This is a genomic window from Pseudomonas viridiflava, assembly GCF_900602065.1.
In the GTDB taxonomy this organism is placed as follows: Bacteria; Pseudomonadota; Gammaproteobacteria; order Pseudomonadales; family Pseudomonadaceae; genus Aquipseudomonas.
Genome location: NZ_UWFN01000288.1, coordinates 1 through 57671 on the forward strand (window position 1 = coordinate 1; position 57671 = coordinate 57671).

The window sequence follows — 57671 nt, forward strand, 5'->3', positions numbered from 1 at the left end:
CGTTAAACCACGCCGGCCGGAATTCGATATTGCTGCGTGGGGCAAACCGGCAGGGATGCCGGTTTAGCCGCCTCAGGCCATGGATGGCCGGTGGCGGCGGCCCCACGCAGCAATGTCGGATTACGGGCATGCCGAGCGACAGCGAGGCACCCAGTGGTGGGGCAAGAGCGTTTTGCTTACTTTTGCGCCTCAAAAGTGAGGCGCCGTAAGGGCGCAACCAATAGCCGCCATGACGCGCAAACGGATATGAACGCAAAAAACCTCTACACCCAAAACCTTTGTACCAACCCCGATACAGACCAGACACGCCCCCGACATCCCCCCACGCCACCCTTCCGCCGCGCCTCCCGGCGAAGTAGCATGGCGGGTAGCGTTGATCATCAATAGCGGCCAGTGATGGCGGCATCACCAGGCAGCAGTCGCATCATGCAATCAACTTCCGACACCACCGCTGAAACCCCACAGAACAACGACCAGCGCTGGAACACTCGCGCCCTGATCGTCGACGATGACATCCCGATCCGCGAACTACTCTGTGATTACCTGGCGCGCTTCAACATCCAGTGCCGGGGCGTGACCGACGGCACCGAAATGCGCCAGGCGCTGGAAGAAGAAAACTTCGACGTCATCGTCCTCGACCTCATGCTGCCCGGCGAAGATGGCCTGTCACTGTGCCGCTGGCTGCGCGGGACCTCGGACATCCCGATCCTCATGCTTACCGCTCGCTGCGAACCCACCGACCGGATCATTGGCCTCGAACTGGGCGCTGACGACTACATGGCCAAGCCCTTCGAGCCTCGGGAACTCGTAGCGCGCATCCAGACCGTGCTGCGTCGCGTGCGCGATGATCGTAACGATGAGCGTTCCATGGTGCGCTTCGATGCCTGGCGGCTTAATAGTGTGCTGCGCCAGTTGACCGCTGCCGACGGCCTCGTGGTGCCCCTGTCCAACGCTGAATTCCGTTTGTTACGCGTATTCCTCGAACGCCCTCGCCGAGTGCTGAGCCGCGAACAACTGCTTGATGCTGCACGGGGTCGTTCGATTGAAGCCTTTGACCGGAGCATTGATCTACTGGTCTCGCGCTTGCGGCAGAAACTGGGCGACGACCCGAAAAATCCACAGTTGATCAAAACCGTTCGCGGTGAGGGTTATCTGTTCGATGCAAGGGACATCGGTTGATCCGCTCTGCTGACACACTGTTCGCCCGCCTGTTCGGGGGAGCATTGATCGCTATTCTGCTCGCGCATCTGCTGGCGTTCATGTGGTTCAGGTTCTATGGATTCCCACCCCCGCCGCCGCCCATGCACGAGCAGTCGGGGCAACAGATCAACGGTGCGCCGTTTCAAAGCACGGATGACGGGCGACCACCCGATCACAAACCGCCCTTTTTCCGGGGGCCAGTGGTGCCGCTGATTTTCCAGTTGATCACCCTGGTGGTTGCTGCGTGGTATGGCGCCAAGGCATTGAGCAGGCCGATCCAGCGTCTGAGCAACGCTGCCGAAAGGCTCAGCGAAAACCTCGACAGTCCGCCCATGGAAGTCACGGGGCCGAGGGAAGCACGTCAGGCAGCGCAGACATTCAACCTGATGCAGCAACGCATCCGCGAACAGGTGCAGCAGCGCGGGCGCATGCTGGCTGCGGTTTCCCATGACCTGCGCACACCGCTGTCGCGTCTGAAGTTGCGGGTCGAGCAGATCGACGAGCCAAAGCTGCATGGGCAGATGACTCAGGACCTGAACGACATGATTGGCATGCTCGACGCCACCCTGACCTACCTGAATGAGCAACGCACCAGCGAAATAGTGCAGTTGTTCGACTTGCAGGCGCTGATCGAGTCCCTGGCTGAAAATGCTCAGGACAATGGTGATGACGTTCAATCCGCTGGCCAGTGCCGGCCGCTCAAGACGCAACCCATGGCATTGCGCTCGTGCATCAACAACCTGATTGACAATGCCCTGCGTTATGCCGGTCAGGCACGGGTCGAGATTCATGATGAGGCGCAGCAAGTGAGCGTCAGGGTCATCGACCACGGCCCGGGTATTCCCGTCGAACATCATGAAACCGTGTTTGAACCTTTTTTCCGTCTGGAAGGCTCGCGTAATCGCAACTCCGGCGGCGTCGGCATGGGCATGACCATCGCCCGTGATGCAGCCCGGCGCATGGGCGGTGAGTTATCCCTGGCGCAGACGCCCGGTGGGGGGCTGACTGCCCTGGTGACCTTGCCGCGTTTCTGACACGGCCACGTATCTGCACCGATACAAAACCCACATACCCTCGACATCTGCCATCCGGATGCTTGATAAGCCGGTGCACCGTCACCGGATCAATCAACCTGAGGGAGTCAGCCCGATGATCAGTGGCGTCAGTAGTAACAGCTATTCGAGCTACACCAGCTCAAGCGCGAGTACCGCCGCGAGCAAGAAATTCCAGGAGCAATTGCTGGCCCGACTGGACACCGATGGCGACGGCAGTATCAGCAAAGATGAGCTGAGCGCTGCAAATTCGTCTTCCGACAGCAAGGACGGCATTACCGTCAGCCTGAGCAAAGCGTTCAGCGACCTGGATGCCAACGACGATGACAGCCTCGACGCCGATGAACTGGCGGCAATAACGGCACCGCCACCACCTCCTCCGGGCGGTCAGCCAGCGACCGATGTTGCCGAGGATCTGCTCAGCGCGCTGGACACCGATGGCGACGGCACGATCAACAGTGACGAACTGACCACAGGCTTGAGCAGCGCGGGCAGCACCGCCGACAGTGCTCAGGTGTTTGATGCCCTGGACACCAATGAGGATGGCACTGTCAGCCTCGAAGAACTGACCGCCAGCCTGCAACCGCAACAGCCTCCTGCGCCGCCGGTGGCAACGCAGGAAACCAGCGACCAGTTGTTCAGCTCCCTGGACGCTGATGGCGACGGCAGCATCAGCGCTGACGAACTGACCAGCGCGCTGAGCGCCACCTCGAACGCCAGTACCAGCGCCGACACCAAAGCCTCTCAAGCCTTGAGCCGCATGGTTGCCGCATTGACCGAGCGTTACGACACCAGCGGCAGCAAGCCGGTCGGCAAGTATCTCGATACTGCTGCGTGATGCGAGACCTTTGCCTGATAGATCTCTGTCAGGCAAAGCACAGCACCTGTAGCGCCTTCGTAGTCCAGACGCCACGCTGTCGCGCAGAAAACAAGAGCCCTGTAGGAGTGAGCTTGCTCGCGATAGCTGTAGATCTGTTAAGAAGATGTCGTCTGACCTGACGTGATCGCGAGCAAGCTCACTCCTACAGTCCAATGCTTGCAACACGAGAGCCGCGTTTCAGCAACATCAAAGCGCATTCCAAATCTGCCCCACTGACGAACTTGTCCTCATCACCACCGGTCTGAGAGTTGCCTGCCTATCGAGTACCACAAATGCCCGCATTCGACCCTGCAATGGTTATCTGGATCGCCGCCGCCATAGCCATCTGCGGCGTGATTACCCGACCATGGCGAGTGCCGGAATTTGTCTGGGCCCTGGGGGCCGCAATACTGCTTACAGCGCTGGGCTTTATTCCGCTGCACAAAGCGCTTGGCGCGGTGGCGGAAGGTGGTGACGTCTACCTGTTTCTGATCGGCATGATGGTGCTGGCCGAACTGGCACGGCAACAAGGCCTGTTCGACTGGCTGGCCATGTTTGCTGCAAAACATGCAAAAGGCTCGGGACAACGACTGTTCGATCTGGTGTTTCTGGTCGGCACACTGGTCACGGTGTTTCTGTCCAACGATGCGACCGCCGTTGTTCTGACTCCCGCCGTGTATGCCGCAGCCCGTGCCGCCAAGGCAGAGCCTCTGCCCTACCTGTTTATCTGCGCCTTCATTGCCAATGCGGCCAGTTTTGTACTGCCCATCTCCAACCCCGCAAACCTGGTGATATTCGGCAGCAACATGCCGCCGCTGACCACCTGGCTCTGGCACTTCAGCCTGCCTTCAATTGCCGCCATCAGCCTGACCTATCTGGTGTTGCGCCTCACGCAGCGCACTCATCTGCGTAAGCCCCTGGCCACGAACATCACCTTGCAACCGCTGTCCAGCGGCGCACGGCTGACCGCGTTCGGTATTGTGCTGACTGGCATCGTCTTGCTGAGCGCATCGGCACTCGGCGTGCAACTTGGGTTGCCCACTTTTTGTGCGGGTATCGCTACCGCCGCACTGATTCATATCCGCCAACGACTCAACCCGCTGCCAGTGCTCAAAGCGGTTTCCTGGAGTGTCTTGCCGCTGGTGGCAGGTTTGTTTGTGCTGGTAGAGGGGCTGGCACTGACCGGCGTGATCGATCATTTGGCCCATGCGCTGAAATCACTGGCCGACCACTCTGCCGTTCAAGCAAGCTGGGCAGCAGGCTTGAGCGTCGCGATCGCCAGTAACCTGATCAACAACCTTCCGGCCGGTCTGATCGCAGGCTCAGTCGGCCACATCGCACAACTGCCGACAGCGACCACCAGTGCATTGGTGATCGGCGTCGATCTTGGCCCCAACCTTTCGATCACCGGCTCGCTGGCAACCTTGCTCTGGTTGATTGCCATCCGTCGCGAAGGCGAAAACGTCACCGCCATGGGCTTTCTACGGCTGGGGATTCTGGTCATGCCACCCGCGTTGATTGCAGCGCTGGCAGCACTCTCGATGACCCATTCATAGCATTGGCATCAAATGTTCGGGCTGCTCTGCTGCAACGACTCGACGCCCATTTCATCCCAGACTTCTTCCGCCAGGTGAAACGTCGCGTTGGCGGCCGGTATACCGCAATAGATTGCGCTCTGCATCAGCACTTCCTTGATCTCCTCACGGGTCACGCCATTGTGTTTGGCGGCCTTGAGGTGCAGGCGCAGCTCGCCTTCACGGTTCATACCGATCAGCATGGCGATGGTCACCAGGCTGCGGGTATGACGCGGCAGGCCGGGGCGGGTCCAGATATCACCCCAGGCGTGACGGGTGATCATTTCCTGAAACTCTTCGTTGAACGGCGTGAGCTTCTTCAGGCTGTTGTCCACGTGGGCATCGCCCAGAACAGCGCGGCGCACTTGCATGCCGGCTTCGTAACGTTGTTTTTCGTCCATTGGAGACTCCGGATTCAGGCTTGCAAAAAGGTCAGGACACGCTCGCCGAATGCATTGCCCGCTTCGATACTGGAAAGGTGTGCAGCGTGAAATTCGGCATACTCGGCACCCGCAATGTGCCCGGTGAGAAAACGCCCGTCAGTCGGGGTGGTAACAGCATCCTGAGTACCACAGACCACCAGCACCGGTAGTTTGATCGCACTGATCTGATCACGAAAATCTGCGTCGCGTACCGCTGCGCAGTTGGCGGCATAACCCTGAGGTGAGGTCTGGGCAAGCATGTCGACCACCGGCTCAACCTGCTGCGGCGCGGCCTTGGCAAACTCTGGGGTGAACCAGCGCGCAATCGACGCCTCACGCAAGGCTTGCATCGCGGCTTTGCCATCGCGCAAAACGGTTTCGATACGCGGGTTCCAGACATCGGGGGTGCCGATCTTCGCCGCCGTATTGCAGAGCACTACACGCTGTATACGCTGCGGCGCATTGATCGCCAGCCACTGGCCAATCAAGCCGCCCATGGACAGCCCGCAAAACAGCACGCTCGGCAATTGCAATGCATCCAGCAAGGCCAATACATCGCGCCCGTTCTGTTCGATGGTGTAAGTTCCTTCGGTCACCAGCGATTGGCCGTGCCCGCGCGTGTCATAGCGCAACACCTGAAAATGCTTCGTGAAGGCCGGCATTTGCGAGTCCCACATCTTCAAGTCGGTGCCTAGCGAGTTGGACAACAACACAACCGGCGCACCTTGCGGGCCATCGATTTGGTAATGCAATGGGCCGTCAGGCAGTTGGATGAAAGACATTTTGGCTCCTGTTCGAAAAATGGAATTCATCATCTTCTGTAGGAGCTGCCGAAGGCTGCGAACCGGTTCCCATGACACACCGCTTTCGCAGCCTGCGGCAGCTCCTACAGGTTTTGCGAACTTGCGCGAATTTTTTCATGCTCCGCCACCGCCCTCTCCACCCACTGCTGCGCAAGCCCCAGGTAGTTGGCAGGATCAAGCAGATGGTCCAGTTCGACCGCCGAAAGCTCGGCGGCAACCTGCGGATCAGCGCCCAGCACTTCGCGCAGGTGCAGGCCTTGTTGCACGGCACGACGGCAGCTTTGTTCAATCAGATGATGCGCAGCATCGCGACCGATGCGCTGCGCCAGGGTAATGCTGACTGCCTCGGCGAGCACCAGGCCTCGGGTGGAGTCAAGATTTGTGAGCATCTGCTCCGCGTTGACTTCCAGCGCCGGAATCACCTGCAACGCCTGCTGCAGCGATCCCGACACCAGGCAGCACAGCTCAGGCAGGGTTTCCCATTCGGCATGCCACAACCCCAGGCTGCGCTCATGTTCCTGAGGCATGGCCGCGAACATCGTGGCGACCAGTCCCGGCGCACGCACCGAGGCACTGATCATCACGGCCGCGCCCACAGGGTTACGCTTGTGAGGCATGGTGGATGATCCACCCTTGCCTGCCGCTGCGGGTTCAAAGACTTCACCGATTTCGGTTTGCATCAACAGGCTGATATCGCGGCCGACCTTTCCCAGACTCCCGGCTATCAGACCCAGCCAACCGGCAAACTCCACCAGCCTGTCGCGCTGTGTATGCCACGGTTGCTCGGGCAAGCTCAATTGCAGCTCATGGGCGAGCGCTTCAGCAACAGGCAATGCCTGTTCGCCCAACGCCGCGAGGGTTCCGGACGCGCCCCCAAACTGCAGGCTCAGCAGCCGCAGTTTCAGCTCCTGCAAGCGTTGCCGATGACGCGTCACCGCCCCCAACCAACCAGCGATCTTCATCCCGAGGGTGACCGGCGTCGCCTGTTGCAACCAGGTACGACCCGCCAGCGGTGTAACGGCATACCGTTGAGCCTGTACCGCCAGAGCATCCGCCAGCGTCGACAGATCACGCTCCAACAGCACAATGGCGGCGCGCAGTTGCAACACCAGCCCGCTGTCCATGACGTCCTGGCTGGTTGCTCCCATGTGTACATAACGCTCAGCGGTGGGGTTGTGCGCAGCGATCTTCTTGCCCAGCGCCTTGACCAGCGGGATCGCTGAATTGCCGGCATTGCCTATTGCAACCGCCAGTTCAGCAAAGTCGAACAGCTCGGCGCGGCAACTGGCCTGGATATCGTCGACCACTTCTGCGGGGATCAACCCGGTGCTGGCCTCAGCGCGGGCCAGCGCTGCTTCGAAATCAAGCATGCCTTGCAGCCGTCCGTGATCAGAGAAGATTTCCCTCATCTGCGGCTGGCTGAAATACGCGTCGAAAAGTTGCTGGCTCGTCGTGTTCAAAAGCGTGCTCCAAAATTCATGTGGCGTCCGAGTGGCTTACCCAGCCCTTGATCAATACAGCAAGAGCCGCCAGTGCCGCGGGCACCACCAGCGCAGTCAGAACCTGCTCGAAATTCCAGCCCAGCCCCAACAAGGTGGCGCCCGCCCAGGCACCGAGAATTGCGCCAAACCGACCGATGCCCAGCATCCATGAAACGCCGGTGGCACGACCTTGAGTCGGATAGAACCGCGCCGCCAGCGAAGGCATGGCCGATTGCGCGCCGTTGATACACATACCGGCCAGCAGCACTAACGTCGCCAGCACGGCGACGTTACCCAGACTCTGCCCCACCAACCAGGCAAACACCCCGGCCAGAAAGTACGCACAACCAATCACCTTGTGCGGGTTGTACTTGTCCATGGCCCAACCGACGCCGACTGCGCTCAACACACCACCAAATTGAAACAGAGCCCCAATGAAGGCCGATTGTTCCATGCTCGCGCCGCTGTCACGCATGAGGGTTGGCAGCCAACTGGTCAGCAGATAAACAATGACCAAGCCCATGAAATAGGTCAGCCACAGCAACAAGGTCCCGGCGCTGTAGGTGCCGGAAAATATGACCTTCAAGACGTTACGGCTGCGCACGGTTTTCTGTTCCGGCACGCTGAAGTCTTTGGCGGCGTTGACCTCCTGACGGGAGATCGGCGCCAGCACCTTGCGAATACGATCGACTCCCAGATTGCGCACGACCAGAAAACGCGCCGACTCCGGCAGCCAGATCATCAGCACGACCGTGAGGATCAGCGGCAGAATCCCGCCAAGCATCAACAGGCTGTGCCAACCCATGGCGGGGATCAGCTTGGCGGAAACAAATCCGCCGCAGGCCATGCCGAGGTTGAAGCCGCAGAACATGCTGGTCACCAGCAATGATTTGAGACGCTCCGGGGTGTACTCCGAGAGCAGTGTCGTGGCGTTGGGCATCGCCGCGCCAAGGCCAAGACCGGTGAGCAAACGCAGGATCAGCAATTGATCGATGTTGCTGCTGTACGCCGACAGCAGGCTGAACAGGCCGAACAGAAAAACCGCCACCACCAGCACGACCTTACGGCCGAAACGATCAGCCAGCGGGCCTGAACCCAGCGCACCGAAGACCATGCCGATCAGCGCAGCACTCATGACCGGGCCCAGGCTCGCACGGTCGATGCCCCACTCCACGCTCAACGCCGGGGCAATAAAGCCCATGGCGGCGGTGTCGAGGCCATCGAGAAAGACAATCAGAAAACACAAAATGACCACTCGCCACTGATAACGGGACAAGGGTTGAGCATTGATGAAAGCCTGCACATCCAGTGTGCCGGCCTCGGGCACGCGAGCCGAAAGCGTCATGGGGGTTCCTTTTATTGTTGTTTTAATGTCACTTTGGAATGCTTTCCTGTAGGAGTGACCGGGGTGGCGATCCACCTTGCTAGCGATAGCGTCAGGTCAGGCGACAATGCATCGACAGAAGAATCGAATCGCGAGCAAGGTGGATCGCCACCCCGGTCACTCCTACAGGTCACTCAAAAATCGAAGAACACCGTTTCGTCTTCACCCTGCACGCGGATATCAAAACGGTACGCCAGCTTGCCTTCGACCGTGCAGCGTTTGGCGATCAGGGTTTCACGGCGGATCGGTTGTTCGATCAGGTTCAGCACCGGATCCTTGGCATTGGCTTCAGCCTCATCGTCGAAATACAGACGGGTCTGCAGATGAATATTGATGCCCCGGGCAAACAGCGACACGTTGATGTGTGCCGCCATGGGCACGCCCGCCGCGTTGTGCACGGTGCCAGGCTTGATGGTGTTCAACAACCACTGGCCATCTTCACCGGTGGCCGTGCGGCCAAAGCCGTTGAATGGCTTTTGCGGATCATAAATCGGGTCGTATTGCCCCTCGTGGTCAGCTTGCCAGAACTCGATAAAGGCATCGCGAATCAGGTGCCCGTTACCATCGTAGACGTTACCCAGCAGCACGATATGCTCACCCGGAGCATTGGGCAGAACCATTTCATGGGTGATTTCCAGGTCACGGGGCGGATTGCCCGCAGCCTCCAGCGCCAGACCGATGTGCACGTATGGGCCAGCGGTTTGTGACGGAGTTTCAGGCAGCAATTGAACCGGCATGTCATGAACTCCTTAACGGTTTTCGAAGTGAGTGGCACGCTGACCACGCAGGACGATGTCAAAGCGATAAGCCAGACAATCCATGGGATTAGCCATGCCCATGTCGAGGCGTGCGATCAGGCTTTGAACCGCGTCCGGGTTGGCAATGGATTTGACGATCGGGCACAGCGGAATCAACGGATCGCCTTCGAAATACAACTGGGTGATCAACCGCGTGGCAATCGACGGACCACTGATCGACACATGAATATGCGCCGGACGCCAGTCATTGGGGCCATTGCGCCAAGGGTACGGCCCGGGTTTGACGGTACGAAAGCTGTAATTGCCGTCACGATCGGTCAAGGCCCGACCCACGCCGCCGAAGTTCGGATCAATGGGCGCCAGATAAGCATCGCGTTTGTGGCGATAACGGCCACCTGCGTTGGCCTGCCAGATCTCTACCAGCGTGTGCGGGATCGGTTTGCCGTATTGATCGCACACCCGCCCGGCCAGAATGATGCGTTCGCCAATCGGCAGGCCACCGTTGTTGAAGTTCAACAACAGATCGTTGTCGTGCTCGCCGAACTTTAGATGGGAAAAGTCCGGGCCAGTGGTTTCAGATGCAGACTGCGGAATACTGACCAGTGCCTGGCGCGGGGAGCGCAGGATCGAGGTCTTGTAATCGGGGGTCAACGCTTTGGGGTGCCAGTTTCGGTCACGGACGACGAAACGGCTGCTGCTCGCATCAGACATGCGGTTCACCTTGGTTCTTATAGTTAGGAATATTGACTGCTGCCCCGCAGTCTCTCCCGACCTAACCAAAACCTGAACTGAATAATTGAACCACATCCATAACCATATGGTTATGGATGATCGGTCTGACCATACGCCTTGCCCACTTCCTGCAAGACATCGACACACCATTGCGCCGCTCTGGACAGCGGCAATGCCGGGTTGCTGCAAATGCCCACCGAACCACCCGGCTCACGAATGCCCAACTCCAGTTCGTGCAGATCACCGGCTTGCAGATCCTGCTGCACGGCATCAAAGGGCGCGATCCAGATCGCATCGCTGCATTGCACGTAGCGACGGCTCAGGGTCAGCGACAGGGTTTCCAGGCGTTGGCGCGGCGGGCTGATTCCGCATTGCACAAATAGACTGTCGGCGAACTTGCGAATAGTGGTTCCAGCCAGCGGCAACACCATTGGGTAGCTTTCCAGGCTTTCACGTCGCAGCTCGCCTTCCAGCAACGGATGATCGCGGCGCACCACAAGGGTCATGGATTCGCTGTACAGGTGCTCGAAGGTCAGGCCTTGAATCTGCGGGCTATCGGTCATCCGCCCGACCACCAGATCCAGCTCGCCGACCCGCAACTGCGAAAGCAGATAAGCGCTGGGGCCCGTCATGACACTGACGATCAGTGCCGGGTGGCGCTCGTGAAGACGGCGCACCACTTCCGGCACCAGCAGGCTTTCCACCGTCGACAGCACCCCGAGCCGCGCCGTCACCGGCTCATGCTCGCCGGAACGCAAGCTATTCACCCCTTCGCGCAACGACTGCACGCTGGGCCCGGCAAAGCGCAGAAACGCCACCCCGGCCTCGGTCAGCGCCGCGCCGCTTTTACTGCGCAGGAACAACTGGGTTTCCAGCAGGATTTCCAGTTCCTTGAGGGTTTTGGACAACGCCGGCTGGCTGATCGCCAATTGATCCGAAGCGCGCGCCAGGCTGCCCTGCCGGGCCACTTCGAGGAAACACACCAGATGACGGAATTTGATTCGGGTATCGATGTTCAACGCGAGGGTCGCCTTACATTTGAATCTATTAATGATGATATCTGTAGGAGCTGCCGAAGGCTGCGATGGCGGTATATCAGGATGAAAGCTTCGCAGCCTTCGGCAGCTCCTACAGAAAATGCATCCATGTTCGAAGAATTGCGGTGTTTGACAGGACCTGCCAAAGATTATCGCTGCCCCCGAAACTGCCTGGGTGACTGGCCGGTGCAGCGTTTGAAGAATCGGGAAAAGTACGCAGGCTCGGAAAAACCCAGCCGGTCCGAAATCTGATTGATGGTCAGGGTGGTGTAAACCAGATCGCGCTTGGCTTCCAGCAACAGCCGCTGATTGATGATCTGCAGTGCAGACTGATCGCTCAACCGTCGACACAGGCTGTTTAACCAGGCGGCGCTGATGTTCAGTTGCTCCGCATAGCGTTCAATCGACCAATGCTGGCGATAATGAATGCCCGCCAGCCGATTGAACGCTTGCAAATGTTCGCGGCCCCTTTCGAGAGACGGTGGTCCGGATGGCAACGGAATGATGCTGCGCCGCCCCAGCCAGATCGACAGCATGGTGACCAGCGCATTCAGCATCGCATCCCGGCAGGACTTGTGCTGGGCGTACTCTTCACTGATCGCGGCAAATAACGGATCCAGATGGGCGCGTTGCTCGCGGTCCACCGCATGGCAAACCGCGACATTCAATGCCGGGGCCGTCAGCGCAGTATTCAACTGCTCGGCCAACGGCTGCGCGAGGCTCAGGATGTAACCCTGAATATCCGGCGAAAAACTGAAACGGTGCACGCTCAATGCCGGGATCACTTGCAGCACAGCAGACTCCACCTTCCGCGTGGAGCCTTCCACGTGCAGGGTTGCCTGCCCGGACTGCACGTACAGCAGTTGCACAAGGTCGCTATGGGAGTGAGTTTGTATTTCCCAGCCGTGAAGCTGACTGCGCTGCGGAATCGACTCGCAATGCAGCAGATCGGGCGTCGGCCACAACGTGGTTTCCCCGTAGAGCTTGAATATCGGCACACTCTCAACGCTTGAACCACGCATGCCAGCCCTCCTTCACCAGTTACGAAAAGTCCAGAAAATACAGCGAATAATGGCTTCATCTCTCGCTACAGGCCACTAAAAATACAGAACAGATAAAAACAACAAACAAAGCGGGTCCTGTCATGAAAACTCAAGTTGCCATTATTGGCTGTGGGCCGTCCGGCCTTTTGCTTGGCCAATTGCTCCAGCGTGCCGGTATCGACAATGTCATCGTCGAACGCAAAAATCCCGACTACATACTCTCCCGAATCCGTGCCGGCGTTCTTGAACAAGGCACCGTTGATCTGCTACGTGAAGCAGGCGTCAGCGAACGACTGGACAGCGAAGGCCTGCCCCATGACGGATTCGAACTGGCCTTCGATGGTCGCTCCGAACGCATTGATTTATACAGGCTGACAGGCGGCAAGCGCGTCACGGTCTACGGCCAGACCGAGGTCACCCGTGACCTGCTGCAAGCGCGTGCCGAAGCCGGCGCGGTCAGCTTCTTCGACGCCAGCGATGTTCAGCCTCACGCCATGAAAAGCGACGCACCGTACCTGACGTTCGTACATGAGGGGCAACGGATTCGCCTCGACTGCGATTACATCGCCGGATGCGACGGCTTCCATGGTGTGTCACGACAATCGATTCCCGCAGAAGCACTAAAAACATTCGAAAGGATTTATCCGTTCGGATGGCTTGGCGTGCTGGCTGATACACCGCCCGTCAACGAAGAGCTCATCTACGCACGCCATGAACGCGGCTTTGCCTTGTGCAGCATGCGCTCCAAGACCCGCACCCGTTACTACATTCAGGTGGAGGCTGGCGAGCAGGTAGAAGCCTGGTCTGACGAGCGCTTCTGGGATGAACTCAAGCAACGCCTGCCAACCACTGCCGCCGAACGACTGGTAACCGGCCCGTCAATTGAAAAGAGCATCGCCCCGCTACGCAGCTTTGTGGTCGAACCCATGCAATTTGGAAGGCTCTTCCTGCTAGGCGATGCGGCACACATTGTGCCGCCCACCGGAGCCAAGGGGCTGAACCTGGCAGCCAGTGACGTTAATACGCTGTATCGCATCCTGCTCAAGGTCTATCGCGAAGGACGCACCGATTTGTTGCAGCGCTACTCGGACATTTGCCTGCGCAGGGTCTGGCAGGCCGAGCGGTTTTCCTGGTGGATGACCTCGATGTTGCATCGATTTCCCGACAACGACCCGTTCAGCCAGCGCTTGCAGCAAACCGAACTGAATTACTTTGCCAGTTCGGACGCGGGCCGCCGCAGTATTGCGGAAAACTATGTAGGTTTACCGTTCGAGGACATCCCGTGAGCGGCAGCGCGCTGAACAGTCCGGAGTAGCGCGCTGCACCGCAAAGCAACTGAAAATCAAGGGAAAATTCGGATTTTTGTGGCTGTTCATTTCGTGATCATCGGCCAAAAACCGCAGCCCATATGGCTTTGGCAATGTTATCCACAGACATACCCCCACTTTTCGTGGACAACTTTTGTCTGGTTTTGTGAGGTCGTACAAAAAGAAACGTCTTGCGTTGCCAGTGGCAAACACCGGAACTCACTCTCATCAAGCAACATGCAAACTACTGGATTGAAATGCATTTTCTGTAGGAGCTGCCGAAGGCTGCGAAGCATTTATCCTGACACACCGCGATCGCAGCCTTCGGCAGCCCCTACAGGGGTTTTCGCTCATTGCGCTGTAAGCAACAGGTCTGCTATAGAAAGACTTCAAGCCCGCATCTTGTATCGCAACCACACCCCGCCAGCGTCCTGAACCTCAGCCGACACCAGTTTCAGATAGGCGGGCTGCTTCCAGGACTCGGTCGACACCTCGAACGAGGCGGGATGCTCGCCACGACCGTCGATCAAGGGCAGCAGCAAAACGCTGACTTCGTCCACGAGCCCGGCATTCAGGAATGAACCACTGACGTGAGGCCCGCCTTCGACGATCAAGCGTTTTCGGCCTAATTCATCAGCAAGGATATCCACGACGGTTTTTAGATCGATGTCGGTCTTGCCGGCAAAAATATAAGAAACCTTGATGGATTGCAGATAAGCCAGGTAATCGTCTTCCACCGCTTCACTGACCACCTCGACCACGTGGGAACCCAGCGCCTGATTGCTCTTCCAGGCGACTTTGCCGTGGGGATCTATGGAAACCGCATAGCTTTCAGCATGGCGATCAGCGAAATAATGCGTACGCGGGATCGGTGACGTGGCCAGGCCGCGGGGATAGTCTTCGCTGTGGGCGATTTCCTGCATGGTCACGCGGCCACAGATCCAGGCATCAAACTTGAAGGTCTTGGCCAGCTCTTCGTAAAGGTCACCCGCCGCATTTTTGAAAGGCCGCTCCCAGCCATCAGTCAGGGCGTGACCGTCCAGGGAGGACATCATGTGGCAGATGACGTAAGGCTTCATGGTAGTGCTCCGGGCAGGTTACTTCGCCAACAATGGCGATGTATTACCGACCCGTAGCGTTTGGAGATAGTTCGATTGCTGACGATGGGCTTCGGGGCACCAGTGTGTTCCTACAGGTGCCGTGGACACCGCAAGTGCCTCCATCAAAGCCTGAACTTGCCCACCATGCTCTGCAGATGCACACCCAACCGCGCCAACTCAACGCTGGAGGCTGCGGTCTCTTCACTGGCAGCAGACGTCTGCTCAGAAATATCCCGGACATTGAGCACGCTGCGGTTGATCTCGTCGGCCACGGCGCTTTGCTGCTCAGCCGCGGCGGCGATCTGTTGGTTCATCGACTCGATGGACGAAACAGAACGTGTGATGCTCACCAGCGATGTCGCGGCCCGCTGCGTCAGTTCCACGCTGCTGTCGGTTAACGTGCGGCTGTTTTCCAGAATCGTTGCGACACGTTGGGTGCCGGTGTGCAGTCCGGTGATCAAGCCTTCGATCTCTTCGGTAGAGGTCTGAGTGCGTTGCGCCAGGCTTCGCACTTCATCGGCCACGACGGCAAAGCCACGCCCGGCTTCACCGGCACGCGCAGCTTCAATGGCCGCGTTGAGGGCCAGCAGGTTGGTTTGCTGGGCCACTGACTTGATGACATCAAGCACGCTGCCAATCTTGTCGCTTTCGGTTTGCAGATCATTCATGGCAACCGTGGACTGGCTGACTTCTTCGGCCAGTCGACCAATCTGCTGCATGGCCTGGGTCACGACGTCATCGCCCTGCTTCGCTTCGCGGCTGGCATTGATCGCTGCTTCGGAAGCTTCTTCGGCGTTGCGGGCGACTTCCTGCACGGTGGCGGTCATTTCATTCATGGCCGTGGCCACCTGATCGGTCTCCACCTTCTGACTGTTGACCCCGGCGCTGGTCTGCTCGGTCACCGCCGACAGTTGCTCTGCGGCACTGGCGATTTGCACCACGCCGTCACGAATACCACCGATCAGATCACGCAACGCCACCGTCATGCGCTGCATGCTGGTCTGCAGTTGGCCCAACTCGTCTTTGCGAGTGATGACCATGTCGTGGCTCAGGTCGCCGCTGGCGACAAACTCGGCATTACGCAGGGTTTCCATCAACGGCCCGACGATCAGGCGAGTGATCACCCAGGCAGCCAGAATGCTGAACAGCAAGGCGGCAATGGTCGCTCCCACCAACATCACGTTGGCGTTGTGAACGTCATCGGTGCGCAACACAATCTGGTTAGCCGTCATTTTTTTGCTGGCGTCGAGCAATCGCGTCACGTCGTCCGTCAACGCAATCTGTGCCTGCTGGGCTTTGGCTACGCTATCGGTGAACTGCGCGATAGCTGCACGGAAAGCGACCAGCGACTGATCGATACCCTGAATGGCTTGAACGGGTGCCTGATTAAGGTTTTTCAGGTTGTTACGCGCGGCATCTACCGCAGCCAGTGCAGGTTGAAGGTATTCAGATTTGGTGCTGTAGGTGTAGGTCTGGGCTTGCGAGCGCGCCTGTTGAATCAAGCGATGCTGGGTGGTCATGGCGCGAGCCTGCGGATCGTTCTCGCCCGCCTGATCCTGGATTTTCTCCAGTTCGGCAATCATCGTATCGACCTGCACGGTGATTGCGCCGCGTGCTGCTTCACGGCTCTGGGTGGCCAGCACAAACTCATTGAAATGGGTTTTATAGACAGTGACAGAGTCACTGACTTCGCCGATCAAGCCAAGGCTGGCACCCGTGACAAAAAGGGTCTTCATCTCACGGGTCTGGACTTCCAGCTTGCTCAGGGAACTGGTGACCGCGGCGGCGCGCTCTGCATCGGGGTTGAGCATGTAGGTCAGGCGAGCGATGCGCAGGTCACGCGCCTGATCATTAAGCGTCGCGATAGACGCCACTTTGTTGCCACGCTCAGCCAGCGACTGCAGACCGGACCAACCGGTAAAAGCAATCAGACACGTCAGGATCAGCACCAGCGCAAAGCCTAGTGAAAGTTTTGCTTTGACACTGATATTCGCCAGTGTTGTGTTAATCGCTGTGAGCATAGAACCGTCCGGGAATGATTAGGTTGATGAGCGCGGCCCTGCTCTCTTAGACGCGCATCCGTTTTGCGCGACATCAAAATGACATCACGGCATAATAAACGTTTCAGCATGGGAGAAAATAAGCTTCAAATGACAGACGGCCGGTTAGCAGGCGCTACCGGCACAAGATGTTGATTTTGCGGGGGGAACAGCGGGCTAGAGAGCGTTTTGAAGATTTATTACTGAGTATTTCTACGCTGCCGCGGCAACTCGCGTCTGCAGATCGAGTGTCACGCCTATCAGGCGGGCAAAGATTTCCAGCGTCTGGATCAGATCGGGGTCATCCAGTCTCGCAGGCAGCGGATCGAGCGCACACAGCGTGCCGAAAAACGCCCCGTCAGCCAGGATAATCGGTAACGATACATAGCTTTCGAATCCATATTGTTTCGGCACAGGATGGTTCACAAAACGCGGGTCTTCACTGACTTTGGAAATCACCACGGCTGCGTGATGCTGACGAATCTCTTTGCAGATGGTCGCTTCAACGTCCAGCTCATCGCCAGGGGTGACACCAAACTGGATTTCATCGTGGACAGCGCAGGCAATCCAGCGCTGATCGGTGACCCGGGCAATGGCTGCAAAACGCAGCGACGTCAGTCGCGTCATCAGGCGCAAAATGTTGGAAGTCGCTTCGACCTCGGCGATCGCTGCGACTTCAGCATCAGTCAATAGGATGGCTGTCACGTATGTGTACTCGTATGGTTCGGATTCCAGACGTACAGTGAGCTGCGTCACAAAACGTCTGGCGGTTGCGCATCCTACGTTGGCAGTCCCCTGCCGGGCAACTGCCCGTGATGCCGCACCCAGGCACCTAGCGTCGTTCCTCGCGAATGAACGCTTCGCCCAACGCCCCCGGTTGATTGCCTGAACCCGATGCCTTTGCGTTTTTGTCCATTGCCACCCAGATCATGACCATCAGCGTGACGGCATAAGGCGTCATCAGCACGAAGTACTGCGGCAGACGAATCCCGGTCGAGGCCAGTTGTGGAATCAGTGCTTCAATGCAGCCAAACAGAATGGCACCGGCCAGAGCGCGCCAGGGTGACCAGCGCGCAAAAATCACCAGCGATACCGCAATCCAGCCTCGTCCGCCGGTCATGTCCGCGATCCACATCTTGGTGCTGAGGACCGAAATGTATCCACCCGCCAGGCCGATGAGCGCTGCACCGGCGAGGATTGCAGCCAGGCGATAGCCCAACACGGAAATACCCGCTGCATCCGCGGCCTGCGGGTTCTCGCCCACCGCCCGCAGACGCAGACCGGCATGACTGCGATAGAGGAACCAGACGACGCCAAGGAAAATCAGCGGCGTCAGGTAAACCAGCGGATTCTGCACAAAAACTTTACCGATCAGCGGCAACTCTGAAAGCGGCCAAAGCGCAACAGCGGCCAGTCCAGTCACAGGCTGGTTGGTCCACTCCAGCAAGGTACCGAGCAATCCGGTGAGGCCCTGACAGAAGAACACCAGAGCCAACCCGGCAATGACCTGATTGATGCGCATCACCAGCACCATCAAGGCAAACAACAGCGACACCACGCTGGCGGCGAGCATGGCCATGATCAGCGAAATCATCGGCGTGCTGAAGCTCAGTTGCGCACCGATAGCCGCCAGCGCACCCACCAGCATCAAGCCTTCGGCGCCCAACGCGAGGACACCTGCACGTTCGGTCAGAATCAGGCCCAAGGCAGCCAGTGCAAACGGCACGGCGAAATCCGGGGAGTTGCCCAGCCAGTTGGCAATCATGTCCATTACTGCTCTCCCTTTTGGATCAGTCGCATACGATGGCGAATGAAGAAGTCCGAAGACGCGACACAGATCACGAGGATTGCCTGAATCAACTGCACCATGGAAAACGGGATCTGATAGAAGACCTGCAAGCTGCGCCCTGCGACGAACAACAGCGCGACCAGCAAGGCGACGATGGTTGCCGCCACAGGGTTATTGCGCGCCAGAAAGGCAATCAGAATTCCGGAGAAGCCATAGCCCTGGTAAAACGACTGAGTCAGTCGCCCTTCTTGTCCGGCAGTAACGATAAACCCGGCAATCCCGGCCAACGCGCCGGAAAGCAGCACCGTGCCAATGATCATCTTGCGTACCGGCACACCCACGGCGTCGGCGACTCGCGGGTTGGCGTCGACGAAACGCAGGTACAAGCCTGCCCGGGAAATGCCAATGAACCACAGCGCGAAAAGCGTCACGATCATTGCCAGAACAATCGCCGCGTTGTAGCCATCAAGTACATCGGGCAACCGCTCGAAGCTTCGAAAAGCCGGGGAGTACGGAAAATTATCGCGAGGGTCTTTCCAGCTGCCGTACAGCAAGTGCAGGAGGAAATTGGCCGCAATGTAGTTGAGCATCAGGGTCGAGATGATTTCATTGACCTTGAGGCGCAGCTTGAGCAGCACCGGCGCAACGGTCCAGAGCACCCCGCAGATCATCGCCGCCGCCAACATCAACGGCAGTCGAACCGACGGCGGGCCGACTTCGAACAGGGAAACTGCCGTGGCACCAATGCCGCCCCAGATCATCTGGCCTTCAAGGCCCAGGTTCCAGAACCGCGCACGAAACGCCATGCATCCGGCCAGCCCCACCAGAATCATCGGCGCGGCCTGAAACAGCACCGCCTTGAAGTTCTGCGGATCCAGCACGGTCAGGACCACGAACTCATTGAGCAACTCTTCGGCCGGAACACCCGCCCCGACCAGAATCGCCGCCGAAATAGCCAGACCGACTGCCAATGCCAGGGCAATCACCAGCGCCTGCCAGTACCAGGCGAGTTGCTGACGGATTTCCAGTGCATAACGGCGGGCCAGCAAGGGCTGACGCCGTGCGGGCTTGTTGGCCGAGGATTGCAGTATCACTTCAGTCATGACTCACCATGGCCTTGCCAATCGCCTGGCGATCCGCCGGGCGTTCGAATTCTGCGACGATCCGGCCGCTGTTCATGACCCCGATACGGTCCGCCAGTGCCAGCACCTCATCAAGGTCTTCACTGATCACCAATACCGCCGCTCCCGCATCGCGGGCAGCCCGTAAACGACCGTGCACCGCAGCCGTGGCTTTGGCATCCAGGCCACGGCTGGGGCTGTGTACCAGCACCAGTTGCGGGTCACGACTGAATTCCCGGGCGATCACCAGTTTCTGTGCGTTACCACCGGACAGCAGTGCCGCTTTCTGTTGCAGCGAACGAACGCCCTGCACGTCGAAAGCGTCGATGGCAGCCGTGGCATCCTCATCCATACGCTTGCTGCGCAGGCGAAAAAACGAGCCGTAGCGACCGCTGTGAATCTGCCCAATGGCAAAGTTCTCGGCCACCGACAACGAGCCTGCCAACGCGGCGCCATATCGGTCGGCGGGAATCGACGCGATGCGCAGGTCCCGGCGCTGCTCGGCAGATGCGCCGCACAAATCGCCAAAGCCCTGCAGCAACATTTCGCCCTCGACGGCTTGCGGCAACCCCATCAAGGCATTGGCCAGTTCGCTCTGACCGTTGCCTCCCACCCCGGCGATACCGTAAATCTGCCCGGCATGCAGGGTCATATCGACGCCAGCCAACGGCCCCTGACCCGGTACAGAACGCAGGTTGCGCACCACCAGTTTTGCCTCGCCGGCCGGCGCTTTCGGGTACTCGGTGATTACCTGCGATTCCCCCACCGTCAAACGCACCAGTTGCTCGACCGATACGCTTTGCGGATCGAGGGTTTCCACCGTTCGACCACCGCGCATTACCGTCACCCGGTCGGCATAGCGTTTGACGTCGGACATTTTATGCGTCACCAAAACCACCGCCGCGCCCTGCCGGGCAAATGACTGAACCGTTGCCAGCAAGCGTTCGGCTTCCTGGTCGGTCAGCACCGCCGTCGGCTCATCGAGAATCAGGATGCGTGCGCCAGCCAGCAATACCTTGAGAATCTCTACCCGTTGCTGTTCGGCAATCGACAGATTCTCGATGGTCTGGCGCGGGTCAATGGCAAAGCCCAGCTCCTGAGCCTTGGCGCTGATCTGCTCTTCAAGTGCTTTCAAACGTTTGCTGTAGCTGCCCTGACCCACAGCATCAGGCAGGCCAAGCAGAATGTTCTGAGCAACCGTGAAAGGTCGCACCAGCTTGAAATGCTGGTGGACCATACCGATGTGGTGGCGGCTCGCATCCTTCGGGCCGCCAAGCCGCACCGGATTGTCGTCGATCAACAGCGAGCCACTCTCCGGTGCGTACAAACCCGCGGCGATGTTCATAAGCGATGATTTGCCTGCACCGTTTTCACCCAGCAAGGCATGCACTTCGCCCCATTTACCGGAGAAGTGCGCGTCAGTCAGGGCCTTGAAACCGTCGAAGGATTTGCTGATGCCGATGAGCTGGATCGCATTCGCCTGACTCATTGCTGAGAGGCCACGCCTTTGACAAACCAGTCCATCTTCCACAGATCGGCATCCGGCAAACTCGTACCGGCCGCAATACGTTCCTTGCCGTCGCGATCACTCATCGGGCCGCTGTAAATGATCTTCTGGCCCTTCATCAACTGCTCGCGAGCGGCTTCGATTTTCTGCTTGTTCTCAGCAGAAATATGCTCGCCAGCAGTGAGTGTGATGTCAGTACCGCCCTGCTCCATGGACAGCAGCGCGCCATTCGGATTGGGCACCCAGTTACCGGCGATGATCTTCTTCAGCTCAGGGGCGAGGAAACGGTCCCAGACCCAAGCCGAGGAGCACACGGTCGCTTTGGGCGCGAACTCACTCAAATCACGATGGTGACCGGTGCCCAGCACGCCGCGCTCCTGAGCGACGATTTGCGGGGTCGGGCTGTCTACGTGCTGGCCGATCACATCGGCACCGTTATCGATCAGGGCCATGGCGGCGGCACGCTCTTTGACCGGGTCATTCCAGGCGCCGGTGTAAATCACGTTGACGGTGGCATTCGGGTTGATCTGCTGCGCGCCCAGCTCAAAGGCATTGACGGTCCAGTTGACCTGCCCGAACGGGTTGGCAGCGACGAAGCCCAGCTTGCCAGTCTTCGATGCCGCGCCAGCCGCCATGCCACACAGATACTGACTTTCGTAAGTACGGCCGTAGAAGGATTCCAGGTTCGGCGCGTTAGTCGTGCCCGAGCCGTTGAGGAAGGCAATCTTCGGGTACTTTTTCGCCAGATCGAGGAAGGTGTCGGAGTAGCCAAACGCGGTGCCAATGATCACGTTGGCACCACGGGCGATCAGCCGATCAACCACCGGGGTGATGGCAGCGGCGTTTTCCGGAACGCTTTCCACGTACTGAATCCTGGTGCCCAGCTCTTTCTCCAGTTTGACCCGCGACTCATCGAACGCCTGGGTCCAGCCACCATCATTGCGTGGGCTGATATAAACCATGGCGATTTTCGCTGGCTTCTCCAGGGTCAAGCCCTCTGCCGAAGCGCCATTCGCCAGCCCCAGCAATATTGCCGCACCCAGGGTTTGCTTAAGAAATCTGTTGAGCATTGTTGATCATCCTGATGGTAGGCCAGCAGCGGGATAAGGCTCGACCGATCAGAATCTCCGACCGGACAGCTGCTCAGGGGATAGCAGTAACTGTGCCAGTCTTTTAATAGCTATAAATTTCAGATGGTTAGCGTTTCAGTGTGCTAAAAACAGATCAAATGGTCCAAAGCAGAGCACTTGGTTTGGGCGGGACGAGCACGAAAAGCGGGCATGAGGGTTGAGGCAGGTCAACGGTTCAGCCAGTGCGCACAGCAATCGGTGAACCTGTGCAGACTGTGTGGGAGCGAATTCATTCGCGAAAGCATTGTTTCAGACACAGATCACTATCTGGTCAGGCCCCTTCGCGAATGAATTCGCTCCCACAGAAAAGCATTCCGAGTTATTGCTGTGGAGCTGCTGCTTGCACCCTCGGGCAGATCCCGTTGAGGATCAGCGCCCGCAGGTTTTCCAGCGTCTGATCAAAGAACACCGGATCGTCAAGCGTCTTGCCCGTCACCGCATTGATCTGGCTGGCAAAGTCCGCATAGTGCTGGGTCGTGGCCCACAGCGAAAAGATCAGGTGATGCGGCTCAACCGGTGCCAGTTTGCCCGCTTCTATCCAGCCCTGAATCACCGAGACCTTGGCCTCGACGATATCGCGCAGTGGCTGCTCCAGCTCAGCCAGCATCAACGGCGCACCCTGAATGATCTCCAGACAAAACAGCCGCGACTCGGCGGGATGGTCACGGGACAACTCCAGCTTGACCCGAATGTACTCACTGATTGCTTCAAGCGGATCCTGCTCCGCACTGAAGCCGCGCAGCGGTTTCAGCCAGACATCCAATAGCTGCCGCAACACACTGGTATAGAGTTCTTCTTTACTGGCGAAGTAATAAAGCAGATTGGTCTTGGAGACATCGGCCATGCTCGCCACCTGATCCAGGCTGGTGCCATGCAGGCCGAAGCGCGAGAAGATTTCCAGCGCAGCGTCCAGAATCGCCGCACGCTTGCCTTCTATCAAACGCATCCGCCGCTTGACCGTCGACGCACTGGCCTCGCGCGTGCTCTTGCCTTTGACCACAGGCTTGGCTTTCGCCTTGAGCGCAGGCGCCTTGGGTTTCACCACACGGCTGCGTTTGACGGATTTGGGAGGCGCCACTGGAGGTTCATTGTTCACATTTACGACCGCATCAACATTGAATACCGGGGCACTTTACCTTGGTGGATGGGGGATAGACCACAAACCGAAGCACGCAATGTCCATGGCACCTCGCTGTCGTGCAGCCAACACTGGACCTGTAGGAGCTGCCGAAGGCTGCGATCGCGGCGTACCTAGATGAATGCATCGCAGCCTTCGGCAGCTCCTACAAAAAACAGACATCGGTATTCCTGCCCCGTCTGCGTGCACCACGCACAAACCAAGTGCTCTAATCCAGACCAAATGGTCTGAAAGCCATACCAATATTCAACCAACCCCTTGTTTTAAAAAGACAATCAAAAGCTGGCCTGCTTCATGCAAAACGCCTTGTGTAGCGTGCTGCCGGACTTCTTCGGGCGCACCGTTCATTGCCACCGCATGCAAGAGGCCTTCACATGGATATTGGAATCTTCATCCCTATCGGTAACAACGGCTGGCTGATCTCCAGCAACGCGCCGCAGTACATGCCGACGTTCGAACTGAACAAGACAATCGTGCAGAAGGCCGAGCATTACGGCTTCGAATTCGCCCTCTCGATGATCAAGCTGCGTGGGTTTGGCGGCAAGACCGAGTTCTGGGAGCACAACATGGAGTCCTTCACGCTGATGGCCGGGCTCGCGGCCGTCACCAGCCGTATCCATCTGTTCGCCACCGTTGCGACGCTGACCATTCCACCGGCCATCGTCGCGCGCATGGCGTCGACCATCGATTCGATTTCCGGCGGACGCTTTGGGGTGAACCTGGTAACAGGCTGGCAGAAGCCGGAATACGAGCAAATGGGCATGTGGCCGGGGGACGACTTCTTCTCGACGCGTTATGAATACCTGGCCGAGTACGCCCAGGTATTACGTGACCTGTGGAGCACCGGCCACTGCGACCTCAAAGGCAAATACTTCACCATGAACGACTGCCGCGTCAGCCCTAAACCTCAAGCCGACATGAAAATCATCTGTGCAGGCCAGAGCGAAGCGGGCATGGCCTTTTCTTCGCAGTATGCCGACTACAACTTCTGTTTCGGCAAAGGCGTGAACACCCCGATGGCCTATGCGCCGACCGCCGCAAAGCTGATCGAAGCCAACGAGAAAACCGGCCGCAACGTCACCTCATGCCCACTGTTCATGATCATCGCCGATGACACGGATGAAGCCGCCCGTACCAGCTGGGAGCACATCAAGGCCGGTGCCGACGAGGAGGCGATTGCCTGGCTCAGCGATAAAGGCTCCGCCGACAAGAGCCCCGGTTCGAACATGCGCCAGATGGCCGATCCCACTTCCGCCGTGAATATCAACATGGGCACGCTGGTGGGTTCATGGGCGTCGGTGGCGCGCATGCTCGACGAAGTGGCCAGCGTACCGGGCACGCAGGGCGTAATGCTGACCTTCGATGACTTCGTCAAAGGCGTGGAGGATTTCGGGCAGAAGATTCAGCCATTGATGACCAGTCGCCAACACATCAATCTGCTCAAGGAATCTGCCTGATGAATGCCCTCGCTCCCGTTTCAGGCTATCTATCACCGGATGCCAACGAGCCCGCCCGCCAATTGAAGGCGAGCCCGGAACCGCTGAACATGAAAGCCAGCGAGACCGCACTGATCGTAATTGATATGCAAAACGCCTATTCGACACCAGGCGGTTATCTGGACCTGGCCGGGTTCGATGTAAGCACTACCGGCCCGGTGATCGCCAGCATTCAGAAAGCGTTGATCACTGCACGCGCCGCGGGCATGCCGGTAATTTTCTTCCAGAACGGCTGGGATCCGGAATACGTCGAGGCAGGCGGCCCGGGTTCACCCAACTGGCACAAATCCAACGCGCTGAAAACCATGCGCAAGCGCCCCGAGCTGCAAGGCCAGCTATTGGCCAAAGGCGGCTGGGACTATCAGTTGGTGGACGAACTGCAACCACAGCCGGGTGACATCGTACTGCCGAAAACCCGCTACAGCGGCTTCTTCAATACCAGCTTCGACAGCGTGCTGCGCAGCCGTGGCATTCGCAATCTGGTGTTTACCGGCATCGCCACCAACGTCTGCGTCGAGTCCACCCTGCGCGACGGCTTTTTCCTTGAATACTTCGGTGTCGTGCTGGCCGATGCGACGCACCAGGCAGGGCCTGCATTCGCCCAGCAGGCGGCGCTGTTCAACATCGAAACGTTTTTCGGCTGGGTGTCCAGCGTTGAAGATTTCTGCAGCACCTTCACACCACAAACGACCACTCTCTGAGGAAAACCCATGACCAAGAAAGCGATCATTCCTGCTGGCACCACCAAGCCAATCGCCCCGTTCGTTCCAGGCTCCATGGCTGACGGCGTGCTGTATGTATCCGGCACCCTGCCCTTCGACAAGGACAACAATGTGGTGCACGTCGGCGATGCGACCGCGCAGACGCGCCATGTTCTGGAGACCATCAAGAGCGTGATTGAAACCGCAGGCGGCACCATGGACGACGTTACGTTCAACATGATCATGATCAAGGACTGGGCCGACTACGCGAAGGTCAACGAGGTCTACGCCGAATACTTCGCGGGGGAAAAGCCTGCGCGCTATTGCATCCAGTGCGGCCTGGTGAAACCCGAAGCGCTGATCGAGATTGCCAGCATCGCGCACATCGGCTGATCTCACCGGGTGTAAAGCAGGCCGTGTCGTATGGCGAACATTGGACCTGTAAGAGCTGCCGAAGGCTGCGATCGCGATATGCCTCTATGAATGCTTCGCAGCCGTCGGCAGCTCCTGCAGGTCCGACGTTTACCGCGAAATCGAGGCTCAACATTGATGATCCCCCTCCCCATAACAAACAGGCACATGAGCGTCTGTATTGGAGCCTTGCATGCATTACGAAATCCTCGGCAATCAGGCAACTGACGCGCCGACACTGGTAATGAGTTCGGGGCTGGGTGGTTCGGCCCGATTCTGGGCACCGCAACTGCCGGTCCTCACAGAAGACTATCGGGTGGTGGTTTACGATCAGGCCGGTACTGGCCGTAGCCCGGCGACACTTGCCGAGGATTATTCGATTGCGACTATGGCCACCGAATTGCTCACACTGCTCGACCGTATTGACGTGCAGCACTGTCATTTCATCGGCCATGCGCTCGGTGGCCTGGTGGGTCTGGAATTGGCCCTGCAACGGCCGGCAGCGTTGCAAAGCATGGTGCTGATCAACGCCTGGAGCAGTCCAAACCCGCACAGCGAGCGCTGCTTCGCGGTGCGCAAGAATTTATTACGCGATAGCGGCCCGGCGGCTTACGTTCAGGCACAGGCGCTGTTTCTGTATCCGGCCGACTGGATCGCCGAGCACGGCGCACAACTGGCCGAAGATGAAGCTCACGCACTCGCGCACTTCCCCGAGACCGATAACCTGCTGCGCCGAATTGCCGCGCTTCAGGCCTTTGATGTCGAAGGTCAATTGGCGAACATCAACACGCCCACGCTACTGATCGCCAACCGCGACGACATGCTGGTGCCCTGGCAGCGCTCGCAACACCTCGCCGATACGCTGCCCGCCGGGCAGTTGGCGTTACTTGAATATGGCGGCCATGCGTCCAGTGTCAGCGACGTCGAGCCATTCAATCGTGTTCTTCTCGACTATCTGGCCAGACAGGCCTGAGCGGAGATATCCCATGCAAGCATCCGAACTTCTCGCGGTCGCCCAGACGTTGCTGCCAATCCCTCAACAGGATTACCGCAATGCGATGGCCGGACTGGCCGCAGCCGTCAATGTGATCACCACTGACGGCCCGCACGGCCGCTTCGGGTTTACCGCTACCGCAGTGTGCAGCGTCACCGATACCCCGCCGACGCTGCTGGTCTGCCTGAACCGCTCGGCGTCGGTCCACGCGGCGCTGACGGCTAACGCCACGCTGTGCGTTAACACCCTGACCTGTGAACAGCGAGACCTGTCCAATCTGTTTGGCGGCAAAACGCCAATGGCGGAACGTTTTGCTGCCGCGCAATGGGAGTCCTGGGTCACCGGCTCACCGGTACTGGAAGGAGCTGCCGCCTCCTTTGATTGCAGGATCCGCCAGACCGTCAGCGTCGGTACTCATGACATTCTTTTCTGCGAGGTTGTAGCGCTGAGTCGACAGCAGGATGCGGCGGCGCTGGTCTACTTTGATCGGGGATATCACGGGTTGAATGCAGTGGGTGTGCTGTAGCAGCCGAGCCGCTTTTGCCTAACATATCGAACTGAAACCAATTGACCGTGGGAGCGAATTTATCCGCGAAGGCGTCAGGTCGACCGACAGACAGGTGTCGGATGTACCGGCCTCTTCGCGAATGAATTCGCTCCCACAGGGTCAACGCTTGCAAATCGGCAACGCGGTGTCAGGGCGTTTGTCACTCGACGCGCTTGATCGACACCACTTCAAAGTACTTGTACTTTTCTTTGGCAGCCGCTTTGCGCGCCTCTTGCTCGGCGTCGAAGGTGCTGAGGGTTTTGGCTTCGTGGACGAACAGCGTCTCGTCGCCCTCAAACTCTTTGGTCACCCGCAAGGTCACCAGCAACGCCGGGGACAAGCGCTTGGTTTTCGGCCGCGGTGCCGGGGACGGCGCTTTGACAACAGGCGCAGGCACTGGCGTCGGAACCGGTTCGGGTTTGACCTCGGGTTCCACAGGTGCCGGTGTTGCCGGTGAAGGGACATCCAGCCCCAGCGCTCTGCGCATATCGTCTTCAGTCAACCCTGTGCTCATGTGCAGCTTTCTCTGTTGGTCAGTGATTCAAGGGCGCGATGATCAACAGGCGCAGGGCAAAACACAAGTACGGCATTGTACGGTTTTGCTAATGCTTGTCTAAAACGCGCGAAATAGACCACTCGGGCATTGGTCCGTGACAACCGGGCTTGCGTCCACTAGATTAAGCGCCCCGAAAGGCCAGTGACTTTTCGCGCCTCAAACCTGAAATAGTGAAATTCAATGCTTGATTCCCAGACAACTGAATCCGTGACCTCCTCCAAGCTGGAGTACGAAAGCGCCATCGGTCTTTCACAGCATGTGCCTCAGGCCAAGACCATCAGCGAGATGGTGCTCGATGCATTCCAGACCGCCAAGGAAAGCGACGAAATCCGTCAGCTGCGGGCCGCGATCCGCCAGGCCCAGGACGATTTCGACGACGACAAGGCCTACGAATTGATGGGCGAACTGAAACGTCTCAAGGACGCCGAGGCAGCCGACAGTGCGGCATTGGCCGATCTGAGCACGCAGTTCCCGATCAGCCGGATCCTGTCCAGCTATAAAGATGATCCAGCCTTTCAGGAGCTGGTTTACAGCCTGGCCCTCAAGGTGCTGAACCAGACTCACCAGGCAATCAGCAACCCGAGCACCGGCAAAAGCAAAGCCGCCCGCGCCAAGAAAGAAGCCGAGGTCTACACCATCAGCAAGGACGGCCAGAGCGTCAGTCTGCCTTTGCGGACCCCGCGCTCGAACCTCAATGTTGATCGCAAAGCCTTTGAGTTCCTTGGTTTCACCTTTGTCGGTGAAGGCGACGATGCCGAGTTGCAAGGCGAGACATTCACCGATAACGAAGGCAACGAATTGCCGGTCAACCGCAAGAATGTCGTGACTGCGCTGCAGCAAGGCAAGGCGTTTGAGGGTTACAGCATCGCTTGATTGAGGATGTATCTCATCAAACGTTGACTTGAAACACCCCCCGCCCTGTAGGAGTGAGCTTGCTCGCGATAGCGATTAATCAGGCGAGATTCTTTTGACTGATCAATTGCTATCACGAGCAAGCTCACTCCTACAGATGCTCGCTTCCTGCGAGACGATGCGCTCTACGACGCTATCGTCGCCGCTTGATTCCCGCCCTGCTCGGCAATGGCCGACAATTTTTCATCCGCCGACTTCTCCTCTGTCAGTGTTTCGCCCAACAGCTTGGCGGCATCTTTCATGCCCAGCTGTTTAGCCATGGCGATGAGCGTGCCGTAGGCAGCGATTTCGTAGTGCTCGACCTTCTGGCAGGCACCAATCAACGCTGCATCCAGCACCTCGCCTTTCTCGATCTCCTCAAGCAGTTCCTTGCTTTCCTCGACCAGCCCTTCCATCGCTGCGCACTTCATGCGTTTAAGCTTGAGCTCGCCCTGCTCCACCAACTGATCGATACGTTCGATCTGCCCGTAGGTTTCCTCCAGGTGCGATTCAAAGGCTTCCTTGAGCAGCGGATTGGTTGAAGCCCGCGCCAGCCGCGGCAAGGCTTTGGTGATCTGCTTCTCGGCACTGTAAACGTCGGACAGCTCATGAATGAACAAGTCGGCAACGGTCGTTCTGGTGTTTGTCTTGGCCATGTCGGCACCTCGTCAATCGGTTATGGATCGTCTTGGGATTGCTGAGACGTAAACCGCTGCGAAAACACCTGAATGACGCAACCGTCAGTTAGGTGGAGTAATCCGTATGTGAGACGTTCAGAGCATTGCGAATCAATGCCGACGAACTGCGCCATCCCGTTGCCGATATATCGTCTCAAGACCTTCAAGAACCCCTGCAACTAGCCGATAGCCGGGTTACCACAACAATAAATTCGCAACACTACTGCGTGCCTGCCAAAACTAACCCGGGGTTTCACTCGGGGCGTGAGCCAGAACTGCAATCGGAGCTTGGATGAACATCAAACAGAAACTGACGTGGGCGTTCGCGGTGATCGCGTCCTTGCCGATCATCGTCGTCGCCAGCATCGTCATCATCAACCTGCGCAGCGATGCCACTGATGGCTTCTCCGACAGCAGCGGTCGCGAAATACGCCAGGTCGCCAATGCGATGCAGCTGTTTTTCGACGGTATCAGCCAGAACGTTGAATACCTCGCCGCCAACCCATTGCTGACCGGCGCAGGCACGGGTCTCAAGAGCTACATGACAGCCGAGCAGCAAAGTGCTCCGGAGTCCGAGACGGACAAAAGCATCATTGCCCTGTTCAACCGCCTGGGCGTAAGCCATCCCGCGTACTCCTATATTTCCTACGGGCTGGCCAACGGCAGTTATGTGCCATGGCCTGAAGGACAGAAATTCGGCGACTACGATCCACGCGTCCGCCCGTGGTACAAGGCGGCCTTGGCCAACCCGGGCAAGGTCGTGCGCAGCGATGCCTATTACTGGGCGGCTGACGACGCGGTCATGGTCAACACCGGTCGGACCATCACCAACGCACTGGGCAACCCCGGCGGCGTGGTCGGCATCGATGTAACGCTCAAGCAGCTGACGAGCATCGTCAAGCAGATCAAATTAGGCGAAAGCGGTTACCTGATGCTGCTGGAAAAAAGCGGCAATATTCTGGTCGACCCGCGCAAACCCGAGCATAACTTCAAGAAAATCTCCGACCTGGGTAATGGTTACGCCGAACTGGCGAAAACCACTGAGGGCTTGGTCGAAGTCGAACTCGATGGCCAACGTTACATGGCCAACGTTTACCCTTCCGAGCAGTTGGGCTGGAACTTCATCGGCCTGATCAAGCAGGACGAAGTCATGGGCTCGGCCACGCGCCTGACCTGGTTGATCGCTGTGATTGCAGCCGTTCTGGCAGTGATTTTCGCTATTCTCGGGGCCAGCTTTGCTTCGCTCATCGTGCGTCCAATCCGTAGCGTAGCCAGCGGTCTGGAAGGCATTGCTCAGGGTGAAGGCGACCTGACCCACAACCTCGATGTGCGTGGCAACGATGAAACCGCGCAGCTCGCCAACTGGTTCAACAAATTCCTGGCCGCGATACGCAACCTGATCCAGCATATCGGCTTGGCCGCGAACAAGATTCTTGATACGTCCACCAGCTCGACTCAGGTGTCGAACAACATGGCCGACGCAGCCGGACGTCAGCGTGAGGCGGTGGACATGGTGTCTACTGCATTCCACGAAATGGTCGCCACTGCCAACGAAGTCGCCCGCTCCTGCAGCCAGGCCGCGGACTCGGCAGACAACGGCCAGCGTCAGGCCCGTGAAGGTCAGCGCCAGATCGACGATGCGGTGACCAGCGTCGATCAGCTCAGCAGCGAGCTGTCCCAATCTGCCACTGCGATGGTGCAGCTGGAAAAAGACAGCAACGCGATCCAGTCGATTCTGGACACCATTCGCTCTATCGCCGAACAGACCAACCTGCTGGCCCTCAACGCAGCAATCGAAGCGGCCCGTGCCGGTGAGCAAGGTCGTGGTTTTGCGGTAGTTGCCGACGAAGTCCGCGCACTGGCCAAACGAACTGCCGACTCCACCGCCGAGATCGACAACCTGCTGGGCACCCTCGCCCGCCGCACTTCATCGGTCACGCAACAGATGAATGCCAGCCTTGCCGTGTCGCAGCAATCGGTCGAGAAAATCGGCCAGGCACGCAGCAGCTTCGGGCAGATCCGAGAATCGGTGGATGTGATCCGCGACATGAACACCCAGATCGCGACCGCTGCTGAAGAGCAGCACCACGTGGCGGAAGACATCAACCGACACATCAGCCAGATTCATGGCGACGCGCAGTTGGTGGCCGAGCTTGCAGAGTCAGCCCGTGCCGACTCCCGCAGTCTGGCCGCCCTGTCCAGCGAACTGGACAGTCTGGTCAAGCGTTTCCGGACTTGATGGGTAGCGGCGGGTCGAGATGAGCACTTCGACCCGCCGCAACATTCAGAAACATCCAAGCATTAACACAAATAGAAATAATTCCCGATAGAGACGTTATACTATAACTAATCTATAAGGAATGTCAGAAATGCCCCCTCGCAAAATGGCCTCGTTCGCAGGCCTCGCTTTTGGTCTTTTGGCCGACGCCAGCTACGCAGAACAAACACCGAACACCTATGAACTCGACGCCGTCACCGTCAATGCCGATTCAAACTATGAAACGGCAACAGGTCCGGTCAGCGGCTACCGGGCCACCCGCTCCGCCACTGCGACGAAAACCGATACCGCGATCAAAGATATTCCACAATCCATCAGCGTCATCCCCGCCAGCGTGCTCAAGGATCTGGGCAGTAACAACGTGGAGCGCGCGCTGGACTATGCCGGTGGCGTATCGAAACAGAATAACTTCGGCGGCCTGACCCTCTACGAATACAGCATTCGCGGCTTCACCACGTCCGAGTTTTACAAGGATGGTTTCAGCGCCAACCGTGGCTACCCGAGCACGCCGGATGCCGCCAATGTCGAGCGCATCGAAGTGCTCAAAGGCCCCGCCGCCAGCCTGTATGGCCGTGGCGATCCGGGCGGCACAGTAAACATCGTCACTAAAAAGCCGCAGGCAGACGCCTTCACCACCCTGCAGACCAGCGCCGGTAGTTGGGACCGCTACCGCGGCGCACTGGACGTCAACGCCCCGCTCAATGACGACAAGACCGTGCTCTCCCGAGTGAATCTGGCCGTGGAAGACAACAACAGCTTTCGCGATCACGTCGAAAGCAAGCGGGTCTTCGTCGCACCGACACTCAGTTGGCAGTTGAGTCCTGACACGCACCTGTCGGTGGAAACCGAGTTCGTCCGCCACAGCTCGACCTTCGATCGCGGCATTGTTGCGCCCAACAACAAGTGGAGCGGCATGTCGCGACGAACGTTTCTCGGCGAGCCCAATGACGGCGACATCGATAACGACAACAACATGATTCAGGCGGCGCTGGAGCATCACCTGAACGACTTCTGGTCGTTGCGTCTGGCAAGCCACTACAAGGAGGGCGAGCTGTCCGGTTACGCCTCGGAGAGCCGCGCACTGAATGCCGATGGCCGCACAGTCAACCGCCGCTATCGCGAGCGGGACATGAATTGGCACGACAGCATTACCCAGCTTGAACTGCGCGGGCTGGTGGACATTGGCAGTTGGGAACACCAGCTGTTGATCGGCACCGAGTACGAGAACTACCGCAAGAACGAGCGCGTGACCACTACCGCAGGCAGCCCGTATGCCATTGATATCTACCAGCCGGTCTACGGTCAGGCCAAACCCAATGGCGTACGCTCCGGCACGGATTTCTTTGAGCACGTGGAAAGCCAGGCGCTGAATCTGCAAGACCAGATCGTCTTCACCGACAAACTGCGCGGGATGATCGGTGCGCGCTTCGAACACATTGAGCAAAGCACGGATGACTACACCCGCGACGTCACCAATAAGCAGCGCCATGACGAACTGACCTATCGCACCGGCCTGCTCTATCAACTCACGCCGCAAATCGGCCTGTTCGCCAACGCCTCAACCTCGTTCAAGCCCAATAACGGAATAGACGCCGCAGGCAAGAGCTTCAAGCCCGAAGAAGGCGTTGGCTACGAGGCAGGGATCAAGACCGAACTGTTTGACGACCGACTGAGCGCCACCGTCGCCGCCTTCCATATCGAAAAGGAAAACGTATTGGCGCTTGACCCGGGTACTGACTCGAACCGCGCCATGGGCAAGGCCCGCAGCCAAGGTGTCGACCTGCAGTTCACCGGCCAAGTCACCGACGCGGTAAGGGTCATTGGCGCGTTTGCCTACATCGATGCCGAAGTCACCCAAGGCGATACAACGATCCCGACAGGCAGCCGCATCCTTGGCGTGGCCAAACGCAGCGGCAGCCTGCTGGGCGTCTACGAATTCCAGAATGGACTGTTGAAAGGCTCGGATGTAGGCGCAGCGTTCACGTATGTCGGTGATCGATCCGGCGAGGCAGGCACAAGCTTCGAACTGCCCGCTTATCACACCGTCGACCTGCTGGCGCATTACAAGGCCAATGAGAACGTCACCGTCGGCCTGAACCTGAACAACCTGTTCGACGAGAAATACTACGAGCGTTCCTACAGCAACTACTGGGTCGCCCCCGGCGAACCCCGCAATTTCACCGTCAGCCTGACCCTTAGCCTCTGATCAACAAGGACTTACCATGCACGTTACAAAAACAATTCTGGCCCTGAGCCTGCTCGGCGCCCTCTCCATTCAACAGGCCAGCGCCCATGGCCTGTGGACTGAAGAACGTCGCGGCAACATCGAAGTGGTTTACGGCCATGGCGCCGAGGACAGCAAGTTCAAGGCCGAAAAAGTCAGCGGCGCCTGGGCCTACGACATGAACGGCAAGATGATCCCGGTGACCGTCGAACGCCTTGCCGACCATGCACGCCTACAACCCTTGAGCAGGCCCGCGGTGATGTCCGTGGCGCTGAACAATGGCATGTGGTCGCAGACAGCCGACAAGAAGTGGACCAATGAAGGCCGCACGAAAGTCCCCGGTGCCGTAACGGCACTGCAGACCTTCAAGTACAGTCTGGCGATCTACGAACCGGGCGTGAAACTGCCGACGCTCAAAGGCTTGAAACTGGTCATCATGCCGCTGGCCGACCCGCTGAGCGTCGGCCCGGGCAAAGCGCTGCCGGTGCAAGTGCTACTGGATGGCAAGCCATTGGCCGGGATCAAGTTGTTCGGCGACTACCGCAGCCAGCCGGATGAAGTCAGCGCAACCACTGACGCCCAGGGCCGGGCCAGTGTTGTGGTGCGCAACGAGGGCCTGAACATCATCGCCGCCGAAACCGTGGTCAAAGTCAGCGGTAATCCGGACATCGATGAGCAAGGGCTGTTCACGTCGCTGACGTTTGTCGGTGAAGCGCATCACGAGTAACTGCATGACCACTTGAGTTGAAATGCAATCTACCTGTGGGAGCCGGGCTTGCCCGCGATAAGGCTGGACGCGATTTAAAGTGAACCGTATCCAGTCTTATCGCGGGCAAGCACCGCTCCCACAAGGAGAATGCATTCCCCTGTCCCACCGGGATTGCCGACCGGTGGACCCAATACTCAGAAATACTTCAACCAGGCAATGTCCTTACGCCGTGCCTTGAAGCTGGCGAACGCCTTCACAGCAGGGAACAATCCCACCGCCAGCAACACCGAGCAGAGCCACACCGCGCCCACCGAATCGAAGCCAAAATAATTACCTTTGTTCGTGCCCCATATCGCCACGGCGATCAGGTACAGAATCTTCAGCACATACAGGTGCAGCAGGTAGAGGAACATCGGCGCAGCACCGAACACCAACAGCGGCTTGAACCACGCCCGCCCCGCCGCCTTTTCGAACCAGACCAGCAACAACATACCGATGCCCAGCGTCAGGCTGAGGAACAGCAGTGACGGCGGGTACTTGGTGATGTTGAAAAAGCTCATCAACGTCTGCACGCCGGTCTCACCGATTGACCAAGGCTTCTCGCCGTAACCATTAACCAGACGCAACAGGAAGAACAGCACCAGCAGACCCAGGCCGGACAACACCAGCCTGTTTTGACGCTTGAGTGAATCTGCCTTGGAGGCGAACCACGGGCCCGCCGCGTAACCCAGTGCGATCACACCAATCCACGGCAACAGCGGATATGAGGTGCGCAGACGCAGGCCATCCCAAGGCACCAACCAACCGCGATCATGCAGGATCGCCCATGGCACATACATCGCCGATTCCTGGGTGAAGTGCAAAGCATCCAGCAAGTTATGCCCGGCAATGATCACCACGCCAATCACCACCAACGCGGGTCTCGGCAGCCGCACCAGGATTGCCAACGCCACCATGCTCAAGCCAATGGCCCAGATCACCTGCAGGTAAACCGTAGTCGGCGGGAACTGGAAGGTCCAGGCAAAGTTGACCAGCGTGACTTCCAGCGCAATCAGGAACAGCCCGCGCTTGAACAGAAAGCCCGACACCTCGCTCGCCCCGTGGCGTTCGCCATAGAGGTAAGCCGACAGCCCGGTCAGGAAGATGAACAGCGGCGCGCACAGATGCGCCAGCGTGCGGCTGAAAAACAATTCGGGCGGCGTGGTGGTCACGTCCATCGGGTCTGAAACCTGCAGATGCAGAAGGAAGGTTTCCCGAACGTGGTCGAGCAACATGAACAGAATGATCAGGCCGCGCAACGCGTCGATCGATTGCAATCGAGTGGAAGCCAACGGCTTCAAAGGATGGGTGGTCATTGAAAAGCTCATGGTGAGGGATTGGTGCCAAAACGGATCAGAAAACTGCAATTGTCTGCATGCTGCAGGCCTTGAAAACGGTCATAGATGTTATGTTATATCAAAATTTAAGACAATTATTCCGCACGTTTGCCCCGGGCTATGGAGGAATGTCGGCCTAACGTTATTCACTAATGTTATTTAAATAATTATTCTTATACCTATATCGTCTGCCCATCGCTTACCCTTTTTCTGCTAAACGCTGGAGCACGGCATGACCAACACCTCGACGCGTCGCCCTCGACTTTCCCGGCTGGCCACTTCACTGGGCCTGGCCGCCACGCTGCTGACCGGCAGCCTTGCCATGCCGACCGCTGCTCAGGCCGAAGGCCAACTGCGCATCGCCGAGCAGTTCGGCATCGTTTATCTGTTGCTCAATGTGGTGCGCGATCAGAACCTGATTGAGAAACACGGCAAAGCGGATGGCGTGGACATCAAGGTCGACTGGACACAATTGTCGGGCGGCGCGGCGGTCAATGACGCACTGCTGACCGGTGCTGTGGATATTGCCGGTGCGGGTGTCGGGCCATTGCTGACCATCTGGGACCGAACCCACGGCAAGCAGAACGTCAAGGCCGTGGCTTCGCTGGGTAACTTCCCCTACTACCTGGTCAGCAACAATCCCAACGTGAAAACCATTGCCGACTTCACCGAGAAAGATCGCATCGCAGTGCCTGCGGTGAGCGTTTCGGTTCAGTCGCGTTATCTGCAATATGCGTCTGCCAAGCTCTGGGGCGATGCGGAATATGCCCGTCTGGACAAATACACCGTCAGCCTGCCGCACCCTGATGCGGCCGCAAGCATTATTGCAGGCGGCACCGAACTGACCGGGCACTTCTCCAACCCGCCCTTCCAGGAGCAGGAAGTAGCCGCCAAAGGCGTGCATGTGGTGCTCAACACCTACGACCTGCTCGGCCCGAACTCGCCAACACTGCTGTTCGCCACCGAGAAATTCCGCAACGAGAACCCGAAGACCTACAAGGCGTTCATTGAGGCGCTGAGCGAAGCTGAAGACTTCATTCGTAAAGACAAAGGCGCTGCGGCAGACACTTACATCCGCGTCACCAAAGCCAAGATTGATCGGGATGCGCTGCTGAAAATCATCGACAACAAGGACTTCGAATTCACCATCACGCCGAAGAACACTTACCCACTGGCCGAATTCCTGCACCGCGTCGGCGCGATCAAGAACAAGCCTGCGTCGTGGAAGGACTACTTCTTCCAGGATGCGAAGCCGTTGCAGGGTAGCTGAGATTAAAATACCGGTAGGAGCTGCCGAAGGCTGCGATGGCGGTGTTTCAGGATGATCGCTTTCGTAACCTTCGGCAGCTCCTACAGGGTCCAGCTCAAGTCTTTGGCAGACGCTCTTATTCGACCCCCCGCAACCCACTCATCAACTCATCCCGGCACTTGAGCAGCGCTTTCTCGATGCTTTCCCTGGCCTGGGCAATTCGCCAGGCCGGGCCCGCGACGTCAATCGAGTAGAAGCCCTGCGGGGTCTGCATACTCACGGCCACCGATGCAACGCCCTGGGTGTGTTCTTCATTGCCAAACGCGATTCCGGTTTGCCGGATGTCATCCAGTTGCTCCAGCAGCAGCGGCAAGGTCAGGGTATTGGCCGTCAGTTGCTTGATTTTGCGGCCGATCAATTTGATCACTGACTCGTTGTCCATCCTGGCCAACAAGGCTTTACCACCGCCAATGCCATAGATGTTCAGAATGCCCCCGGGACCGGAAGAAACCCTCAAGGAATGACTCGACACCACGGTGTGCAAAATCAATAGCTCGGCCCCCGCAGCACTGGCCAGCACAATGGTTTCGCCGGTTTCCACCCCCAGCCTTTCAAGGTAAGGCCGCGCCTTCTGCACGATGTCCACATGGCTGTGAGAAGCGAGGCGCATCAACGCTGGCCCCAGACAGATTCCGCCTCGCCCGTGAACTTCCAACAGCCCTTCCAACGCCAAAGCGTCGACCAACCGCTGCACTGTCGAGCGGGGCAATTCGCAACGTTTGGCGATTTCCCCAAGGCTCAAGCCAGCGGGCTCTCCCTCAAGGCTGCGCAAGATAGCTGCTGCCCGGGAAATAACCTGCACGCCACCGCGATCTGAATCCGTCGTTGTCATGGACACACCTTGTCATAAGTACCACTGATTGATACAGTGTACCGCCTTGCAGTTAATAGCTGAAACACCCTCAGCAGGATTTTTACGTGTCAGCGCCTTCACCACCCCCCTCTCCTACTCCCTTTACACTTCGTCTGGCACTGGGTCTGATCGGCGTCCTGATTGCTGCGCTGACCTCGGGGATCAATGACCGCGTCACAGATATCACGCTGGCCGACATTCTAGGTGTGTATGGGCTGGGACACGATGACGGCACGTGGATCAGCTCGGTCTACGCCGCTGCCGAAGTGTCGGCAATGATGCTCGCCCCCTGGTTTGCAGTGACCTTTTCCCTGCGCCGCTTTGCCATAGTCGCGACGTTCGCTTTCACCTTTTTCGGCGCAATCATCCCCTTTGCGCCCAATCTGGAAAGTCTAGTGACTCTGCGTCTTTTGCAGGGCATTGCGGGCGGTGCTTTACCACCGTTGCTGATGACTGCAGCACTGCGATTTCTCCCATGGCATATCAAGCTGTACGGTTTGTCTGCCTATGCGCTGACGGCGACTTTCGGCCCCAATCTGGCCATGCCACTGGCTGCACTCTGGACCGAAGGCGTCGACTGGCGAATGGTGTTCTGGCAGATCATCCCTTCCGGGCTGATCGGCGCGGCGCTCATCGCGTATGGACTGCCTCAAGACCCGTTGCGTCTTGAGCGTTTCAGGCAAGCCGACTGGCGTGGGGCGCTGTTAGGGGTGAGCGGTATCTCGATGCTGGTCATCGCCCTCACGCAAGGCGAACGTCTGGACTGGCTCAATTCGCCGCTGATCAGCTTCCTGTTGCTGGGTGCTGCCGTGTGTCTGCCCGCGTTTCTGATCAACGAATGGTTCCACCCATTGCCGCTGTTCAAGCTGCAATTGCTCAAGCGTCGAAACTTCAGCTATGGCCTGATCACGTTGTGCCTGTTTCTGTTCATCGGCCTGGCGGGCAGTGCAATCCCGGCGTCTTACCTGACTCAGATTCAAGGCTATCGCCCGCTGCAAACAATGCCTACGGCGTTGATCATCGCCCTGCCGCAACTGCTGATTGCACCGCTGGTGGCGCTGGCAATCAACCGCAACTGGGTCGACTCACGCTATGTGATTGCCTTCGGCCTCGGCTTGCTGACCCTCGCCTGCCTGGGCGGCTCGCAGATCACCAGTGAATGGATTCGCGATGACTTCTACCTGCTGCAATTGCTCCACACCTTTGGCCAACCCATGGTCGTGGTGCCGCTGCTGATGAATGCAACCGGCGTGATTCAACCCCTTGAAGGGCCGTTTGCATCATCCATGGTCAATACGCTGCGCGGGCTGTTTTCAGTGATTGCCGGGGCCGCGCTGGAAAACTTTGTCACCCATCGTGAGCACTTCCATTCCAACGTCCTGCTGGACGGCGTGGGCTCCAGGCTGCAAGGCCTGGAGCCCTTGCACAGCATGCAAAGCACCGCTGCGCTGGCCCGTCAGGTCAAGGAACAAGCCTACGTTTTGAGTTTCAGTGATGCCTTTCTCGCATTGCTGGCCGTCATCGGCGTTTTGCTGGTCATTCTGCTGACCCTGCCCAAGCGCGCCTATCCACCGCAACCTCCGGTACCGTCATGAAACAGCACAGAACCGCCCTCTCCCTGGCCTGCGTCGCCGTCATTGTTTGCGTGGTCTACATCAGCTATCGCCTGATCAGCGGCGGGACCGTGCAACACACCGACGACGCTTACATCCGCGCCGACTCGGTGCTGGTTGCGCCACGTCTTTCCGGGCAGATCATCAGGATTGCCGTGGAAGACAACCAGCGGGTCAAGGCCGGTGACTTGCTGGCTGAGATAGACAACGCTGATTACCGGGTCGCACAACTGTCGGCCAAAGCCAACGTCGAGGCGGCGTCCGCGCAGATCCAGAACCTGCAGGCCAGCATCGAACGGCAAAAGGCGGTCATTGATCAAACCGCTGCGACCACCCGCGCCACCGCTGCATCACTCAAGTTCGCCCAGGAAAACGCCAAGCGCTACCTGAACCTCTCCAACGCCGGAGCCGGTACTCAGCAGGAACGACAGAAAGCAGATGCAGAGTTGCTCGGCTGGCAGGCCGCGCGTGATCGCGATGAAGCCTCGCGAGTTGCAGCGTCGAAAAGTCTGGATGTGCTCAAAGCGCAACTGGAAGTCGCCCGGGCAGCGCTGGCCAAAGATCAGGCGGCGTTGCAACAGGCTGACCTGAACCTGTCCTACACGCGGATCACAGCACCGCAAGACGGCATGATTGGCCAGCGCTCAGTCCGAGTCGGCGCCTATGTTTCGCAAGGCCAGGCGCTAATGGCGGTGGTGCCATTGCAGGACGCCTTCGTGGTGGCCAACTTTCGCGAAACCCAGCTCGCTCACATGCAGCCGCAGCAGAAAGTCGAACTGACGGTGGATAGCTTTCCTGACCACACGTTCAGTGGCTACATCGACAGCATAGCCCCGGCGACCGGCGTCTCGTTCTCGCCCATTGCGCCGGACAACGCGACGGGGAACTTCACCAAAGTCACTCAGCGGCTGCCGGTCAAAATCAGATTCGACGCCGACCAACCCGACCTGCAGAAGCTGCGTATCGGCATGTCGGTCGTGGCGCGTATCGACACCGCGCAGGAGCATTGATATGAAGCGCTGCCTGCTGTTTGCCGCCATGCTCAGCCTGGGTGCCTGCTCGGTCGGCCCGGACTTTCAGCGCCCACAAGCGCCACTGCCAGAGACCTGGCAAAACACCTTGCATCCCGGCACTGCTCCCGGCAGCCCGGCTGACAGCCAATGGTGGCAGCAATTGGGCGACCCGCAACTGACTGCACTGGTGGAGCGCGCCGCCAAGGCCAATCTCGACGTGCGCGCCGCGAGCAATCGGCTTGAGCAAAGCCGGGTGATGCGTCAGGTCACCGGCAGCCAGCAACTGCCCGGCGTAGCCGCCAATGGCAGCTATCGCCGTGCGCGCAACAGCGCCGAAGGCCTTAATGATCCCTCAGGCGAACAGGGTCAGGCGCCGTTTGAATTGTGGAGCAGCACGCTGGATGCCAGTTGGGAACTTGACCTCTGGGGCCATGTGCGGCGCAACGTCGAAGCCGCCGATGCGCAGATCGAGCTGACCCAGGCTCAACGTGACGGCGTGCTGTTGAGCATCGCTGCCGAAACCGCCACCGACTACATTCGCCTGCGCGGTGTACAGGCCAAACTCGGTGTCGCGCGGCAGAACCTGGAGATCGCCAAACAAAGTCGACAGCTGACTCAGGCACGCTTCGACAATGGCGTGACCACCAATCTTGATACCTCCAACGCGGCTGCACAGGTGGCGACCATCGAGGCTGTCATCCCGACGCTGGGTGCCGAGCAGGATCGCCTGATCAACGCCCTGAGTTATCTGCTCGCCGAACCGCCTCGTGCATTGAGCGCTGAACTGCTCGAACCGAAAAGCATTCCTCATCCGGCACCTGACGTACCGCTGGGCCTGCCCTCGGAACTGGCTTGGCGGCGCCCGGACATTCAACAAAGCGAAGCTGCGCTGCACCGGGCCACGGCGGCAATTGGCATTGCGCAAGCGGATTTCTATCCACGCATCAGCCTTGGCGCCAGTTTCGGCACACAAGCGCTGGACGGCTCGGATGTCGGTGCGTGGAGTTCTCGCCAATGGACCTACGGACCGAGCCTGTACCTGCCGATTTTCCAGGGCGGACGCCTGACCGGCACCCTGGAATTGCGCAAGCGTCAGGAGCAGGAGGCGGCGCTGAATTATCAGCAAGTGGTGCTCAGCGCCTGGCATGAAGTCGATAACGCCATGACCGACTATGCCGCAGAGAAGCAGAAGCACACTGCCCTGCAGGAAGCCGTCAGCCAGAACAACATCGCGCTGAGCACCGCCCGCGATCGCTACACCCAAGGCGCGGCGGACTTCATCAACGTGCTGAATGTGCAGCGGGCGTTGCTGGATACCCAAAGTGCGCTGGTGGATAGCTCGACGGCCGCCGCCATTGACCGGATCAGGCTGTACCGCGCACTGGGCGGTGGTTGGCCAAAGGGGTGAAATGCGGCAGCCCTGCTGTCCCTGTGGGACCGAATTCATTCGGGAAGGCGGTATTTCAATCAATACAAAGGCTGCGGATGTACTGGCCCCTTCGCGAATAAATTCGCTCCCACACAGACTGTGTGAAAACGTAGCGAGCGACGGCAAGACAAGCGCAACGAGCGGAGCGAGTAACAGCCGCAGGCTGGCCCGGAGGGTGAGCAAAGCGAATCAAAACAGCCGAAAAACGGCCGGGGTCGCGTCCGACTCTAGTGTTCTAAATGAGCATTTTTCGCCTGTTTTTAACGCAGTATTGTGCGCGTAGCACCGAAGGTGCCCAGCCTGCAGTAGTTTTCACACAGTCTGCACAAGGAATTGAGTCTGCAGGCCAACATAGAGTTTCCCAAAGGGATAGGCACCATCCAGAAAATGCATAAAAAAACAGGCTGCCCTCATGCCAAAGGAACAGCCTGTAAAAACAACGAAGTTTTTTGAATAGTTTCAGCCAGTCACTTGGCAGTGATCACCGACAATTTGGTAATCCCTGCCCGTTCGATGGACGCCATGGCGCGCGCCACTTCCCCGTAGTTCACCCCGTCGTCGGCCTGCAGTTGCACGCGTACGTCCGGGGCCTTTTCCTTGGCGGCCTTGAGGCTGGTTTCCAGCAGGTCCGGCTGGATTTCATCCTTGTTGATGAACAACTTGCCCTGCCCGTCAATGCTCACCACCAGCGGATCTTTTTGCTCCACTGGCGCGACGGACTCGGTCTTCGGCAAGTTGATCGGGATCGAGTTGGTCAGCAGTGGCGCGGTCACGATGAAGACCACCAGCAGCACCAGCATCACGTCTACCAGCGGCGTAACGTTGATCTCGCTCAGCACTTCGTCACTGTCTTGGGTGGAGAAAGCCATCTCAGGACGCCTCCTGCACTTTCTGACCAGTTGCCGGTGCAGCGTGCTTGTTCAATACGGGGTGCAGCAGGACGCGGAACGAGTTCTTCTGCGCCAGGCTGTAGAAGTCGTGAGCGAAGTCGTCCAGATCCGCAGCCGTCAGCTTCAGGCGGCGCAGGAAGTAGTTGTAAACCAGCACCGCAGGCACCGCGACCGCGATACCCACACCGGTGGCAACCAGTGCTGCACCGATCGGACCTGCAACCGTTTCCAGGCTCGCCGAACCCGCAGCGCTGATGCCTTTCAAGGCGGACATGATGCCCCAGACCGTACCGAACAGACCGATAAACGGCGAGGTGCTGCCGATACTGGCAACTACCGCAAGACCGGTTTCCAGCGAACGGCGCTCACGCACGATTTGCTGACGCAGGGCACGCTCCAGGCGGTCCTGATGATTGATCGCCTGACTCAGATCAGTGGCTTGCGCGCCATCCGGCACCTGAATGGCGGCATAACCGGCCAACGCCACACGGGCTGCTGCGCCCGGTTGTTCCTGAGCCAGTTGTGCTGCGGAATCAAGGCTCGACGCGGCCCAGAATTGCTTGTGGAATTTGCGATCCTGATTCTTCAGGCGGGTGAACTGAACGCCCTTGAGCAGGGCCAGGCCCCAGGTCGCAACGGAAAACAGGACCAGCAGCCAAATGACGGCGTGCTCGACGGATTCGAAAGGGGAAGCAAGTAGGTTCATGGCACGGCTCTCTCTGAACAAGGCATGTGTGGTGTAGCGATGCGCCTTTTGTTCAGGTAGCTCGCGAGGTCAATCTAATGTCTGGACTCTGGTCGGGTAGTGACCGAATCCTGACTGGAATAATTAGCGAATCTTGAAATCGATGGGCACGCTGACCCAACCGTCCTGGGCGACATCGCCCTGCTTGGCCGGTACGAAGCTCCAGCGTTTAACCGCTGCCAGGGCCGCGTCGTCGAGTTGATCGCGTCCGCTGCTTTTCTGCAGTTGAATCTCACCCGGTTTGCCGCTGGCCAATACATGCACGCGCAGCAACACCGTCCCTTCCCAGCCGCGACGCATGGCCAAAGCCGGATATTCCGGGGCCGGGTTTTTCAGGTATCCGGCGTTGGCAGATGCAGGCGTTACTGGTTTCGGTGCCGGTGGTGCTGGCGGCGCAGGTGCTGCAACCGGTTGCGGCGGTGCCGATGGTGCTGGCGGTTGCTCAACGGGTTTGGCGACCGGCTTGGGCACAGGTTTTACCACCGGCTTAGGCTTCGGAACCGGCTTGGGCGGTGGTGGCTTGACCGCGAGTTCATCTTCCACGGGCGGTGGTGGTTCCTCGATCACAGGCTGCACGACTGGCTCAGGCGGCGGTGGCGGAGCCTCGACAACGGGCGGCGCAGGTTGAGAAAACTCGATGGTCATCGGTGGGACTTCGGGTGGTGCTACCGGCAGCGGCGCAGGCGGGTTCTGGTTGACCCAGTAAATGACCGCACCGTGCAACACCAAGGCGAATACGCCCAGCAATACGGCCTCACGACGGCTCAAAATCCGTTTCGGCGTGCTGTGCAGACGCGACAGCGCCAAGGGACCGCGATAGATACGCCCCAGATCAAGCAACTCGCCGCTCGGTGCCGGACGCCACAGCACATCAAGTGCGCTGGCGCTTTGGACATTGCCCATTGTGTGCTCCTGCAAAACCTACAAATGAAAAGCCCGAGGCAGAGCGGCTAGCTCTGCGACGACGCCTGGCTTAAATAATCCACGAGAGGATATATTTCTTAAAAGAATATTTTCTCAGAGGGTTATTCGTTAATTGCATAACAGCAATTCTCAGAAATTGAATACAGGTTCCACTGGCTGGCGCGGTCTCTTGTGGGAGCGGTGCTTGCCCGCGATAAGGCTTGATGCGATCTAAAGTGAACCGCGTCCTGCCTTATCGCGGGCAAGCACCGCTCCCACAGGTGATATGCGTTTCCACAAAAAGACCGAGCCAGACCTTAATCACGTACTCTCCCGCTCGATCACTTCACACTTGAGCAGATTCAAGCGCTGCAACTCGCCTTCCAGCTCAACCACACCAAGGCTCTGCAACAACCGCGTAGCGGCCAGCACGCCGATTTCCAGCGCGGGTGGTTTGATGGTGCTCAAACTGGGCAGCAGCATCTCGGCAAAGGCGTAATCACCAAACCCCAGCACCGCACAATCCTGCGGGATACGCAGCCCGGCGCGCTGCCCCGCCAGCAGTCCACCCGCCGCAAGGTTGTCGTTGGCGAACACAATCGCATCGGGCTTTTCAGCCGCGCTCATCAGTGCCTGCATGGCCTGTTTCCCCGCTTCGAACGGCGCTCGATCCGGATCCGGCGCAAACAGGATCGGCGTCAGCCCCAGCTCGATCAGCGCCGCCGCGCAGCCGTCACGACGCTCGATAGCACTGAAGTCGCCCGGTGCGCTGTTCTGCACAAAAGCAATCCGTCGGTAGCCCTTGCCGTGCAGGTAACGCGCTGCCGTGACACCCACTTCGTAGTGGGAAAAACCAATCTGGATCGGCGCACGATCCGGCTGGTAATCCCAGGTTTCCACCAGTGGAATATCCGTGTCAGCCAGCATTTTCTCCGTGCCAGCGCTGTGAAAATGGCTGGTCACTACCAACGCTGCAGGTGACCAGCCGAGAAAGGCGCGAACGGCGTTTTCCTCCTGCTCGACCGAGAAGTAACTCGACGCCAGCAGCAACTGATGTCCGTGCCGCGTGAGCGTGTCACTGAAGCCCTGAATGGTATTGGCAAAGATCGGCCCGGAGATGTTGGGCACCACCATGCCGACGATCCTTCCCCGCGCCGATGCCAGACCACCCGCCACCAGATTGGGGACATATCCCAGTTCGGCCACTGCGGCCGCAATACGCTCGCGGTGCTCATCCGAGACCTGATCCGGCTGATTGAAATAGCGCGAGACCGTCATCGTCGAAACACCGACGTGTTTAGCCACCGCATCCAGGGTGATGCGCCCTGCCCCACGGCGTTTGCGGGGCGGACTTTTCTGATCGCTCAAGGCTGATGCCCTTCTAACAAAAAAGAATATAAAAGTAATTTTTGAGTATTGGACGATCTATACCGTCCTTGTCGATACTGGCGATGTTAGCGCTAACGGAATGATCTTGTCAGCTACTCGCTTGAGCGAATGCCGCGGAACAGCCAACGCCTACATCAGGAGCAGTGACCGAAGAGTCACGGCAGTCAGGGCATCTTTCAAGCGAGCATCGACATGCAACACACTTATGGGGACATCATCAAACCAGCGCGCCTGGCGCAGGCCATCGCCGCTGCACTGGCACTGACTTCGCTGCCAGGCCTCGCCGCCGACAGCAACACCACCACTACTACTGAAGGCCAAACCGCGACGTTGCAAGCCGTGACCGTGACGGCTACCCGTCGCGAGGAATCGCTGCAGAAAGTGCCGGTGGCTGTCTCGGTGGTCGACGGGGAACAACTGGAGCGTGACAACCGCAACGGCGTATCCAGCATCGTCCAGCAGATCCCCAGCCTGAATTTCCGCACCGGCGCATCGAACAAGGACACCTCACTGTTCATTCGTGGTGTGGGCACCATTTCCACCTCGCCAGGTGTCGAGCCGACGGTGGCTACCGTTGTCGACGGCGTGGTTTACGCCAGGCCCGGTCAGGCGACGCTGGACCTGCTCGACCTGGATCGCATCGAGGTATTGCGCGGCCCGCAAGGCACACTGTTCGGCAAGAACGCTTCAGCGGGCGTGCTTAATGTGATCAGCAAGGCGCCCACTGAAGAAACCCATGGTTATATCGATCAGTCGTACTACAGCGGCAATGAAAGTCGCACCCGTTTCGGCATCGGCGGCAGCCTGATTCCGGACACCCTCAAAGCCTCCATCACGACCCTGTTCGGCAGCTATGACGGCAACGTCGACAACAAGGCCAACGGTCAGGAAGTCAACGGTTACAACCGCAAGGGCGCGCGCGGCAAGCTGGAATTCACGCCCAACGATGACGTCAAACTGACGGTGATCGCCGACTACATGCAGTCCCATGATGACGCGCCGAACGGGGTGGTCAGTTCCGCGCTGAACCCGGCTTTTGCCGGTGCTCTGGCGCCGGTACGCGCCAGCGACCATAACCGTGACATCGTCAGTGATTACCGCAGCCACGTTGAAGACATCAACAAAGGTCTGTCTGCGCAACTGGACTGGAATCTGGGTGACTACACCCTGACGTCGATCACCGCCTGGCGCGGCTGGAACAACACTCAATGGCAGGACGGTGATCGCCTGGCGAACATCACCGCAGCGTTTCCGGGCACTGAAGACAAGGGCGACCTGGACTTCAATCAATACTCGCAGGAGCTGCGTCTGGCCTCACCCAAAGGTCAGTTTCTGGAGTACGTCGGCGGCCTGTATTACATGCATGGCAAGGATGAAGAAACCTATCGCCGCACGCTGGTAACGCCAACCGCCAGCGCCGTGGGTGTCGCCGATTACGGGACGACCAGCGACAGCTATTCGGTGTTTGGCGAAAGCACGCTGAACTTCACCCCGGCCTTTCGCGGGATCGCCGGCTTGCGCTGGACCCACGATGAGCTGGAGTACGATCACCGCCGGGTATCGACCTCGCCTACCGCCGTGGCAGGCATCAACCCTGGCACCAGTAGTTCAGGATCGGTGGATGAAGATGGCTGGTCAGGACGCCTGGGCCTGCAATATGACCTGACCGATAACGTCATGACCTACCTGACCTATTCGCGCGGCTACAAAGGCCCGGCTTACAACGTGTTCTTCAACATGCAGCCGCGGGACACCGACGCCCTCAAACCGGAGACCTCCAATACCTGGGAACTGGGCGTCAAGGCCACCAGCTGGAACAATCATCTGGTCACCAACCTGGCGGTATTCCACAGCGACTACGACAACTATCAGGCGAACTTCCTCGATACCGTGGCAGGTAGCGTGGTGACGCGGTTGATCAACGCGGGCAGCGTTTCCACCGAAGGTGTCGAAGCCGATTTCGCCTTGCAAGCCACGCAGAACCTGAAGCTTTCCGGCGCAGTGGCCTACACCAGAGCGCGCATCGACACCTTCGCCTGCCCGGCGGGCGCGGCCGCATCGTGCAACGTTGACGGCAAAACCCTGCCCTTCTCTCCGGACTGGAAAAGCTACGTGCGGGCTGACTACAGCATCCCGCTGGACAATGGCCTGGATGTTGAACTGGGCACGGATTACAGCTGGCAGAGCGAAGTGCAGTACGACATCACTCAAAACCCGGACACGGTGCAGGGTGCCTACGGCATCTGGAACGCCAGCGTCGCACTGGCCGACTACAACAACGGTTGGCGCGTGGCGCTACTGGCCAAGAACCTGGCAGACAAGTCCTACTCTCCCGGCCTGGCCGCTACCGGCAACTACATCACCCGCGCGGTACCGCGCGATGATGAGCGGTATTTTGGGGTGCAGTTGCGTAAGGATTTTTGATGCGCAGAAAGTAACCCTGTAGCACAGCAAAAAGGGGCCCTGTAGGAGCTGCCGAAGGCTGCGATGACGGTGTGTCAGGACAAAAGCTTTCGCAGCCTTCGGCAGCTCCTACAAGGATTCTTCTCGCTGTCGACATCGCACTTGATTCAACAAGGAACAACACATGAGCAACACACCTCGCCAACTCAAGCTCGGCGCCTTTCTCATGGCCACCGGGCACCACGTGGCTGCCTGGCGTCACCCGGATGTACCGGCCAACGCAGGGCTGGACTTCAAGCATTACAAACATCTGGCGCAGGTGGCCGAAGCAGCAAAGTTCGATGCGCTATTCGTCGCTGACAGCGTCGCCGCAGCAACAGGCGCCAGCGCCCGTCACATGGCACGCTCCGATCATTTTGAACCGCTGACCCTGATGTCAGCGCTCAGTGCAGTCACCGAACACATCGGCCTGATCTGCACCGCCACCACCAGCTACAACGAGCCGTATCACGTGGCGCGCAAGTTTGCTTCGCTGGATCACCTGTCTGGTGGCCGTGCGGGCTGGAATCTGGTGACCTCCGACGCCGCCGCCGAAGCGCAAAACTTCGGCCGTGAAGAACACATCGGTCACGCTGAACGCTACAGCCGCGCTCGCGAGTTTTACAAGGTCGTGACCGGTCTGTGGGACAGTTGGGAAGACGACGCCTTTGTGCGCGACAAGGCCAGCGGCGAGTATTACGACCCAGCCAAACTGCATGTACTGGATCACCAGGGCGAGCACTTCAGGGTCAAAGGCCCGCTGAACGTGGCCCGCTCGCCTCAGGGTCAGCCGGTGATCGTTCAGGCAGGCTCTTCGGAAGTCGGCCGTGACCTGGCAGCGGAAACCGCCGAAGTGGTGTTCACTGCGCAAACCTCACTGGCCAACGCCCAAGCCTTCTATGCCGACATCAAAGGTCGCATGGCACGCTTCGACCGTGATCCTGACAGCCTGAAAATAATGCCCGGCGTGCTTGTGGTGGTCGGCGACAGCGAAGCCTTGGCCCGGGAAAAATTCGAAGCATTTCAGGAACTGGTAGAGCCGCGAGTCGGCGTCGCCTTGCTGGGGCGGATGCTGGGTAATTTCGATCTGTCCGGTTACGCTCTCGACGAACCGTTGCCGCCGTTGCCACTGACTGACAGCGGCCAGCAGAGCCGACAGAAACTGCTGACTCAGCTGTCACAGGATGAAAACCTGACCCTTGCCCAATTGGGCCGCCGCATTGCCGGAGGTCGCGGGCACTACAGCCTGATCGGTACCCCGACGCAAATCGCCGATGAACTGCAAGCCTGGTTCGAGGAACGCGCTGCCGATGGCTTCAATGTGCTGGTACCGCACCTGCCTGGGGGCCTTGAAGACGTGGCTCATTACGTGGTGCCTGAGCTACAGCGTCGTGGCCTGTTTCGCACTGGGTACACCGGCAGCACGCTACGGGAAAACCTCGGCCTGCAACGGCCACATCATCGTTTTGCGGAGGATTCCAAGTGAGTTGCAAACCCTTGAGAGTCGCCAGCCTGCTGCTGGTATGGAGCCTGTCGTGCAGCGCGTTTGCGCTCAATGGCGATCCACGCCCGGATGCACCGGAACTGGCCGCACGTGGCGCTTATCAGGTCGGTGTGCGAACCATTGACGTGGTCCATCGCGATCAACTCAACATCCTCGCGGCGACCAGCACCGACAGTAACCCGCGTTACGACCGTCCGCTGCGTCTGGAGGTCTGGTATCCGGCGCAGTTGAAAGCTGGCCAGGCCGAGCTCGGCACTTACACCGACGTGCTCGGCGCAGGCGCCAACAACCCGGCTCGGCCCAATACCCCGTTCACCTTCGAAGGCCGCGCTGCACGCGATGCCCAGCCGCTCCAAGACAAGAAATTCCCGCTGGTGATCGTCTCCCATGGGTATCCGGGCTCACGCTTGCAGATGAGTTACCTGACCGAGTTTCTCGCTTCTCACGGTTATGTTGTCGTCGCTATCGATCACACTGAATCCACTCGCGCCGACCGGGCCGGTTTTGCCAGCACCCTGCTCAACCGGCCTCTGGATATTCTGTTCGTGCTGGACCAGATCACTGACTGGGCGAAGTCAGGCAGTGGCAGTCCGCTCGCTGGCAAAATAGACACCCACCACACGGCCCTGCTTGGTTATTCCATGGGAGGCTATGGCGTACTGAATGCAGCAGGCGTTGGCACCAGCGCAGTGGCATCACGCTTTGTGCCAGGCACCGTCTTGCAGGCCAGACAAGCGGGTAACCCGGACTTCGAAGCGGTACGGGACGCACGCATAAAAGCACTGATCGCTTTCGCGCCATGGGGCGGACAGCAGGGCCTGTTTGATGAGAAAGGCTTGGCTGGACTGCGCATACCCAGCCTGTTTATCGCGGGCGATCAAGATGATGTCGCCGGTTATGCCGACGGCGTCAGACGCCTGGCAGAAGGCGCGAAGAACGCTGACCGCTACCTGCTCGTCTACGAAAATGCCCGCCATAACATCGCCCCAAATCCGCCTCCTGCAGCGGCGAGCAGCCATCCCGATGATTTTTCCGCCTATGCTGAGCCGGTCTGGGACAGCAGCCGGATCAACAACATCAATCAGCACTTTGTTCTGGCCTTTCTCGATCAGCAACTCAAAAGCGTAGACCGCCAGCCGTGGTTGACCCTGGTGCCACGGGCCGCGGACGGCAAATGGTCGACGGACGAAACCGGACGAGAAAAACCTGATCACACTTACTGGAAGGGCTTCAAAAATCGCAGCGCTCTGGGCCTGGAGTTCTATCACTGGCCAGCGCAAGCGACCCCGTCTTCGACTACCGAACGAGACCCACAATGACTTATACCGCTGCCGAAAACCGCTACGAAAAAATCCCCTATCGCCGCACTGGCCGCAGTGGGTTGGTACTGCCCGCGCTATCGCTTGGCCTGTGGCACAACTTTGGCGACAGCACGCCGATCGACACCCAGCGCGCCATGCTGCGCACGGCGTTCGATCTGGGCATCAATCATTTTGACCTGGCCAACAACTACGGCCCGCCCTATGGCAGCGCCGAGCGTAACTTCGGCAAGCTGCTGCGCGAGGACTTCAAGCAGTATCGCGATGAGCTGATCATCTCTACCAAAGCTGGTTGGGACATGTGGCCCGGCCCTTATGGTCAGGGCGGAGGTTCGCGTAAATATGTACTGGCCAGCCTCGATCAGAGCTTGCAGCGTCTGGGTCTGGATTACGTTGATATCTTCTACTCGCACCGCTTCGACCCGGACACGCCGCTGGAGGAAACTGCCAGCGCCCTGGCAACTGCCGTGCAACAAGGCAAAGCGCTGTACATCGGTATTTCTTCCTACTCGGGCAGCAAAACCCGTGAAATCGCCGCGCTGCTGAAAGAGTGGAAAGTGCCATTGCTGATTCACCAACCGGCCTACAACCTGCTCAATCGCTGGGTAGAAAAGGACTTGCTGGACACCACCGATGAGCTGGGCGCCGGGGTGATCGTCTTTACCGCACTGGCTCAAGGTTTGTTAACCGACAAATACCTCAACGGCGTGCCGCAGGATGCCCGGGTCAATCGTCCGGGTGGCGGTTCGTTGCAGGCTTCGCACTTGTCCGAAGCCAACATTGCTCACGTTCGGGCCTTGAACGAGATCGCCAGACGTCGCGGTCAGAGCCTGGCGCAAATGGCCCTGGCCTGGACCCTGCGCGACCCGCGCGTAACCTCGGCATTGATTGGTGCGAGCCGTCCGGAGCAAATCGTCGAGAATGTCGAGGCGCTGAAGAACCTCGAATTCAGTCAGGAAGAACTGACAGAAATCGACCGCTTCGCCCAGGAAGGCGGCATCAACCTGTGGGAAAAACCGTCGTTGGCGGAGTGATTTACCAGCCTCAATAAATACACCCTCCTGTGAAATGCAATTCCTCTTGGGGAATGCATTCCGCTGTGGGAGCCGGGCTTGGTCTGGGCGGCATTCCGACGATGCATGAGACGCGGATTGAAGACATACCGCGTTATCGTTCATCGCGGGCAAGCCCGGCTCCCACAAAGGATCGCCAACCGCCGCAAGTTTTTGTGTTTTAGATAGCGAGCCCTCAATGAAATCCATAGCACTACTCTTCGCAGGCCTGATCGGCCTGGCATCCGCACAATCAGCCTTGGCAGCCGACCCGCAAACACTGCGCGTCGGCTACCAGAAAGGCTCCATCGCTCTGGTGATCGCCAAGGAAAAAGGCCTGCTGGAAAAACGCTTCGCCGACACCAAAATCCAGTGGATCGAGTTCCCGGCAGGTCCGCAGATGCTTGAAGCACTCAACGTTGGCGCGCTGGATTTAGGTTCCACCGGCGATATCCCACCGCTGTTCGCTCAGGCGGCCGGAGCCGATCTGGTCTACGTCGGCGCCGAGCCAGCCAAGCCCGCCGCAGAAACCATCCTGGTCCGCAAGGACAGTCCACTGCAAAGCGTCGCCGACCTGAAAGGCAAGAAAGTCGCCTTCCAGAAAGGCTCCAGCTCCAACAACGTATTGCTGCGAGCGCTGAACAAGGCCGGTTTGAGTTTCAAGGATATCCAGCCGATCTACCTCACCCCCGCCGATGCCCGTGCCGCCTTCGAACAAGGCAGCGTCGATGCCTGGGCAATCTGGGACCCTTATGCCTCCTTGGCCCTGATCGAAGGTCACAGTCGTCTGCTGGCCGACGGTACCGGGCTGGGTTTGTCCGGCCCGATCTACAGCGCACGTCGCGACTACGCCACTCAGCACCCGGACTTTGTTCATGCAGTGCTTGATGAACTCACCGCCGCCGAAGCCCTGACCCGCAGCCAGCGTCAACAAAGCATCGACATTTTGACCAGCTCCATGGGGCTGCCGGAACAGGTGATCACCCGCTACCTGGACAACCGGCCACCGTCGCCGATCCTGCCAGTGGACGCCAACATCATCGCCGCGCAACAGGCGACGGCTGATCTGTTCTTCCAGAACAAACTGCTGCCGAAAAAGATCAATGTCCAGGAAGCCGTCTGGAAATAACGCCCTGATTCAAGGGAAGAACCATGAGCGATCCCTCAACGAAATCGCTCATAAGCTAATGCAAAAAGGTTATTTATTTAGAGTTTCTTAGATCATTTAGTCTCCTGCTTCAGCCAGTCCCCGGCCAGCCTGATTCGGAGCTTCATGATGAAACTGCACTTCCCTCTTCGCCTTCTGGTGGCACTGTCGTTGACTGGCGCTTCGTATCTGGCTCAAGCAGCCGACTTCACCGTCGCCTACCAGACCACCGTCGACCCGGCCAAAGTCGCCCAGGCCGATAACGCCTACGAGAAAGCCACCGACTCGAAAATCTCCTGGCTTAAATTCGAAAACGGTGCCGACGTAATCACTGCCATTGCCTCCGGTGATGTGCAGATCGGCTACCTCGGTTCCAGTCCTTTTACCGCTGCCGCCACCCGCAAGCTACCGGTTGAGACGTTTCTGATCGCGACGCAGATTGGCGCCGCTGAAGCCTTGGTCGCACGCAACGGTTCGGGGATCAATTCACCTCAGGATCTGATCGGCAAGAAGATTGCCGTGCCGTTTGTGTCTACCGGTCACTACAGCCTGTTGGCCGCGTTGAAACACTGGAATATCGACCCGTCGAAAGTCACCATTCTTAACCTCGCGCCACCGGCCATTGCCGCCGCCTGGAAACGCGGTGACATCGACGCCACCTACGTCTGGGACCCGGCCCTGGGTGTCGCCAAGGAAAACGGCAAAGTGCTGATCACTTCTGGTGAACTGGCCAAGGTCGGCGCACCGACCTTCGACGCCTGGATCGTGCGCAAGGACTTCGCCGACAAGCACCCTGAAATCGTCAAATCCTTCGCCAAAGTCACCCTCGACGCCTACGCCGACTACCGCAAGGATCCAGCCGCCTGGCTGGCCAAGTCCAGCAACGTCGACAAGCTGGTGAAGCTGTCCGGCGCTAAAACCTCGGACATCCCGGGCCTGCTGCAAGGCAACGTCTACCCGCTGGCCGCAGATCAAAGCGCACTGCTCGGTGCGCCGACCATCGACGCCGTGACCAAGACCGCCGCGTTCCTCAAGGAGCAAGGCAAGGTCGATGCGGTACTGGCTGATTACGCACCCTACGTCAGCGACAAATTCATCACCCAATAAGCGGAGTTTCAGCCCATGGCTTTGCTCAAACTGGAGCGCATCAGCGCACAGTACCCCGGCGCGACCGAGCCGGTGCTGGCGGACATTTCCCTCAGCCTCGGCCCCCGGCAATTGCTGGTGGCGCTGGGTCCGTCGGGGAGCGGAAAAACCTCTCTGCTTAATCTGATTGCCGGTTTCGTGCCGCCCAGCGCCGGCAGCATCAGCCTGGACGGCGCGGCGGTAAACGGTCCGGGTGCTGAGCGCGGCGTGGTATTCCAGGACGATGCGTTACTGCCTTGGCAGGACGTGTTGAGCAACGTCGCGTTTGGCCTGCAACTGGCGGGTGTACCGCGCGATCGGCGTGAGGCCAAAGCCAGGGAAATGCTCGCTCTGGTGGACCTCGCTGGTTTCGACCAACGCAAGATCTGGCAGCTGTCCGGTGGCCAGAGGCAACGTGTTGGCCTGGCCCGAGCGCTGGCGGCGGATCCCCGTGTACTGCTGATGGATGAACCGTTTGGCGCACTGGATGCATTCACCCGCGAACAGATGCAGGAACTGCTGCTGCAAGTCTGGCAGCGCACCGCCAAACCGGTGTTCCTGATCACCCACGATATTGAAGAAGCGGTGTTTCTCGCCACCGACCTGATTCTGTTGGCGCCAAATCCGGGACACATCGCCGAACGCCTGCAACTGGACTTCGGGCAGCGTTATGCCGCCGGGGAGTCGGCCCGCTCGATCAAGTCTGACCCACGCTTTATCGACACCCGGGAACATGTATTGGCCAGCGTTTTTTCCCAGCGCGGCGTCTCTCGGGAGCAGTTCGCATGAGCAGCTACGAATTGCCGGGCAGCACGACCTCTGCCCCTGAAACCATCCCCGCCCCTGTACGCTGGAAACTGAGCACCCGTACAATCAGCGTGTTGACGCTGATGGTGCTGTTGGTGGCGTGGTGGGCGGTGACTGCCGCAGAACTTATCGAACCGCTGTTCCTGCCACCACCCTCTTCGGTACTCGAAAAAGCCTGGCTGCTGATGACCAGCGGCTACATGGATTCGACCCTCTGGCAGCACCTGGGCGCGAGTTTGCAACGCATCGGCCTGGCGCTATTGGTTGCCGTATTCACTGCCATTCCGGTGGGTATCGCCATTGGCCGCAACCGCATTGCCCGTGGCATATTCGATCCGCTGATCGAGTTCTACCGCCCTATTCCGCCGCTGGCTTACTTGCCGCTGATCGTGATCTGGTGTGGTATCGGCGAGTTCTCCAAAGTGCTGCTGATCTACCTGGCGATTTTCGCCCCCATCGCCATATCCACCGCGACCGGCGTACGCACCGTTGACCCGACGAAATTGCGTGCTGCGCAATCGTTGGGTGCCACTCGCTGGCAGTTGATTCGCCACGTGATCCTGCCAAGCGCGCTGCCGGAAATCCTCACCGGCGTGCGCATCGGGCTGGGTGTCGGCTGGTCGACCCTGGTCGCTGCAGAACTGATCGCCGCGACCAGCGGTTTGGGCTTTATGGTGCAGTCAGCGGCGCAGTTTCTGGTCACTGATGTGGTGGTGCTGGGAATCCTCGTCATCGCCCTGATCGCCTTTGCCATGGAAATGGGTTTGCGAGCCCTGCAGCGCAAGCTGGTGCCATGGCATGGGCAGAGTCATTGAATAAACCTTTCCAACAAAGCCTTACGCAATCTCTGTGGGACCGGATTTATCCGGGAAGGGTCCGGTCCATCCGGCACACTTGTGTCGTCTGAAATGCCGCCTTCCCGGATAAATCCGGTCCCACAGGAACTGTTTAAAGATGAAAACCGTTACTTGCTCCTGAATCCGGACACCTTTCATGCCCATCCAGATCTCCCCCCTAAGCCCAGCCCTCGGCGCACAGATCAGCGGCATTGATCTGAGCCAGGAACTGACTCACGAACAGCGCGAGGCCATCGAACAGGCGCTGCTGAAACACCAGGTGCTGTTCTTTCGTAGTCAGCCACTGACACCTCGACAACAGGCGCGGTTTGCCGCCAGTTTTGGCGAACTGCACGTGCACCCGATCTACCCGAATGTGCCGGAGCAACCCGAGGTATTGATCCTCGATACGGCGGTTACCGACGTACGCGACAACGCGATCTGGCATACCGACGTGACCTTCCTGCCAACCCCTGCTTTGGGCGCAGTGCTCAGTGCAAAACAGTTACCGGAATACGGTGGCGATACATTGTGGGCCAGCGGCATTGCTGCGTACGAGGCGTTGTCACTCCCTCTGAAAACGCTACTCGATGGGCTGACCGCGACGCATGATTTCACCCGCTCGTTTCCACTGGCACGCTTCGGCACCACGCCGGAAGACATCGCCCGCTGGGAACAGACTCGCCGTCAGTACCCGCCGATCCCGCACCCGGTGATCCGTACACATCCAGTGAGTGGCCGCAAATCGTTGTTCGTCAACGATGGTTTCACGTCGCGCATCAACGAGTTGAGTGAGGCCGAAAGTGCAGCGCTTCTGGCGTTTTTATTCAGCCACGCGACCCGCCCGGAGTTCACCATTCGCTGGCGCTGGCAAGCCGATGACGTGGCGTTCTGGGACAATCGCGTCACTCAGCATTACGCAGTTGATGACTACCGGCCGCAGCGGCGGGTCATGCACC

General features: G+C 58.7%; 50 protein-coding genes and 2 pseudogenes (1 of these 52 running past the window's edge). 28 read left to right on the forward strand and 24 right to left on the reverse strand.

Features of this window, described 5'->3' with window-relative positions; translation table 11 throughout:
- Positions 1-426 precede the first annotated feature (426 nt).
- From EE949_RS21485 to EE949_RS21500, 4 genes are all read left to right on the forward strand, one after another.
- A complete protein-coding gene (locus tag EE949_RS21485; protein WP_122666275.1) occupies positions 427-1179 on the forward strand; it encodes a response regulator in 753 nt (250 codons plus the stop codon).
- A complete protein-coding gene (locus EE949_RS21490; protein ID WP_122666148.1) occupies positions 1176-2234 on the forward strand; it encodes a sensor histidine kinase in 1059 nt (352 codons plus the stop codon). Before EE949_RS21485 ends, EE949_RS21490 begins: the two co-directional genes overlap by 4 nt.
- Positions 2235-2349: 115 nt before the next feature.
- The gene (gene xopAW, locus EE949_RS21495; protein ID WP_122666149.1) at positions 2350-3090 is read left to right on the forward strand and encodes an EF-hand domain-containing protein; all 741 of its coding nucleotides are present in this window, start codon (positions 2350-2352) and stop codon (positions 3088-3090) included.
- Positions 3091-3404: 314 nt separating this feature from the next.
- The gene (locus tag EE949_RS21500) at positions 3405-4667 is read left to right on the forward strand and encodes an arsenic transporter (protein ID WP_122666150.1); all 1263 of its coding nucleotides are present in this window, start codon (positions 3405-3407) and stop codon (positions 4665-4667) included.
- 8 nt (positions 4668-4675) lie between these two features.
- Here the strand turns inward: EE949_RS21500 and pcaC are convergent, their stop codons facing one another.
- From pcaC to EE949_RS21540, 8 genes are all read right to left on the reverse strand, one after another.
- On the reverse strand, positions 4676-5086 hold the full coding sequence (pcaC, locus tag EE949_RS21505; RefSeq protein ID WP_122666151.1) for a 4-carboxymuconolactone decarboxylase: 411 nt from the start codon (positions 5084-5086) through the stop codon (positions 4676-4678).
- Positions 5087-5100: 14 nt separating this feature from the next.
- A complete protein-coding gene (gene pcaD / locus EE949_RS21510) occupies positions 5101-5889 on the reverse strand; it encodes a 3-oxoadipate enol-lactonase (protein WP_122666152.1) in 789 nt (262 codons plus the stop codon).
- A gap of 104 nt (positions 5890-5993) precedes the next feature.
- A complete protein-coding gene (locus EE949_RS21515; protein ID WP_122666153.1) occupies positions 5994-7370 on the reverse strand; it encodes a 3-carboxy-cis,cis-muconate cycloisomerase in 1377 nt (458 codons plus the stop codon).
- 16 nt (positions 7371-7386) lie between these two features.
- Positions 7387-8736, reverse strand: coding sequence for an MFS transporter (locus EE949_RS21520; RefSeq protein WP_122666154.1), 1350 nt, complete (start codon positions 8734-8736; stop codon positions 7387-7389).
- A 173-nt stretch (positions 8737-8909) separates the two neighbouring features.
- Positions 8910-9512, reverse strand: coding sequence for a protocatechuate 3,4-dioxygenase subunit alpha (gene pcaG, locus EE949_RS21525; RefSeq protein WP_122666155.1), 603 nt, complete (start codon positions 9510-9512; stop codon positions 8910-8912).
- Between the two features lie 12 nt (positions 9513-9524).
- Positions 9525-10244 carry a protocatechuate 3,4-dioxygenase subunit beta gene (pcaH, locus tag EE949_RS21530; RefSeq protein ID WP_122666156.1) on the reverse strand — a complete coding sequence of 240 codons (720 nt, stop codon included), beginning with the start codon at positions 10242-10244 and terminating at the stop codon, positions 9525-9527.
- 110 nt (positions 10245-10354) lie between these two features.
- Positions 10355-11284, reverse strand: a complete 930-nt coding sequence (pcaQ, locus tag EE949_RS21535; protein ID WP_122666157.1) for a pca operon transcription factor PcaQ — start codon at positions 11282-11284, stop codon at positions 10355-10357.
- A 167-nt stretch (positions 11285-11451) separates the two neighbouring features.
- Positions 11452-12324 (reverse strand): helix-turn-helix domain-containing protein, encoded by an 873-nt coding sequence (locus EE949_RS21540; protein ID WP_122666158.1) that lies wholly within the window; start codon positions 12322-12324, stop codon positions 11452-11454.
- 122 nt (positions 12325-12446) lie between these two features.
- Between EE949_RS21540 and pobA the strand changes: the two genes are divergently transcribed.
- Positions 12447-13631 carry a 4-hydroxybenzoate 3-monooxygenase gene (gene pobA, locus EE949_RS21545; RefSeq protein WP_122666159.1) on the forward strand — a complete coding sequence of 395 codons (1185 nt, stop codon included), beginning with the start codon at positions 12447-12449 and terminating at the stop codon, positions 13629-13631.
- 410 nt (positions 13632-14041) lie between these two features.
- On the opposite strand, the gene EE949_RS21550 is transcribed toward pobA, so the two are convergent.
- The 8 genes from EE949_RS21550 to rutR all read right to left on the reverse strand — a co-directional run bounded on the left by EE949_RS21550 (position 14042) and on the right by rutR (position 23416).
- On the reverse strand, positions 14042-14731 hold the full coding sequence (locus tag EE949_RS21550; protein WP_122666160.1) for a dihydrofolate reductase family protein: 690 nt from the start codon (positions 14729-14731) through the stop codon (positions 14042-14044).
- Positions 14732-14874: 143 nt separating this feature from the next.
- The gene (locus EE949_RS21555; protein WP_122666161.1) at positions 14875-16773 is read right to left on the reverse strand and encodes a HAMP domain-containing methyl-accepting chemotaxis protein; all 1899 of its coding nucleotides are present in this window, start codon (positions 16771-16773) and stop codon (positions 14875-14877) included.
- Positions 16774-17004: 231 nt separating this feature from the next.
- Positions 17005-17496 (reverse strand): GAF domain-containing protein, encoded by a 492-nt coding sequence (locus EE949_RS21560; protein WP_240350546.1) that lies wholly within the window; start codon positions 17494-17496, stop codon positions 17005-17007.
- Positions 17497-17623: 127 nt separating this feature from the next.
- Positions 17624-18562, reverse strand: a complete 939-nt coding sequence (locus tag EE949_RS21565) for an ABC transporter permease (RefSeq protein WP_122666162.1) — start codon at positions 18560-18562, stop codon at positions 17624-17626.
- Positions 18562-19683, reverse strand: coding sequence for an ABC transporter permease (locus EE949_RS21570; RefSeq protein WP_122666163.1), 1122 nt, complete (start codon positions 19681-19683; stop codon positions 18562-18564). Before EE949_RS21570 ends, EE949_RS21565 begins: the two co-directional genes overlap by 1 nt.
- Complete coding sequence (locus EE949_RS21575) at positions 19676-21190, reverse strand: ABC transporter ATP-binding protein (RefSeq protein ID WP_122666164.1); 1515 nt, start codon at positions 21188-21190, stop codon at positions 19676-19678. Before EE949_RS21575 ends, EE949_RS21570 begins: the two co-directional genes overlap by 8 nt.
- Positions 21187-22278: a BMP family ABC transporter substrate-binding protein gene (locus EE949_RS21580; protein WP_122666165.1), complete on the reverse strand. Its 1092-nt coding sequence runs from the start codon at positions 22276-22278 to the stop codon at positions 21187-21189. Before EE949_RS21580 ends, EE949_RS21575 begins: the two co-directional genes overlap by 4 nt.
- 379 nt (positions 22279-22657) lie before the next feature.
- On the reverse strand, positions 22658-23416 hold the full coding sequence (gene rutR / locus EE949_RS21585; RefSeq protein ID WP_346010031.1) for an HTH-type transcriptional regulator RutR: 759 nt from the start codon (positions 23414-23416) through the stop codon (positions 22658-22660).
- Positions 23417-23850: 434 nt separating this feature from the next.
- Here rutR and rutA point away from each other — a divergent pair, with 434 nt between their 5' ends.
- The 5 genes from rutA (at position 23851) to rutF (ending at position 27604) form a co-directional block, all read left to right on the forward strand.
- Positions 23851-24933 (forward strand): pyrimidine utilization protein A, encoded by a 1083-nt coding sequence (gene rutA, locus EE949_RS21590; RefSeq protein WP_122666167.1) that lies wholly within the window; start codon positions 23851-23853, stop codon positions 24931-24933.
- Complete coding sequence (rutB, locus tag EE949_RS21595) at positions 24933-25673, forward strand: pyrimidine utilization protein B (RefSeq protein ID WP_122666168.1); 741 nt, start codon at positions 24933-24935, stop codon at positions 25671-25673. The genes rutA and rutB overlap by 1 nt, the downstream gene beginning before the upstream one ends.
- A 9-nt stretch (positions 25674-25682) precedes the next feature.
- On the forward strand, positions 25683-26066 hold the full coding sequence (gene rutC, locus EE949_RS21600) for a pyrimidine utilization protein C (RefSeq protein ID WP_027898842.1): 384 nt from the start codon (positions 25683-25685) through the stop codon (positions 26064-26066).
- A 211-nt stretch (positions 26067-26277) separates the two neighbouring features.
- Positions 26278-27057, forward strand: a complete 780-nt coding sequence (rutD, locus tag EE949_RS21605) for a pyrimidine utilization protein D (protein WP_122666169.1) — start codon at positions 26278-26280, stop codon at positions 27055-27057.
- 13 nt (positions 27058-27070) lie between these two features.
- Positions 27071-27604: an NADH-dependent FMN reductase RutF gene (rutF, locus tag EE949_RS21610; protein WP_122666170.1), complete on the forward strand. Its 534-nt coding sequence runs from the start codon at positions 27071-27073 to the stop codon at positions 27602-27604.
- Positions 27605-27785: 181 nt separating this feature from the next.
- Here rutF and EE949_RS21615 read toward each other — a convergent pair whose 3' ends face one another.
- Positions 27786-28139: a hypothetical protein gene (locus tag EE949_RS21615; RefSeq protein ID WP_122666171.1), complete on the reverse strand. Its 354-nt coding sequence runs from the start codon at positions 28137-28139 to the stop codon at positions 27786-27788.
- A 222-nt stretch (positions 28140-28361) separates the two neighbouring features.
- Between EE949_RS21615 and EE949_RS21620 the strand changes: the two genes are divergently transcribed.
- A complete protein-coding gene (locus EE949_RS21620) occupies positions 28362-29054 on the forward strand; it encodes a hypothetical protein (RefSeq protein ID WP_122666172.1) in 693 nt (230 codons plus the stop codon).
- 164 nt (positions 29055-29218) lie between these two features.
- Here the strand turns inward: EE949_RS21620 and EE949_RS21625 are convergent, their stop codons facing one another.
- The gene (locus EE949_RS21625) at positions 29219-29728 is read right to left on the reverse strand and encodes a ferritin-like domain-containing protein (protein ID WP_122666173.1); all 510 of its coding nucleotides are present in this window, start codon (positions 29726-29728) and stop codon (positions 29219-29221) included.
- Between the two features lie 469 nt (positions 29729-30197).
- Between EE949_RS21625 and EE949_RS30325 the strand changes: the two are divergent.
- The 4 genes and pseudogenes from EE949_RS30325 to EE949_RS21640 all read left to right on the forward strand — a co-directional run.
- Positions 30198-31130, forward strand: a pseudogene (locus EE949_RS30325) (cache domain-containing protein); the annotation flags it as partial.
- A gap of 258 nt (positions 31131-31388) precedes the next feature.
- Positions 31389-31988: pseudogene (locus EE949_RS30330) on the forward strand (methyl-accepting chemotaxis protein); the annotation flags it as partial.
- A 130-nt stretch (positions 31989-32118) separates the two neighbouring features.
- Positions 32119-34233, forward strand: coding sequence for a TonB-dependent siderophore receptor (locus EE949_RS21635; protein WP_122666175.1), 2115 nt, complete (start codon positions 32119-32121; stop codon positions 34231-34233).
- Between the two features lie 16 nt (positions 34234-34249).
- Entirely contained in the window at positions 34250-34978 is a 729-nt protein-coding gene (locus tag EE949_RS21640; protein WP_122666176.1) for a DUF4198 domain-containing protein, read from the forward strand.
- A 176-nt stretch (positions 34979-35154) separates the two neighbouring features.
- On the opposite strand, the gene EE949_RS21645 is transcribed toward EE949_RS21640, so the two are convergent.
- On the reverse strand, positions 35155-36315 hold the full coding sequence (locus EE949_RS21645) for a DUF1624 domain-containing protein (protein WP_122666177.1): 1161 nt from the start codon (positions 36313-36315) through the stop codon (positions 35155-35157).
- A gap of 253 nt (positions 36316-36568) precedes the next feature.
- Here EE949_RS21645 and EE949_RS21650 point away from each other — a divergent pair, with 253 nt between their 5' ends.
- Positions 36569-37606: an ABC transporter substrate-binding protein gene (locus EE949_RS21650; protein WP_122666178.1), complete on the forward strand. Its 1038-nt coding sequence runs from the start codon at positions 36569-36571 to the stop codon at positions 37604-37606.
- A 115-nt stretch (positions 37607-37721) separates the two neighbouring features.
- Here EE949_RS21650 and EE949_RS21655 read toward each other — a convergent pair whose 3' ends face one another.
- On the reverse strand, positions 37722-38477 hold the full coding sequence (locus tag EE949_RS21655; RefSeq protein WP_122666179.1) for an IclR family transcriptional regulator: 756 nt from the start codon (positions 38475-38477) through the stop codon (positions 37722-37724).
- An 86-nt stretch (positions 38478-38563) separates the two neighbouring features.
- Between EE949_RS21655 and EE949_RS21660 the strand changes: the two genes are divergently transcribed.
- The 3 genes from EE949_RS21660 to EE949_RS21670 are packed head-to-tail and all read left to right on the forward strand — an operon-like array spanning position 38564 to position 42532.
- A complete protein-coding gene (locus EE949_RS21660; protein ID WP_122666180.1) occupies positions 38564-40093 on the forward strand; it encodes an MFS transporter in 1530 nt (509 codons plus the stop codon).
- Complete coding sequence (locus EE949_RS21665; protein WP_122666181.1) at positions 40090-41121, forward strand: HlyD family secretion protein; 1032 nt, start codon at positions 40090-40092, stop codon at positions 41119-41121. Before EE949_RS21660 ends, EE949_RS21665 begins: the two co-directional genes overlap by 4 nt.
- Before the next feature lies 1 nt (position 41122).
- Positions 41123-42532, forward strand: a complete 1410-nt coding sequence (locus EE949_RS21670; protein WP_122666182.1) for an efflux transporter outer membrane subunit — start codon at positions 41123-41125, stop codon at positions 42530-42532.
- Positions 42533-43020: 488 nt separating this feature from the next.
- Here the strand turns inward: EE949_RS21670 and EE949_RS21675 are convergent, their stop codons facing one another.
- From EE949_RS21675 to EE949_RS21690, 4 genes are all read right to left on the reverse strand, one after another.
- Positions 43021-43422 carry an ExbD/TolR family protein gene (locus EE949_RS21675; RefSeq protein ID WP_122666183.1) on the reverse strand — a complete coding sequence of 134 codons (402 nt, stop codon included), beginning with the start codon at positions 43420-43422 and terminating at the stop codon, positions 43021-43023.
- Position 43423: 1 nt separating this feature from the next.
- The gene (locus EE949_RS21680; RefSeq protein WP_122666184.1) at positions 43424-44149 is read right to left on the reverse strand and encodes a MotA/TolQ/ExbB proton channel family protein; all 726 of its coding nucleotides are present in this window, start codon (positions 44147-44149) and stop codon (positions 43424-43426) included.
- 123 nt (positions 44150-44272) lie between these two features.
- Positions 44273-45091: an energy transducer TonB gene (locus tag EE949_RS21685; RefSeq protein WP_122666185.1), complete on the reverse strand. Its 819-nt coding sequence runs from the start codon at positions 45089-45091 to the stop codon at positions 44273-44275.
- A gap of 321 nt (positions 45092-45412) precedes the next feature.
- On the reverse strand, positions 45413-46459 hold the full coding sequence (locus tag EE949_RS21690) for a LacI family DNA-binding transcriptional regulator (protein ID WP_122666186.1): 1047 nt from the start codon (positions 46457-46459) through the stop codon (positions 45413-45415).
- Between the two features lie 213 nt (positions 46460-46672).
- On the opposite strand from EE949_RS21690, the gene EE949_RS21695 reads away from it, so the two are divergent.
- From EE949_RS21695 to tauD, 9 genes are all read left to right on the forward strand, one after another.
- Positions 46673-48904, forward strand: a complete 2232-nt coding sequence (locus EE949_RS21695; protein WP_122666187.1) for a TonB-dependent receptor — start codon at positions 46673-46675, stop codon at positions 48902-48904.
- Between the two features lie 163 nt (positions 48905-49067).
- On the forward strand, positions 49068-50408 hold the full coding sequence (locus tag EE949_RS21700; protein ID WP_122666188.1) for an LLM class flavin-dependent oxidoreductase: 1341 nt from the start codon (positions 49068-49070) through the stop codon (positions 50406-50408).
- The gene (locus tag EE949_RS21705; RefSeq protein WP_240350547.1) at positions 50405-51745 is read left to right on the forward strand and encodes an alpha/beta hydrolase family protein; all 1341 of its coding nucleotides are present in this window, start codon (positions 50405-50407) and stop codon (positions 51743-51745) included. Before EE949_RS21700 ends, EE949_RS21705 begins: the two co-directional genes overlap by 4 nt.
- A complete protein-coding gene (mgrA, locus tag EE949_RS21710) occupies positions 51742-52779 on the forward strand; it encodes an L-glyceraldehyde 3-phosphate reductase (RefSeq protein ID WP_122666189.1) in 1038 nt (345 codons plus the stop codon). Before EE949_RS21705 ends, mgrA begins: the two co-directional genes overlap by 4 nt.
- A 217-nt stretch (positions 52780-52996) precedes the next feature.
- The gene (locus EE949_RS21715) at positions 52997-53926 is read left to right on the forward strand and encodes a sulfonate ABC transporter substrate-binding protein (protein ID WP_122666190.1); all 930 of its coding nucleotides are present in this window, start codon (positions 52997-52999) and stop codon (positions 53924-53926) included.
- 147 nt (positions 53927-54073) lie between these two features.
- Positions 54074-55051, forward strand: a complete 978-nt coding sequence (gene tauA / locus EE949_RS21720; protein ID WP_122666191.1) for a taurine ABC transporter substrate-binding protein — start codon at positions 54074-54076, stop codon at positions 55049-55051.
- 15 nt (positions 55052-55066) lie between these two features.
- Complete coding sequence (gene tauB / locus EE949_RS21725; protein ID WP_122666192.1) at positions 55067-55858, forward strand: taurine ABC transporter ATP-binding subunit; 792 nt, start codon at positions 55067-55069, stop codon at positions 55856-55858.
- A complete protein-coding gene (tauC, locus tag EE949_RS21730; RefSeq protein WP_122666193.1) occupies positions 55855-56691 on the forward strand; it encodes a taurine ABC transporter permease TauC in 837 nt (278 codons plus the stop codon). The genes tauB and tauC overlap by 4 nt, the downstream gene beginning before the upstream one ends.
- A 178-nt stretch (positions 56692-56869) precedes the next feature.
- Positions 56870-57671: the 5' portion of a taurine dioxygenase gene (gene tauD / locus EE949_RS21735; protein WP_122666194.1), read on the forward strand. Its footprint extends 32 nt past the window's final position; 802 of the gene's 834 nt are visible here — the first part of the coding sequence; it begins with the start codon at positions 56870-56872; the stop codon falls past the right edge of the window.

What these genes read in the sequence shown, in the direction of transcription:
- EE949_RS21670 (WP_122666182.1), top strand. Translation starts at nt 41,123, where the DNA reads ATGAAGCGCTGCCTGCTGTTTGCCGCCATGCTCAGCCTGGGTGCCTGC.
- EE949_RS21650 (WP_122666178.1), top strand. Translation starts at nt 36,569, where the DNA reads ATGACCAACACCTCGACGCGTCGCCCTCGACTTTCCCGGCTGGCCACT.
- tauA (WP_122666191.1), top strand. Translation starts at nt 54,074, where the DNA reads ATGAAACTGCACTTCCCTCTTCGCCTTCTGGTGGCACTGTCGTTGACT.
- EE949_RS21675 (WP_122666183.1), bottom strand. Translation starts at nt 43,422, where the DNA reads ATGGCTTTCTCCACCCAAGACAGTGACGAAGTGCTGAGCGAGATCAAC.
- EE949_RS21640 (WP_122666176.1), top strand. Translation starts at nt 34,250, where the DNA reads ATGCACGTTACAAAAACAATTCTGGCCCTGAGCCTGCTCGGCGCCCTC.
- EE949_RS21695 (WP_122666187.1), top strand. Translation starts at nt 46,673, where the DNA reads ATGCAACACACTTATGGGGACATCATCAAACCAGCGCGCCTGGCGCAG.
- pcaH (WP_122666156.1), bottom strand. Translation starts at nt 10,244, where the DNA reads ATGTCTGATGCGAGCAGCAGCCGTTTCGTCGTCCGTGACCGAAACTGG.
- EE949_RS21715 (WP_122666190.1), top strand. Translation starts at nt 52,997, where the DNA reads ATGAAATCCATAGCACTACTCTTCGCAGGCCTGATCGGCCTGGCATCC.
- rutA (WP_122666167.1), top strand. Translation starts at nt 23,851, where the DNA reads ATGGATATTGGAATCTTCATCCCTATCGGTAACAACGGCTGGCTGATC.
- mgrA (WP_122666189.1), top strand. Translation starts at nt 51,742, where the DNA reads ATGACTTATACCGCTGCCGAAAACCGCTACGAAAAAATCCCCTATCGC.
- EE949_RS21520 (WP_122666154.1), bottom strand. Translation starts at nt 8,736, where the DNA reads ATGACGCTTTCGGCTCGCGTGCCCGAGGCCGGCACACTGGATGTGCAG.
- rutD (WP_122666169.1), top strand. Translation starts at nt 26,278, where the DNA reads ATGCATTACGAAATCCTCGGCAATCAGGCAACTGACGCGCCGACACTG.
- EE949_RS21635 (WP_122666175.1), top strand. Translation starts at nt 32,119, where the DNA reads ATGCCCCCTCGCAAAATGGCCTCGTTCGCAGGCCTCGCTTTTGGTCTT.
- tauC (WP_122666193.1), top strand. Translation starts at nt 55,855, where the DNA reads ATGAGCAGCTACGAATTGCCGGGCAGCACGACCTCTGCCCCTGAAACC.
- rutB (WP_122666168.1), top strand. Translation starts at nt 24,933, where the DNA reads ATGAATGCCCTCGCTCCCGTTTCAGGCTATCTATCACCGGATGCCAAC.
- EE949_RS21570 (WP_122666163.1), bottom strand. Translation starts at nt 19,683, where the DNA reads ATGACTGAAGTGATACTGCAATCCTCGGCCAACAAGCCCGCACGGCGT.
- EE949_RS21580 (WP_122666165.1), bottom strand. Translation starts at nt 22,278, where the DNA reads ATGCTCAACAGATTTCTTAAGCAAACCCTGGGTGCGGCAATATTGCTG.
- EE949_RS21700 (WP_122666188.1), top strand. Translation starts at nt 49,068, where the DNA reads ATGAGCAACACACCTCGCCAACTCAAGCTCGGCGCCTTTCTCATGGCC.
- pcaC (WP_122666151.1), bottom strand. Translation starts at nt 5,086, where the DNA reads ATGGACGAAAAACAACGTTACGAAGCCGGCATGCAAGTGCGCCGCGCT.
- EE949_RS21625 (WP_122666173.1), bottom strand. Translation starts at nt 29,728, where the DNA reads ATGGCCAAGACAAACACCAGAACGACCGTTGCCGACTTGTTCATTCAT.
- EE949_RS21655 (WP_122666179.1), bottom strand. Translation starts at nt 38,477, where the DNA reads ATGACAACGACGGATTCAGATCGCGGTGGCGTGCAGGTTATTTCCCGG.
- EE949_RS21575 (WP_122666164.1), bottom strand. Translation starts at nt 21,190, where the DNA reads ATGAGTCAGGCGAATGCGATCCAGCTCATCGGCATCAGCAAATCCTTC.
- rutF (WP_122666170.1), top strand. Translation starts at nt 27,071, where the DNA reads ATGCAAGCATCCGAACTTCTCGCGGTCGCCCAGACGTTGCTGCCAATC.
- EE949_RS21685 (WP_122666185.1), bottom strand. Translation starts at nt 45,091, where the DNA reads ATGGGCAATGTCCAAAGCGCCAGCGCACTTGATGTGCTGTGGCGTCCG.
- pcaD (WP_122666152.1), bottom strand. Translation starts at nt 5,889, where the DNA reads ATGTCTTTCATCCAACTGCCTGACGGCCCATTGCATTACCAAATCGAT.
- pcaG (WP_122666155.1), bottom strand. Translation starts at nt 9,512, where the DNA reads ATGCCGGTTCAATTGCTGCCTGAAACTCCGTCACAAACCGCTGGCCCA.
- EE949_RS21550 (WP_122666160.1), bottom strand. Translation starts at nt 14,731, where the DNA reads ATGAAGCCTTACGTCATCTGCCACATGATGTCCTCCCTGGACGGTCAC.
- EE949_RS21500 (WP_122666150.1), top strand. Translation starts at nt 3,405, where the DNA reads ATGCCCGCATTCGACCCTGCAATGGTTATCTGGATCGCCGCCGCCATA.
- EE949_RS21645 (WP_122666177.1), bottom strand. Translation starts at nt 36,315, where the DNA reads ATGACCACCCATCCTTTGAAGCCGTTGGCTTCCACTCGATTGCAATCG.
- EE949_RS21620 (WP_122666172.1), top strand. Translation starts at nt 28,362, where the DNA reads ATGCTTGATTCCCAGACAACTGAATCCGTGACCTCCTCCAAGCTGGAG.
- rutC (WP_027898842.1), top strand. Translation starts at nt 25,683, where the DNA reads ATGACCAAGAAAGCGATCATTCCTGCTGGCACCACCAAGCCAATCGCC.
- EE949_RS21485 (WP_122666275.1), top strand. Translation starts at nt 427, where the DNA reads ATGCAATCAACTTCCGACACCACCGCTGAAACCCCACAGAACAACGAC.
- EE949_RS21680 (WP_122666184.1), bottom strand. Translation starts at nt 44,149, where the DNA reads ATGAACCTACTTGCTTCCCCTTTCGAATCCGTCGAGCACGCCGTCATT.
- EE949_RS21540 (WP_122666158.1), bottom strand. Translation starts at nt 12,324, where the DNA reads ATGCGTGGTTCAAGCGTTGAGAGTGTGCCGATATTCAAGCTCTACGGG.
- EE949_RS21615 (WP_122666171.1), bottom strand. Translation starts at nt 28,139, where the DNA reads ATGAGCACAGGGTTGACTGAAGACGATATGCGCAGAGCGCTGGGGCTG.
- tauB (WP_122666192.1), top strand. Translation starts at nt 55,067, where the DNA reads ATGGCTTTGCTCAAACTGGAGCGCATCAGCGCACAGTACCCCGGCGCG.
- EE949_RS21555 (WP_122666161.1), bottom strand. Translation starts at nt 16,773, where the DNA reads ATGCTCACAGCGATTAACACAACACTGGCGAATATCAGTGTCAAAGCA.
- xopAW (WP_122666149.1), top strand. Translation starts at nt 2,350, where the DNA reads ATGATCAGTGGCGTCAGTAGTAACAGCTATTCGAGCTACACCAGCTCA.
- pobA (WP_122666159.1), top strand. Translation starts at nt 12,447, where the DNA reads ATGAAAACTCAAGTTGCCATTATTGGCTGTGGGCCGTCCGGCCTTTTG.
- EE949_RS21665 (WP_122666181.1), top strand. Translation starts at nt 40,090, where the DNA reads ATGAAACAGCACAGAACCGCCCTCTCCCTGGCCTGCGTCGCCGTCATT.
- EE949_RS21565 (WP_122666162.1), bottom strand. Translation starts at nt 18,562, where the DNA reads ATGGACATGATTGCCAACTGGCTGGGCAACTCCCCGGATTTCGCCGTG.